Origin of the sequence: Dickeya sp. ws52 (assembly GCF_007210685.1) — a bacterium.
GTDB classification, from domain to species: domain Bacteria; phylum Pseudomonadota; class Gammaproteobacteria; order Enterobacterales; family Enterobacteriaceae; genus Dickeya; species Dickeya chrysanthemi.
Map to the genome: position 1 here is coordinate 1 of NZ_SZVX01000006.1, position 57,671 is coordinate 57,671.

Consider the following 57,671-nt stretch of genomic DNA (forward strand, 5'->3'; position numbering starts at 1 on the left):
CATCAAAAAATGATGAGGCTATTGTCGTCTACCCACTGGATCGTTCAACCGATCATTTGCTTAACCGATCGGTGTTACCCGAATAGGCGGTTTTTTGTTAGCGTCAGGAATCTGGTGACTGTTTTTTGGTGACGTACAATGTCAATCGATCACCTGGCTGAAGATTGGCATCTTTGATGACCGTATTCCAGCGCATGACATCAGCAATGTTAACACCGTGGCGTTTAGCTATGCTCGCCAGCGAATCGCCTTTACGAACCTGATAAGTAATCGAGTTCGACTTATTGCTTGCAATAGTACCTGCCGTCACAGGTGCTGTTACTTTGGCTACCTGCAATGTTTGGCCCACTTTCAGGGCGCTGCCCTTGAGGTGATTCCAGTTCTGCAGGTCCTGCGTGCGGATATTCATTCGTTTGGCAATGCTTGATAATGTATCACCAGTGCGAACTTTATATCCGACAGTGCGGGTTATAGCCATCGGCTGTGTAGCTTTTGCCGGCTGAACGGCTGTAATGTCGCCATCTGCCAATGAGTCTTTCAACTGCCCCACATGGGACTTAGGAACCATGATGTAGTGCGGTCCGTTAGGCGCAGTAACATCACGTGTGTAACCCGAGTTGTAACTCTTTAACTTGGTGACAGACAAACCAGCCAATTCAGCTGCTTGCGTCAACTCCATCTGCTGACCTAAATCAACACGTGCCAGAGCACGGTTTTCGTTAGGTTTAGGCAGTTCAACACCGTATTTTCTGCTGTGTTTAAGAATATCGCTTAGCGCCAACATCTTAGGCACATAGGTTGACGTTTCATAGGGTAACGCCAGTGCCCAATAATTCGTTGGACGGCCTTTGGCTTTATTCGCTTTCACCGCCTGCATGATGCGCCCTTCACCTGCATTATAGGCGGCTACGGTCAACAACCAATCGCCGTCGAACATGCGGTTTAGACGCTGCATCATATCTAATGCAGCGGTCGTGGATGCGACAACATCCCGACGCCCGTCATACCATTGGGTGTGTTTCAACCCATAATTTCGCCCTGTGCCAGGAACAATCTGCCAAAGCCCAACGGCGTTGGATGATGATCTGGCGTTTGGGTCAAAAGCGCTCTCCACTATGGGTAGCAGTACCAGTTCCATCGGCATCTTACGTTCTTTAATCTGCCCGACTATCCAGTACATGTACGGCTCTGCCCGTAATGTTACATCGTGGAGATAGCTCTTATTTTTTAAGTAACGCTGTTTTTGCTCGCGGATCCGGGAATTTTCCGGAACCTCCATCTTCAGCTCGTCGCCAATGAAGTTCCACAGATCTTGCTGCGCAAGGCTATCATCATCCAGCCATCGCGCACCGGTCTCTCGACCATCTGTGTACTTTCCTGCTTCACTTTGACCTGCCGAAGACAGACTCTGTCCATGCTGTCTGGGTTGAGAGGTGTCATTGGGTGGCACCTGGCAACCTGTCAACACGACCGAGGCGATGAATATCGCTTTAGTCTTCATATCTGTGTCAATAGTTGCTTAAAAGACAGACAATGATACTTTGATTGGCAATTTAGTACAACAAAAACCATTAAAAGTGGTCTTTCATAGCGCGTAAGTGCGCAAAAATCTGCCAATCGCCCTGGGTGTCCGTATTAATGGACAGTTTTCTTTTTAAATCAACGTCATGGCAACGTAAAAAAATGTTTATTCTTCGTTCCCGACCCAGTGTTGAGGGGAGGGATGATTCTCCTTTTTCACGTAATTGCCTGATTTTAAGTAGATAATCATGGATATCTGCATCTTCAGGCCAAACATGGTGAGCAAATTCCAGGTTGGACAATGTGTACTCGTGTGCACAACATATCTGGGTTTTATCAGGTAAATCAGCCAACTTGCTCAATGATTCGAACATTTGTTGTGCTGTACCTTCAAAAATGCGACCACAACCGGCAGAAAATAGCGTATCGCCACAGAACAGATATGGAGAGCTATAGTACGCGATATGTCCCGCCGTGTGGCCTGGTACGAAAAAAATAGAAAATTCCGAGCCGGCTGCAGTAATCGTGTCACCTGCCTGTACTGTATGTGTCGCGCCACATCGTTTAGTTTCCAATGGACCGTAAATTTGTATGCCGGGATAGTGATCCGCCAGTTGCCGTACGCCGCCGGTGTGGTCATTGTGATGGTGAGTCAACAGAATGGCTGCGGGGAATAGTCCATGCTTATCCAACGCCTGTAATACAGGGTGTGCATCCCCTGGGTCCACAATCACACATTGCTTTTTATCATTTGCCAGTAGCCAAATGTAATTATCGTTGAAGGCCGGTACACTGATAAGATTCATGCTGCATCCTCATTTTGATGATTAGCTTGCGGAAGATTCTAGAACATGAAGCCAGCACAAACATCTCAGAAGATCGTGCCGCCTGATAGTTGGGATTCGATCCCCTGGGGGCCGCACTATCTTCATACGCTGAATATGGCGCTGGCTCCCTGGTGGAGCCGAATATTCGGGTTTCATCTGCTGAAAATTGGAGGATTGAGTACAGCGATCGATAGCCAAACATGTACCATTCCACATCAGGTTAATGTCAGTCGAGAGCCTCTGGCGCATGTTATGGCTGATCCCTATCAGCTCCCCTTTGTCGAAAAATCGGTTGATGCCTGTTTGCTGGCTCATGTACTGACTTATGCTGCTGATCCTCATCGGGTTGTGCGTGAGGTAGACCGGGTTTTGATTAACGATGGCTGGGTCATTATCAGCGGTTTCAACCCGGTCAGCCTGATTGGTTTGGGGCGATTGGTGCCGGGGATGCGTCGTCGCCAGCCATATTGCAGCCGGATGTTCAGCCAAATGCGAGTGATGGATTGGCTGAGTTTGCTAAATTACGAGATTGTTCATCATAACAGCTTACAGGTGTTGCCATGGCGTCGGCCTGGCGAGGGCGCTTGGAGTAATACGCTGCCTCTGCTGGGATGCCTGACCTTGATTGTCGCGCGTAAGCGCACGATTCCATTGACGATGACGCCGAGCAAATCCTTGTTAAGGAAATCGCCGTTGCATCGCCCTGTCGGTGTGACGAAAAGTTATCGATGCCGACATGATTGAACGTAAGTCAGTTGTTTAGCGAGGAGTCTACTCAGGCTGGTAACCGATGTCGTCGAGCGTGGGTGTGTTGGCGGCCTGACGGGCCAATTCATCACAACGCTCGTTCTCAGGGTGACCTGCATGGCCTTTTACCCATTGCCAGTGCAAGGTATGGCGCTGAATGGCGCTGTCCAGCCGTTGCCACAGGTCGATATTTTTTACTGGTTTTTTCTCTGCGGTTTTCCAGCCGCGTTTTTTCCAGTTATGGATCCAACTGGTAATCCCCTGACGGACGTACTGGCTATCCGTGCTTAGCGTGACATCGCAGGGTGTAGTCAGACTTTCCAGTGCAACAATTGCCGCCATAAGTTCCATTCGGTTATTGGTCGTTAACCGGTAACCTGCACTGAGGGTTTTTTCGTGTTGCTTATAACGCAGGAGTACCCCGTATCCGCCGGGGCCAGGATTGCCGAGACAGGAACCGTCGGTGAAAATCTCAACCTGTTTTAGCATCTCTGGTAGACTCTTATTCATGGTCAAAAGCATAAGTCTGACATAAACGAAACCGATGAGCACTGTAATTACGCGACAAATCGTTCTTGATACGGAAACCACTGGTATGAATAAGCTGGGGGTTCACTATGAAGGACACAAGATTATTGAGATTGGTGCGGTCGAAGTCGTGAACCGTCGTCTGACCGGGCGCCACTTCCATGTATATCTGAGACCTGATCGTCTGGTAGACCCGGAAGCTTATAATATTCATGGCATTAGCGATGAGTTTCTGGTGGATAAGCCGACTTATGCTGATGTTGCGGATGATTTTCTTGATTTCATCCGCGGCGCTGAGCTGGTTATCCATAACGCGTCGTTTGATATCGGCTTTATGGACTATGAGTTCCGCTTGCTGGGTCGCGATATTCCGAAAACCGAGACCTTCTGCACCATTACCGACAGCCTGCTGATGGCGCGTCGGTTGTTCCCCGGTAAGCGCAATAATCTGGATGCCTTGTGCGACCGTTACCAGATAGATAACAGTAAGCGTACGCTGCATGGCGCGTTGCTGGATGCCGAGATTCTGGCTGAAGTATATCTGGCGATGACTGGCGGCCAAACCTCACTGGCTTTTTCCATGGAAGGGGAGGGTCAGCAGCAGGCGGTGCAAACGGAAACTATCCAGCGTATTTCACGCCCGGCATCGGCTTTGGCGGTGTTGTATGCCAGTGACGAAGAATTGATAGCGCATGAGCAACGGCTGGATCTGATTATGAAAAAAGGCGGCAGTTGTCTGTGGCGTAACTGAGTTCGCTGCCGTTGAACACAACGGCTTCATTGCGCTGAAAATGTAAGCAAACAGAAGTGTTTAGTGATAAAAAGCGTTGACGCAACCGAGGGCGGCCCGTAGTATTCACCTCGCTCACTGAGCACAGCGCGGTGCGGTAGTTCAGTCGGTTAGAATACCGGCCTGTCACGCCGGGGGTCGCGGGTTCGAGTCCCGTCCGCACCGCCAATTATTCCGAAGCCCTGAACCATCTGATTCAGGGCTTCTTCGTTTTTATATTCAGAAGTTCCAGTCTTCATCTTCAGTTTCTACCGCTTTCCCGATTACATAGGATGAGCCTGCGCCCGAAAAGAAATCATGATTTTCTTCTGCGCCTGGCGACAGGGCGGCGAGAATGGCGGGATTGACGTCGGTCATGTCGGCGGGAAATAGCGCCTCATAGCCCAGATTCATCAGTGCTTTGTTGGCGTTATAGTGCAGAAACTTTATCACATCACCGCTCCAGCCGACGCTATCGTACAGTTCATGGGTATAGTCCACTTCATTGTCATACAAGGTTTGCAGCAGCTCGTAAGCGAAAAGCTGTAAGTCACGCTGCTCTGGCGTACTTAGACGTTTTAATCCCTGCTGGTATTTGTAGCCGATGTAATAGCCGTGTACGGCTTCGTCACGGATGATGAGACGAATTAAATCGGCAGTATTCGTTAATCGGCCACGGCTGGCCCAGTACATCGGCAGATAAAAGCCGGAATAAAACAGAAACGATTCCAGAAAGACGCTGGCGATTTTCTTTTTCAGCGGTTGGTCATGCTGGTAGAGCGAGAGAATCAACGCCGCTTTGCTTTGCAGCGGCTTGTTATGTTCACTCCAGTGATAGGCGCAGTCGACTTCGTTGGTCAGACATAAGGTGGAAAAAATTGCACTGTAAGAGCGGGCATGAACAGCTTCCATAAAGCCGATGTTGGAAAGTACGGCTTCTTCGTGGGGGGTTAATGCATCGGCCATCAATGCAGGGGCTCCCTGGGTGTTCTGCAGCGTATCCAGCAGTGTCAGGCCGGTAAACACGCGTAGTGTGAGTTGGCGTTCAGCATCGGTTAATTGTGCCCAGGACGGCATATCGTTGGACAAGGCAATCTTCTCGGGCAGCCAGAAGTTGGCGGTCAGCCGATTCCAGACTTCCAGATCCTTTTCATCCTGTGGGCGGTTCCAATTGATGGCCTTGAGGGGGGACAACTGACTCATGTCATGATCTCCTTTTTTTATGCTGTGCGTCGGGCGAGTGCTAAAGCGAGCAGGATACACAGCCTTCAATCTCTGTACCTGCCAGCGCTTTTTGGCGCACTCGAATGTAGTACAGCGTTTTGATGCCTTTTTTCCAGGCGTAGATCTGTGCTTTGTTGATATCACGGGTCGTGGCGGTATCAGGAAAAAAGAGCGTCAGCGACAATCCCTGGTCGACATGCCGGGTGGCGATGGCATAGGTGTCGATGATTTTCTCCGGACCGATTTCATAGGCGTCCTGATAAAATCGTTGATTGTCGTTAGTCATGTATGGGGCAGGGTAGTAAACCCGTCCCAGCCGGCCTTCTTTACGGATTTCGATGCGAGAAACGATCGGGTGGATGCTGGCCGTAGCGTGGTTGATGTAAGAGATCGAACCCGTGGGCGGCACCGCCTGTAGGTTCTGATTGTAGAGACCGTAGCGCATCACCCGCCGTTTCAGCGCCAGCCAATCTTCCCGTAAGGGAAGCGCAATACCAGCGACCATGAACAGTTCGCGCACGCGTTCCGTGGCTGGCTGCCACTCCTGCGACAGATAACGATCAAAGAACACGCCGCTGGCGTACTGCGAATCGGCGAATCCGGCGAAGGTTTGGTTACGTTCTTGTGCCAACAGGCTGGAGGTGAGTAAGGCGTGGTAGGTCACGGTATAAAAATAGAGGTTGGTAAAATCCAGCGCTTCTTCCGAACCGTACAGGATCCCCTCGCGCGCCAGATAACCGTGCAGGTTCATTTGCCCCAGACCAATCGCGTGTGATTCCGCATTACCGGCGGCGATGGACGGCACCGCGTTAATATGGCTCATATCGGATACTGCCGTCAGCGCTCGTACGGCGATGGTCACCGAATGAGCCAGATTGCCGCCATCCATCACTTTGGCAATATTGAGAGAACCGAGGTTACAGGAAATGTCTTTTCCGACCAGACGATAACTCAAATCTTCCTGATATTCGCTGGCGCGGCTGACCTGCAGAATCTCCGAACACAGGTTGCTCATGGTGATGCGCCCGGCTACCGGGTTGTTGCCGTTCACGGTATCTTCGAACATCAGGTAGGGATAACCGGATTCAAACTGGAGCTCAGCCAGTGTCTGGAAGAACTGGCGAGCGTTAATGGTGCATTTGCGAATTTCAGGGTGGTTGACCAGTTCGTCATATTTCTCGCTGACGCTGATTTCCGACAGCGGCATACCGTATATCCGCTCAACGTCGTAGGGGGAAAACAGATGCATGTCCTGATTATTACGAGCCAGATGCAACGTGATATCAGGTATAACCACCCCCAGCGACAGTGTTTTGATACGGATTTTTTCGTCGGCATTTTCCCGGCGCGTATCGAGAAAACGCAGGATATCGGGGTGATGGGCATGTAGATAAACCGCCCCGGCCCCCTGGCGAGCGCCGAGCTGGTTGGCGTAGGAAAACGCGTCCTCCAGCATTTTCATGATAGGGATGACGCCGGATGACTGATTTTCGATACGTTTTATCGGTGCGCCGGTTTCGCGAATATTGGTCAGCATAAAGGCGACGCCGCCGCCGCGTTTGGACAATTGCAATGCGGAATTAACCGCCCGCCCGATGGATTCCATGTTGTCTTCAATACGCAGCAGAAAGCAGGATACCAGTTCGCCGCGTTGCCGTTTGCCGCAATTGAGGAAAGTCGGCGTGGCGGGCTGGAAGCGGCCGCTCATCATTTCATCCACCAGTTGTTGTGCCAGTTGCGCATCGCCCCGCGCCAGCGTCAGCGCCACCATACACACTCGCTCGCCATAGTTTTCAAGGTATTGGCTGCCGTCAAAGCTTTTCAGCGCATAGCTGGTGTAAAACTTGAAAGCCCCCAGAAAGCTTTGAAACGGGGAGCGATGTTCGACTGCGCGCTGGAACACGTCGATGATGAAGTCTGACTGGTAGCGCTCTAGTACTTCAGGCTCGTAATACCCTTCCTGCTGTAGCCAGCGCAGTTTTTCTTCCAAAGACGGGAAACGGCGGGTACGTGGTTGTACATGGTCGCGAAAGTAGCACTGGATAGCTTGATGATCGCGCTCAAACTGAATGCGGCCGTCGGCATCATAGATATTCAGCATGGCGTTGAGCGCGTGGTAATCCAGCTGGCTGGAAGGCGCTGCGGTCAGGAGTTCTGCTGTAGCCAAAATTGGGTTACTCCTCTGCGTACGTTGTCGACATCTTCCGGAGTTCCGGACAACTCAAAGCGATAAAGGCAAGGAACCTGACATTTGGCGGCGATAATATCGCCGGCAATGGCGTAGGCTGCGCCAAAGTTACGGTTCCCGGCGGCGATGACGCCGCGCAGTAATGCGCGGTAAGACGATTGATTCAGCAAGTGGATGACCTGGCGGGGCACCGCTCCACGCGTGCTTCCTCCGCCGTAACTCGGAACAATTAAAATGTATGGATTGACGATATCCGGCATGATCTCCCCGTTTTGCAGCGGTATCCGCATCGCCGGCAGCCCCAGACGGCTGACGAACCGATGCGTATTTTCCGACTGGCTGGAGAAGTAGACGATCGGATTCATCATCGTGGTCTCAGGCGGCCGCGACACGCAGTAAGCGGAGTTTATCCGGTCGAAAGCCGCACCAGTGCGTTTCACTGGTTTCTACCACCGGTAGCTGGCGGTAGCCGAGCGCCAGCACATGCGCTTGTGCCGGCTTATCGTCGGATATGTCTATCTTGTGGTAGGTGATGCCATAGCTGTCCAATGTCCGGCAGGTTGCGTCGCATTGCGGGCAATCCTTTTTGCTATAGATGCTAATGTTCATGATTCGTATTTACCTTTTGGCCGAAATGAGAACCTATGCACATATGGCCGAACGGAGGCGCTGATGCACAGCCATATTGGCGGCGATTACGTTCCGTTTGCCTGATAATGAATACTAGATTTGGTGTTTATTAATATCAACCACGCAATATATAGTGTTTTGTTGGGGTGTCGGGGGGCATTAGAAAGGAGAGAACCTGAGGGCCTGCACCCTCAGGGACGTGATCACACCGTTGCGATGTTTCTGCCGTAATAGATTTCCTGCATCTCGCGATACAGCAAGTTCGTGATGCGTTTACGTTCTTCGGGGCTAAGCTCTTCAGGACTGACGTTAAACAGGTAGTGCTTCAGGTCGAAATCCTTCAGCAACATTTTGGTGTGAAAAATATTTTCCTGGTAAACATTAACGTCCATCAGATGATAGAGCGATTTCATGTCGTCAGACATGAAGTTCTGAATAGAGTTGATTTTATGGTCGATGAAATGCTTGACGCCGTTAATGTCGCGGGTAAAACCGCGTACGCGGTAGTCAATGGTCACGATGTCTGATTCTAACTGATGAATCAGATAGTTGAGTGCCTTGAGCGGTGAAATGACGCCGCAGGTTGATACTTCGATATCGGCGCGAAAAGTACACAGGCCGCCGCCGGGGTGGCTTTCCGGATAGGTGTGCACGCAGATATGACTTTTATCAAGATGTGCGACAACGGAATTCGGCAGCGGGCCGGGGTGTTCGGAGGTATCCACATCACGGGGGTCCATCGGCTCTTCGCTGACCAGAATCGTCACGCTGGCGCCTTGCGGCTCGTAATCCTGACGGGCAATGTTCAGAATATTGGCGCCAATAATGGAACAGGTTTCACTCAGGATTTCTGTCAAACGGTTCGCATTGTACTGCTCGTCAATGTACGCAATATAGCCATCGCGATCGGCAGGCGTTTTAGCGTAACAGATATCGTAGATACAAAAACTCAGGCTCTTGGTCAGATTGTTAAAGCCATGTAGTTTCAGCTTTTGCAATTTAATTCACCCCCTTATGGATGCCGGTGTTCAGCGGGCGGCTGACAGGGCATTCAGTAAATATTGTGGCAGGGCAAAGCTGCCGATGTGAATAGCCGGGTTGTAATAGCGGCATTCGATTTCCGCTGCATCAAACCGTTGCTGCAGACTCTGTTGATCGATAGCGCGCAACGCCGGGTTATTACTGGCCCAGGCAAAAGTCATGATGCCGCCATAGTAGGTTGGAATGGCGGTCTGATAAAAACTGACGTCGCTGAAGTAGCGGCTCAATTTCTGATGACTGTTGACGGCCTCATCCTGTTGCAGGAAGCAGACGCCGTTTTGCGCCACAAAGACGCCCCCGTCGTTCAGGCAGCGAGCGCATCCCTGGTAAAAATCCGAGGTGAACAAACTTTCACCGGGTCCGATAGGGTCGGTACAGTCGGAAATGATGATATCGAACTTTTCCTGACAGGCGTTGACGAAGTTAACACCATCGTCAATCACCAGACGAAAACGCGGGTCATCGTAAGCGCCGGCGCTGTGATTCGGCAGATACTGGCGGCAGAACGACACGACGCCGGCGTCGATTTCCACCATGGTGATCTGTTCAATATTACGGTGACGGCACACCTCGCGCAGCATACCGCCGTCGCCGCCGCCGATAATCAGCACGCGTTTGGCGTTGCCGTGGGCCAGCAGCGGGACATGGGTCATCATTTCGTGATAGATGAACTCGTCTCGTTCGGTGGTCTGTACTACGCCATCCAGTGCCATTACCCGGCCCAGTGCGGCGTTTTCGAAGATGATCAGATCCTGATGGTCGGTTTTTTCATGATAGAGCACCTTTTCTATAGAAAAATACTGACCAAAGTTGGCATGTAGGGTTTCATACCAAATTTCTTTCCGGGACATGTTAGGGCTTCCTCCGCGATAACAGCCATGAAAATTGGCGCGCTATGATAGCTAACTCTCATGGCGCTTGCACGGTCAAATTTCACGCAATACGGAGGATTTTAGGCTTTACTGTGTATTAGCGAGTAAACTGAGAGAGTTTCGTGCCAGAGACTGGCATTTTTTCGGCGTAGGGATAGCGATGCCGCTCAGATCACGATAGCTGGCTTCACCGAGCGCGATCATATCGAATTGGTTGTAGTTGCTGAGATCCCAGCGGTTTTGTTGGGCGAAAACCACCAGCGCACGGCGGATCTGATCGTTGGGGAGATCCTTGTAACCGCAGTTATTTTTCAAATAAACGAAAATCGCAGTCAGATCGGCGAGGTCTTCGGCCTCGAAATCATTCAATGCCTTACTGGCGGAGGAGAAGCCCAACAATGAGAACAGGAGCAGCACCAGCGCGGAATGTTTCATAATTCAACCTGTTTTATCTTTCATTAGATGACGTTATCACAGTTACTGGCCCGGATTTCAAGTTTTATTCGGCGCAGTGTGATAGACGCAGTCGGCGTAGGCTTGCGCCGGGCGGATCAAACGGAGGGCGTATATGTGCAATGGCGTAATTACCGGCCATTTATCGGCGATTGATGCCATGACGTCAGCGTCAGGCTTTGATATTAATAGTGCAGTTTAAATTTATCGCACCGATTTCTCATGACTTCAGGTATCTGGCGCATCAGTAGTGTGCTGTTGGCGGGAATTCTTTTGTTTCCGTTGGTGGCCATCGTCGGCATGGCGTTTTTCGCTCCCGGCAACGCGATATCGGCGTTATGGCATACTCTGCCCGTTTATGGAATGAACACGCTGATGCTGGTGGCGGGCTGTGTGATTTTCAGTCTGCTGTTCGCGTTACCGTTAGCCTGGATGATGTCGCACTACCGCTTTGCCGGGCAAGTGTGGTTGCATCGGGCATTGCTGTTGCCGCTGGCGGTGCCGGGCTATCTGCTGGCGGCGGTATACGGCGACGCCCTGGGGTATGAAGGGCCGGTCAAGCAAACGCTGTACGCCTTATCATTCGTACCCCACATCGTGCCTCAGACATTCTGGCATCAGGTGGTGATGGTGATGTGTGCCAGCCTCTGTCTGGCGCTGGTACTGTTCCCCTATGTCTACCTGTTGGTACGGACTGCGTTGATGTCGCAATCAGCCAACTTACGTCAGGCGGCGTTGTTGATGAATCATTCCCGCGCTCAGGTTTTCTGGCGTGTGGTGTTTCCTATGGCGCGTCCGGCGATTGCGCTTGGCATGGTGCTGATGGCATCGGAAGCGCTCGGCGATTACGGCATTTCCGCTTATTTCTCGTTGCAGACGATGACCACGACAGGGCTGGATTTATGGCGAGATAAGTCGCAGCACGGCACGGCGGCATTACTGATGTCGTTATTGCTGCCATTGGTGTTCCTGATATGGTTTCAGGCGCGGCGTAGTCGTGCCCGTCAATTACGTTATCAGCAAATCGGCGGCGTGGGGACGAACAATTTACCGGTTTTACGCGGGTGGCGGTGCTTTCTGACGGTTCTGTTTGGCATCGGGTTGGTCGTCGTTGCGTTTGTCGTACCGGTTGGCCGGCTGGTGTGCTGGGCGTTGTTGTCTGACGCGCCTATCTGGAGCTTGCCATTCTTGCTGGCGTTTACCAGCAGCGTGATGGCGGCCGCCAGTGCAACGTTGCTGGTGATTGCGCTGGCGATAGTGTGTGTGTTTGATTTTCGCGCAACAGGTAACCCGGCGTACCGTAATCCGTTACGCTGGCTTAATATCAACCGGCTGTTGCCGTCCACCGCGTTAGGTATGGGGTTGTTGGTGCCGTTTTTGGCTGTGGATACCTGGCGCGCCTCGGCGGGTGGGGTGGTAGATGACCCTTGGGCTGGGTCGGTACTGGTGCTGATTCTGGCCTATTGTATGCGCTTTAGCGGCTTGTTGATTGACCGGATGCAAATTCGCATTTCCCGTCTGCCGGGTTCCATGAATCATGTCAGCCAGTCGCTGGGGTATACGCCCGTTCAGCGAGTGCTATGGGTTTATTTACCGCAGTTACGGCACTGCCTGATTGTCGGTGTGCTGCTGGTGTTTACCGAAAGTTTGCGTGAACTGAATGCATCACTGCTATTGCAACCGTTTGAGGTAGAAACGATGGCGACCTACGTTTTCCGCTTCATAATGGATGAGCGCTTGCCGTTGGTGGCGACTCCCGCGCTGATGCTGGTGGGCGTGGGGATGATCCCGTTGTTTGGGATAACCCGATTGATGAGAATGGAAGGATAGGTAAGTGATGGAGACCCCGGAGATTCTGGCGATAACTTCGCTCAGTTGTGGTTATCCGCAACGTTCCGTGCTGGAGAATGTAAGTTTCTCGGTGCATGAAGGGGAGATGGTTTGCCTGTTGGGGGCCAGCGGCGACGGCAAAACCACATTGCTGAAATCAATAGCGGGTCTATTGCCGCAAGAGCAAGGTCGAATCGTCATTGCCGGCCAGACGTTGGCGCCTCAAACACCAGGTGGTGAGATGCCGTCATACGCGATAGGCATGGTGTTTCAGGATGATGCCCTGTTTCCCCACCTGACGGTCATGGAGAATATTACCTTCGGGCTACGCGGCAAGTCATCCGAAGAGATCAGCACTCTGGCGATGGACGTCGTGGGGGTGATGCAACTGGAAACGTTTACCCGTTGTTATCCTCACGAACTTTCCCGCGTTCAGTACCAGCGTGCGGCTATTGCGCGTGCGCTGGCGTGTCAGCCAAAACTGTTGCTGTTGGATGAGCCGTTTTCTGCCGTTGATAGCCAAATCCGGTATCAATTGATCAGCGAGTTGCGCCAAATTCTGCGGCATCGTCGAATTGCCACGCTATTTGCGACTTCTGATCGGGAAGATGCTTTTGCTTTCGCCGATCACCTGATTCTGATCCATGAGGGCAGTATTGTGCAGCAGGGCTTTTCCGCTGACCTTTACTACCGGCCGGTCAACCGCTATGTGGCCAGTTTTATGGGTAATACCAATTACCTGCCGGTAAAAATCAATGGCGACAGGCAATGGCAGAGTTTCCTCGGCGAGCATCAGGCGACGAGGGCGCTGAAACTGCCGCATGGTGCGCAGTACGACTGGTTGATTCGCCCGCAAGAAATTGCGCTGGCGCTGGATGAAGATGGCCCAGGCATTATTGAAGATCGGCTCTTTATGGGGAACAGTAATTTTTATCGTATCCGGGTCAATGAGTTGGAAATTCAGGTGCAAAGCGGCAACTGGTTCGAGCCGGGGCAACCGGTCAGGCTCAGTATTCGCATCGATCAACCGGTTCTTTTTGCGCCGGAGGCGGCGATAAGCTCACAGGACTAGCGGGCGTCAGGCTCGCCCCATCGCTGAGTGCATGGGAGCGCCTGTAACTACTTGGTTCAACACAGGCGCTCGTCATTCAGCGCTTTTCTTCATTCCCATACGGCGCCGTTTACCTAGGTTATTTCGTTGCGAGATGACGTCATCACGTTATTGAGCGGCATTCGGCGCCACGGGTTCGCGCTGCGGCATCGGGGGAATTTCGCGCACGCTGATGCTGACTTCATAGGTTTTGCCGTTACCTTGCGGCACATTGGCGACCAGTTTGTTGATTGCCTGCACCGGCTCGGTCGACTGCAGCGAGGCCTGATACAGCGCAGGGATCGGCGGCGGGAATCCGGGCGGCGGCGGTAGGATGCCTGGCTTACCCAACACTGGAGGCTCAATGCCTTCAGGGTGTGCGGATGCCACGGATAGGGTGGAGATTAGCGAAATACCGGTGATGAGCGCCGCGGTACGGCAAATTTTCGATAGCGTTGTCATGTTACACCTCTCAATCGGTTGGTCATGGCATATAAAAAACCTTGTACCGGAGAGGTGCAACGCGTTTTACCCTCTTTTATGTGTCGATAACGAAATCCTGACTCTCTTGCTGATATGCTGATATTTTCACCACAATCGGTATACCGTTATGCGCTCAGCGCTTCAGCGCAAGAAAATCGCCGGCCAAAATATGCCAGGCGCTGGGGTGTGCCTCAAAACCGATCCGGGGGTAGTAATCCACCGCCAGAGGCGCGGCAATCAGGATCAGCCGGCAGTGTGGTTTAAGCTGTTGGGCGGTGTGTGCAATAAGCTGGCGACCGATGCCTCCATGCTGGCAGTTTTCATCCACCGCCAGATCGGACAGATAGCAGCAATAGTGGTAATCCGTCACGCTACGAGCAATCCCCACTAATTCATCGCCCCGCCACGCCGTGACCAGCAGATCCGCCTCTGTCAACATGCCGGCGAGGGTATCGCGCTGCTCCAGCGGCCGTCTCGGGCCTAATGACGTTCGGCTAAGTAGATGAATAAATTGATCGACATTGATGGGGTCATTCACTTTGTAAGTGATGGGATGGTCAACCGCTGAAGACGATAACGAGGTCATGTTCTCTCCGTGAAACAAGGCTTTCTGTTATACTGCGCGCCGTGGTACATAGCGGCACGGCATGGCTGTGTAGTCGCTTCGGAGTATGGCCGCCGCGGCCGATACTGGATATCTTTTTTCTGTGAGTCGTCAGTATGATGAAACATACGGTGGAAGTCATGATCTCTGAACAGGAGGTCAAGGCGAGGGTAACTGAGCTGGGGCGCCAGATTAGCGAACATTACCGCAATAGCGGCAGCGACATGGTGCTGGTTGGGTTACTGCGTGGATCTTTTGTGTTTATGGCCGACCTGTGCCGTGCCATTGACCATTCTCACGAAGTCGACTTTATGACCGCATCCAGCTACGGCAGCGGTACGAGTTCGACCCGGGATGTGAAAATCCTCAAAGATCTGGATGAGGATATCCGCGGCAAAGATGTGCTGATTGTTGAAGATATTATTGATTCCGGCAATACACTCAGCAAAGTACGGGAAATTCTGCAACTGCGTGCGCCCAAATCGCTGGCGATCTGCACACTGTTGGATAAGCCGTCGCGCCGTGAAGTTCAGGTTCCGGTGGAATGGGTCGGATTTTCCATCCCTGATGAGTTTGTGGTGGGGTATGGCATTGACTATGCCCAGCACTATCGCCATTTGCCGTTTATCGGCAAGGTTATCCCGCTCTAATGCCCGGCCTCGGGCCCAGGACGGCATAGGCGCGATATACCCGTCATACTTCAAGTTGCAGGAACATGTGTAGTCAACGCACCTGCAACGCGAAGTCTATGACGGGAATGACAGGGAACGTGCGGTGTTTAAAACAGCGCGGAGATAGCGCGGCGATAGCGCTGTTCCAGCGTTTCGCGGCTGATAGCAGTGACTTCCAGATCGCGCAGTCGCCCATCCTGAATCCCGTAGACCCAACCATGAATAGTGACTTTCTGACCGCGTTTCCAGGCCGACTGCACGATGGTGGAGTGGCCCAGGTTGTACACCTGTTCTACCACATTAATTTCACACAGCTTGTCAAATCGCTGTTCGGGTGGCAATTCTCCCAACAATGAGCTGTGCTTATACCACAGGTCACGAATGTGGAGCAGCCAGTTGTTGATCAACCCCAACTCCGGGTTTTCGACCGCTGCCTGCACGCCGCCGCAGCCATAGTGGCCGCAAATAATAATGTGCTCCACCTCCAGGACCTCAACGGCATACTGTACGACGGATAAACAGTTAAGATCGGTGTGGATAACCAGGTTGGCCACATTGCGGTGAACGAACAGCTCGCCGGGCTCAAGACTGGTCAGGCTTTCTGCGGGAACCCGGCTGTCTGAGCAGCCGATCCACAGAAAACGGGGACGTTGGGCCAGCGCCAGCCGTTCAAAGTAATCCGGGTCTTCTTTCACTATCGTTTCAGACCATTGCTGATTATTGGCAATAAGCGTTTCTATTGTTTTCATGAAAGTGAATGACCTGTAACGACAAAAGGACAGTGCAGGGTAATATAGAGCAATCATAGGGGTTTTGAAATCGAAAACTGGGTCCGACCAGGGCTCGCTTAACTGATAATAAGGCACGCTTTCAGCTATGACATATGCACTTGAATTGGCGAATGTGACTAAGACGTACCCAGGCGGCGTTCGTGCGTTGCGCGGTATCGATTTGTGCGTTGAAGCCGGAGATTTCTACGCTTTGCTGGGCCCGAACGGCGCAGGCAAGTCCACGACTATCGGCATCATTAGTTCGCTGGTCAACAAAACCGACGGCAGGATTCAGGTCTTCGGCTACGACCTGGACCGGGATACGGTGAACGCCAAACGACAACTGGGATTGGTTCCGCAGGAGTTCAATTTCAATCCGTTCGAGACGGTAATGCAAATTGTAGTCAGTCAGGCCGGTTACTACGGCGTGCCGCGGCCTGAGGCGGTACAACGCGCCGAGAAATACCTCAACCAGCTTGACCTGTGGGGCAAACGCAACGATCGCGCCCGGATGTTGTCCGGGGGGATGAAACGCCGGCTCATGATCGCCCGGGCATTGATGCATGAGCCCAGACTGCTGATTCTTGATGAGCCGACCGCCGGCGTGGACATTGAATTGCGGCGCTCAATGTGGGGGTTCCTCAAGGAGCTCAACGCGCAGGGGACAACCATCATTCTGACCACCCACTATCTGGAAGAAGCGGAAATGCTGTGCCGTAATATCGGCATCATCCAGGCCGGGCAACTGGTGGAAAATACCTCAATGAAGGCGCTGCTGGCTAAATTGCAATCGGAAACCTTTATTTTCGATCTGGCGGCGAAAAGTGCCTTGCCGAGGCTCGAAGGCTATCAGCATCGATTGGTGGATACCTCCACGCTGGAGGTGGATGTCAAAAGGGAGCAGGGCCTGAACGGTGTTTTCAGCCAGCTCAGCGCACAGGGGATTCAGGTTCTCAGTATGCGCAACAAGGCCAATCGCCTGGAGGAACTGTTTGTGACTCTGCTCAATAACAACGGAGATAAAGCATGATGGGGTTATATTGGGTGGCGTTGCAGAGTATCTGGATCAAAGAGGTCAATCGCTTCGCCCGGATCTGGATTCAGACGCTGGTGCCGCCGGTGATCACCATGTCGTTGTATTTCATTATTTTCGGCAATCTGATCGGCAATCGAATCGGTGAAATGGGCGGTTTCAGCTACATGCAGTTCATCGTGCCGGGGTTAATCATGATGTCGGTGATTACTAATGCCTACGCGAATGTCGCTTCATCATTTTTCAGCGCAAAATTTCAGCGCAATATCGAAGAGCTGCTGGTAGCACCGGTGCCGACGCATATTATTATCGCCGGTTATGTCGGCGGCGGTGTGGCGCGGGGGATTTGCGTCGGCGTGCTGGTAACGGCGGTGTCGCTGTTTTTTGTGCCGTTGCAGGTTCATGCGTGGTGGATGGTGGTGGTGACCTTGTTGCTGACGGCCATGCTGTTTTCGCTGGCCGGATTAGTCAACGCCGTATTTGCCAAAACCTTTGACGATATCAGCCTGATTCCCACCTTCGTGCTGACGCCGTTGACCTATCTTGGCGGCGTGTTCTATTCGTTATCGTTGTTATCGCCATTCTGGCAGACGGTGTCCAAGCTTAACCCGATCGTTTATATGATCAGCGGTTTCCGTTTTGGTTTTCTGGGTATTCATGACGTGCCGTTGCCATTGACGCTGATGGTGTTGCTGGCGTTTATCGTCGCGTTCTATGGATTGAGCTGGTGGCTGATAGAGCGGGGCCGCGGGTTACGCAGTTAATCGGTTTTGTCGGATATGAAGCGGGATGGCGTGTGCCGTCCCGCTTTTTTATCGGCGCGATACGTCAGGCTATCTGTACGGGGATGGCCTTGGCGGTACGTTGCAGTTCGTTGTTGTCGCCGAAATACGCGACTTTGGGGTGGTGCGTACGCGCCTGTTCATCCGACATCTGCACATAGGAGCAGATAATCAGTTTATCGCCGACGCAGGCGCAGCGTGCCGCGGCGCCATTGACGGAAATAATGCGGGAACCGCGTTCTGCGGCGATGGCGTAAGTGGAAAAACGGTGACCGTTATCCACGTTGTAGATGTCGATCGCTTCGTATTCGAGAATACCGGCGGCATCCATAAAATCCTGATCGATGGCGCAGGACCCTTCATAATGTAAATCTGCCTGGGTTACTTTGACCCGGTGCAGCTTACCTTGCAGCATGGTTCGAATCATCGGTCTGTCACTCTGGTTGGAAAAATCAGATAGTCAAATCTACCTGTTGGTTATCAATCAGACGCGCCTTACCCAGCCAGGCCGCCATCAGTACCACGGCACGGGTACTGTCGATGGTGAGCGGCTGCAATGTTGCGGCGTCGCGGATAAACAGCTCGTCGGGGGTGAATCCGGCGTTGCGTAGTGCGTCTGACGCACTGGCGAGCATATCATCAATCTGACGGTCGCCGTTGGATAATTGCTCCACCATCTCGCTCATGATGCGGCGAAGTTGCGGGGCTTGTTGGCGCTCTTCCGCGGTGAGGTAACCGTTACGCGAGCTGAGCGCCAGGCCGTCTTTGGCGCGCACGGTAGGCACGCCGACGATGCTGATGTCGTAGTCCATGTCGGCCACCATCTGACGGATCAACGCCAGTTGCTGGTAATCTTTTTCACCAAAGCAGGCTACATCCGGTTGTACCAGATTGAACAGCTTGCTGACGACGGTGGCAACGCCGCGAAAATGGCCCGGACGACTCGCGCCTTCCAGCATCTGCGACAGTCCCGGTACTTCTACGAACGTCTGCTGTTGCAGGCCGTTAGGGTAGAGTGTGTCCGGTGCGGGGGCAAACACCAAGTCAACCCCACGGCGCGTCAGTTTTTCGCAGTCTTCCTGCAGGGTGCGCGGGTAGCGGGCCAGATCGTCCGCCCGTTCGAACTGCAACGGATTGACAAAAATACTGACTACCACGATGTCGGCTCTGGCGCGGGCTTCATCCACCAGCGTCAGGTGGCCGTCGTGCAGGTTGCCCATGGTCGGCACCAGCGCGATGCGTTTTCCATCCTGACGCCAACGGCGGAGTTCACGGCGCAGTAGCACCGGCGTTTCAATAATCAACACACGCTTGCTCCTGTGTTAAGCAAAACTGTATTTTTCGTCGGGAAAGGTTCCCTGCTCGACTTCCTGCACGTACAGGCGAACCGCCGCCCGGATATCCGCGGCTTCCGCCATGAAATTGCGGGCGAACTTCGGCGTATGGCCGCCGGTCACGCCGAGCGCGTCGTGCATCACCAGAATCTGGCCGTCGGTGACATTGCCTGCGCCGATACCGATAACCGGAATGCTGAGCGCTTCAGTGACCCTCTGTGCCAGCGACACCGGTACACACTCCAGCACCAGTAGCTGCGCTCCGGCCTGCTCCAGCGCCAGCGCGTCTTCCAGCAGTTGGCTGGCGGCGGCTTCATCGCGCCCCTGAACTTTGTAACCGCCAAAGATATTCACCGACTGCGGAGTCAACCCCAGATGTCCGCACACGGGAACGGCACGTTCAGTCAACATGCGGACCGTCGGCACCAGCCAACTACCACCTTCGATTTTGACCATATTGGCGCCGGCGCGCATCAACGCGGCGGCTTGCTGGCAGGCTTGCTCCGGCGTGGCGGCGCCCATAAAGGGCAGGTCGGATAACAGCAAACAATGTGGCGCACCACGGCGGACGCAGCGGGTGTGATAAACCATATCGTCAATGGTGACGGGCAGGGTTGAATCGTGGCCCTGCACAGGCATACCGAGAGAGTCCCCCACCAGCATGACGCGAATGCCCTGCTCGTAAAATAGCTGGGCGAAGCTGGCGTCATAAGCCGTCAAGGTGGCGAACTTCTTCTGCTCCTGTTTCCACTGGCGCAGGTGGGAAATCGTTGTCGCTTTCATGGCAACCTTCCTGAGTCAACTCAAGGGCAGTTCAAGGGGGAATCATTCTAATGGATGGCAGGCATCAGGAACAGCGATCTATTTCTATTTGTAAAACAAGTGATTGGTATGAACCCAATATCAGCCGCGCATCGTGCGCGGCGGGGGCAGGATAAGCACAATGGGCGGCGATTATCGCTCGTCCCACCGTGTCAGGCCGTTGCGTGGCACCTGTTGTAACCGCGTCGCCAGCGCTTCTCCATCAGGAAACACCAGCTCCATCGCCAGCTCCGCCAGCGGGTAGAGCATAAACTCGCGGTTTTTCATGTCGTAGTGCGGCACGGTGAGCCGCTCGGTATGCAGCGTCATGTTGCCAAACAACAGGATATCCAGGTCGAGGGTACGTGGTCCCCAGCGGTTTTCTTTGCGCACCCGCCCTTGTTCCAACTCAATGCGTTGGGTGTTGTCCAACAACGCTTCGGGTGATAACCCGGTCTGTAATTCGGCGACGGCGTTGAGATAATCAGGCTGATCCTGCGGGCCAAGCGGGCGGCTGCGGTAGAAAGACGAGCAGCGCACCAGCCGGGTATTTTCAATCGCATCCAGCGCGTTAAGCGCTGCGCGTATCTGCTGCAATGGCTCGGACAGATTACTGCCCAAGGCCAGGTACACGCAGATCATCGGATATTATCCCGCTGAACCGGTCGCTTACGCGGACGGCGTGAACGGCGATGCGGCGTAGGGCCGTCATCCAGTGTGTTCAGCATTACCTGCTGGCGCGGCGGCGCGGCGACCTGAAATTCGCCCCACCATTGCGCCAGACGTAGCAGTTCCTGATGGTTTTCGGTTTCGGCTCGCAGGCAGAGCAAGTCATAAGCGGCACGGAATTTCGGGTGTTCCATCAGCTTAAAGGCGCGTTTGCCCTGACGACGCGACAGTCGTAGCTGCAATTGCCAGATATCGCGGACAAGCGATGTGATGCGTTTAGGAATCGCCAGCGAGCGACACTGTTCGTCCAGTATGTCGTTCATGGCTAACGCAAACGCTTCGAAGTAGGCAAGCCCACTCTCTTGCGTCAGTTTCTGAGCGTGTTCCACCAACGGATACCACAGCATGGCGGAGAACAGAAACGCTGGGTTAACCCGCATGTCGTTCTGGATGCGTTGATCGGTATTTTTCAACACCTGCACGATCATCCGCTCCATCGTACTTTCGCCGTTAGCGGTGAAGTAGCGACTGATCAGCGGGAACAACGGCTGGAATAGTTGGTATTCACACAGCAATCGGTAGGTGGGGTAACCGTAACCCGCCTGCAATAGCTTCAGCGATTCTTCAAACAACCGCGCCGGCGGAATGTCGTGCAGCAACGAGGCCAGACGGGGAATCGGTTCGGCGGTGTCCTGACTGATTTGCATACCGAGTTTGGCGGCGAATCGTACCGCACGCAGCATACGTACCGGGTCTTCACGGTAACGGGTTTCCGGCTCGCCGATCAGGCGAATCATCCCTTGGCGTAAATCATTGATTCCGTTGGTGTAGTCACGAACGGTAAAGTCGGCAATATTGTAATAGAGGCTGTTGATGGTGAAGTCGCGCCGCTGGGCATCTTCCTCAATGGTGCCGAAAATATTGTCGCGCAGCAGCATACCATTGTGGCCTTGCTGTGCCGCGTTTTTGGTTTCCTGCTCCTGATGTTGCTCATGGTGGCCGCGGAATGTGGCGACTTCAATCACCTCAGGGCCGAACATCACGTGCGCCAGGCGGAAACGGCGACCCACCAGCCGACAATTGCGGAACAACTTGCGAACCTGCTCCGGCGTGGCGTTGGTGGTAATATCGAAGTCTTTGGGCTTTTTGCCCAACAGCAGGTCACGGACGCCACCGCCTACCAGATACGCCTCATAGCCCGCTTTGCTCAGGCGATACAGTACTTTCAGCGCATTCTCACTAATGTCGCTGCGTGAAATAGCATGTTGATCACGGGGAATGACCGTCATTGCCTGCGGCGGAAGGTCCGCACTGGCTGGCTCATGCTCACGATTCAGTACCTTGCGGCAAAAATTAGCTACCCGGGTAAAGATAATACACCTCGATAATCATTGAAAAATTAGCGATACGACAAAAAATAGCGGCTAATCATAGCTCACCCTCAGCCCTTTGAGAATGCTGATGTTATTTCCGGCGATGTAAGGGCTGCCTCGACGGGAACTGCGGACAGCGACCAGTGCGCTACCGCCCACGCGAGCAACGCGTCCCGATCGAGGTCCCGCCAGTGCGCCGGCAGGGGCTGGCGTAAAAACGTCAGCGCCAGCGCCAGAACCGCTCGTGGATCGCCCTCAGGCAACGCCGGCGCATGATTCTGCTTCGATAGTTTATTGCCGTCGGTGTTGAGCGCCAACGGCAGATGCATATAGGTTGGCGCAGGATAATTCAGTTGTTGGTATAGGGATAGCTGGCGCACCGTGGGTTCGATTAAATCCGCGCCGCGTACGATGTCGGTCACCCCTTGTTCGTGGTCGTCCACCACCACCGCCAGATTGTAGGCAAACAATCCATCGCGGCGATGGATAATAAAGTCTTCTCGCGCCAGCATCGGGTCGGCATCGATCTGCCCACGCAAGCGATCGTGAAAGTGTACGACGGGGTGAGTCTGGCGTAGGCGCAGTGCCGCATTGCCCGGCGGCAAGCCGCGATCGCGGCAGTGTCCGTCGTAGTGCCCACCAATTTGCTGAATGCGCTGGCGGGTACAGGTGCAGTAATAACATTTCCCCTGACGCTGCAATTCATCCAGTACCGAGAGGTACAGATCGTGGCGGCGTGATTGATACGCTACGTCGCCGTCCCAGAACAGCCCATACTGTTCCAGTTGACGCAGAATACGGGAGGCGGCGCCGGGCACTTCGCGCGGTGGGTCGATATCCTCGATGCGTACCAGCCAACGCCCATGACGGGAACGGGCTTGCAGATAACTGCCCAATGCCGCTATCAAAGAACCAAAATGGAGATCACCGGAAGGGGATGGCGCAAAACGGCCGATATAAGGGCGTGATTCAGACATACGGCGGTATCGTGCCGGTTAGCATTAATAATGACGCGTCATAATAGGTAAAGATCCGGCGGTAGGGCGGTGCGCTTTCCCGCCGGATGATATCACCCGGCCATCTGCTTTTCGCGGATTTCGGCCAGTGTTTTGCAGTCAATGCACAGATCGGCGGTGGGGCGTGCTTCCAGTCGACGGATGCCGATTTCCACGCCGCAGGACTCACAATAGCCAAAGTCCTCGTCTTCGATTTTCTGCAGTGTTTTGGCGATTTTCTTGATCAGCTTGCGTTCGCGATCACGGTTGCGCAGTTCAAGGCTAAACTCTTCTTCCTGAGCGGCACGGTCTACCGGGTCGGGAAAGTTGGCCGCTTCATCCTGCATGTGCGATACGGTTCTATCGACTTCATCCCTGAGTTGATTGCGCCATGCTTCAAGAATACGCCTGAAGTGAGCCAGCTGAGCGTCGTTCATGTATTCTTCGCCCGGCTTCTCCTGGTACGGCTCCACTCCGGCAATTGCGAGAATGCTCAGAGAGGATGTCTTACGGTTTTGCCCTTCTTGCATGTTGCTTCTCCTACATAACACGACACGCAGTATCGACCCCCGAGGGGGGAAAAACAGGCCGCTATAAATAACAGATGGTGGTTAGGTTGGCAATGGTTCCCGACACTGGCCTGACAAAGTGTGAGGAACGGCATAATCCCATCAGATAATACATAACGCGTGGCAGAATTAGCTCGCTGTCGTCACGTTATTGAACGGTAACGGTTCTTCTAGCGTCATGCTATCCGGACAGATATGGGCACCGTAACACAGAATTTCAACCCCTTGCTGCCGGCAGAGTTGTAATAATTCGGCGTAATGTCGGTCAATGTGTTGCGCCGCTGAAATCTGACGGATGCCGGAATGCAGCACGGCGAAACACAATACGGCGCGACAACCCTGTGCCGCCATCTGTTGCAGTTCCCGCAAATGCTTCTGTCCCCTGAGCGTCACCGCATCGGGAAAGTAACCACATCCATGTTGCAACAATGTGACTGATTTAACTTCAATATAGCAGTCGGCGCGTCCGTCTGCCTGTAATAACAGATCTATCCTGCTGTTTTCCGAACCATAGCGCACTTCGGTGCGGAGGGTGGTGTAACCTGATAAATCGTTCAGTCGTCCTGCGTGCAGCGCCTCAAGCACCAGTTGATTGGCGCGCAAGGTATTGACGCCAATCCAGTGGCCTTGTGGCGTCTGCGTCAGTTCCCAGGTGTGAGGATACTTGCGTTTCGGGTTATCCGACGTGGAGTACCAGACGGTATCGCCAGGTGAGCCGCAGCCGGTCATGGCGCCGGTATTGGGGCAATGCAGCGTCAGAGGCTGGCCGTCAGGGGTGACGACGTCCGCCAGAAATCGTTTGTAACGTTTGAGTAGCGTGGCGGGTCGCAGGCGCGGGGAAAATTGCATGAATGCTGTCTCTCAGAGTGTCGGCAACGGCCAGTGGGCGATAGGCTGATAATGGGTTCGGCCTGCTTCGGTGCGCGATTCATACAGAAAAAATTGCTCGACGCTCACCGTCCAGTTGAACGTGGCGGCGGGCAGCGGCAGCGGGCGGGTAGCGCCGCGCAGTAGCGTGATGTGCGGGTGGAAAGGCTGAGGCGGTTGGTAGCAACCGTTGCGCGCCGCCTGCGAACGCAGCATATCAGCCAGTTGCAATAAGCCGCGCGGCGCCTGGCGGCAACCGAGCCATACCACGCCGGGGCGCGGCCAGTGGCCGGCATCGTTCAGATTCAGGGTGAACGCCGACTGACGGATACGCCCGGCCAGCGCGGTTAACGCCTGCATTTTGGCATCACTGATCTCGCCGAGGAAAGCCAGCGTCAAATGCAGGTTGGCCGCCGCGACCGGGCGCCCGGCTTCCGGGGAGAATTGCGCGGCGCGCCAGTGTACTATCTGCCGGCCGATATCATCGGGCAGCGACAGGGCGAAAAACAGGCGGCGGGTCGGGGTCATGGCAATCTCTCCGTTCTGCGGGGTTCCGATGCTACAATGCCCGGCGAATAAAGTTAAGGCGACGTTCCGCATCAGCGGTGGGGCGGTGTTTCCCCTTTCTTTATTATTAAGCGTTTTTTTGAGCGTTATTGTCGGCGGGCGATTTTTTTCAAATAATAAATGATTGTTGCGCCAGTGAATTTAGCCGCATGATCACGGAGTTTTATGTGAATCTACCTCCCGTCAGCGCCGTTGTGGATGACGTTATTCAGGCGTTGCATACCGCGCCGCAGGTGTTGCTACATGCCCCGACCGGCGCAGGGAAATCCACCTGGTTGCCGTTACAACTGTTGCAGCGCGGCGTGGTGCCCGGCCGCATTATTATGCTGGAGCCGCGTCGGCTGGCGGCCAAAAACGTAGCCTTCCGGCTGGCGGAGTGGCTGGGCGAAACGCCGGGGCAGACCATCGGTTATCGTATGCGTTCGGAAAGCCGGGTCAGTAGCCAGACCCGACTGGAAGTAGTGACGGAAGGCATTCTGACCCTCATGGTGCAACAGGACCCGGCGCTGGATGGCGTCTCGCTGGTGATTCTGGATGAATTTCACGAGCGCAGTTTGCAGGCCGATTTGGCGCTGGCGCTGCTGCTGGATGTCCAGCAAGGGCTGCGTGATGACCTGAAACTGTTGATCATGTCCGCCACGCTGGATAATTCCCGCCTGACTTCTTTATTACCCCAATCGCTCAGCGTGTCGTCGCAAGGTCGTTCCTGGCCGGTGGAACGACATTATCAACCCATGGGTTCCCAGGATCGCCTCGAGGAAGCGGCGGCCAGGCTCATTTACCGTTTATTACAGGACGAGTCGGGGTCATTGTTGGTGTTTTTGCCGGGCGTGGCGGAAATCAAACGATTGCAGACGCTGCTGGAAAACACGGTATCGGGCGATGTGGCTTTTAATCAGGTCGATGTGGTTGTTAATCAGATAGATGTGTGCCCGCTGTATGGCGCGTTGACGCTGGCGGAGCAGCAAAAAGCGATTCTTCCCGCCGCCGCCGGACGGCGTAAAGTGGTGTTGGCGACCAACATTGCCGAAACCAGCCTGACCATTGAGGGGATTCGGGTGGTGGTGGACGGCGGTCTGGAGCGCGTGGCGCTGTTTGATGTCAAAACCGGGTTGACGCGTCTGGCGACCCAGCGTATCAGCCAGGCCTCGATGGTGCAGCGTGCCGGTCGTGCCGGGCGGCTGGAGCCGGGCGTGTGCTGGCATCTGTTCAGCCGCGAGCAAGCGGAGCGTGCGGCGGCGCAAAGCGAACCGGAAATCCTGCACAGCGACCTGTCCGGCTTGTGGCTGGATTTGCTGCAATGGGGCTGCCATGATGTCGCGTCGCTCTGTTGGCTGGACAAGCCGCCTCAACCGGCGTTGTTGGCGGCGGACCGTTTGCTGACGCAACTGGGTATGTGCGATGCGCAGCAACGGCTGACGTCGGATGGGCGTAAAATGGCGGCGTTGGGGTGCGATCCGCGGCTGGCGGCGATGTTGTATGCCGCCGGGCAAGATGAGGATGCGTTGGCGACGGCGGCGTTGCTGGCCGCCATTATTGAAGAACCACCGCGCGCCGGGTCGCCGAATCTATCCGACGCGCTGCATCGCCCCGCCGGCCACTGGCAACGCCGGGCGCAACAGCTGGCGCGCCGCGCCGGCAAGGCGTCGGGTTCGGTGAATGAAAGTCTGGCTTGCTGGTTGCTATCGATGGGATTTGCGGATCGCATTGCACGGCGGCGTGGTCAGGACGGGCGCTATCAACTGGCGAATGGTTCGGGCGCCGGCCTGCCGCCGGAAGAGGCGTTGTCGGCGTCGGAATGGCTGCTGGCTCCGGTTTTGATGCAAAATACCTACAGTGCCGATGCACGTATATTACTGGCACAATCGGTGGATATCGACCGGCTGACGCGGCAGCGTCCGGAACTGGTAACCGAACAGAATCTGATGCACTGGGACGAAGAAAAAGGTACGCTGCGCGCCAGTTTGAGAACGCAGATTGGCAGCCTGACGCTATCGTCCCGGCCATTAGCCAAACCGTCGGATGAGGCGTTGCAGCAGGCGATGCTCAACTGGCTGCGGGAGCAAGGTTTGTCGGTGTTGAACTGGGACGAACCGGCGCAGCAACTGCGCCAGCGGTTACTGTGCGCCCGGCAGTGGCTGCCGGAGGTCGCGTGGCCGGCCGTTGACGACGACGCCCTGCTGGCGTCGCTGGAACTGTGGTTGTTGCCGTCGCTGGGCGGCGTACGGGATCGTCGTACCCTTAATCAGGTCAACCTGAGCGAGGCGCTGTGGCGGTTGCTTGACTGGCCGCAGCGTCAGCGGCTGGAGAGCGCCTTGCCCAGCCATTACACCGCACCGGGCGGTAGCCGTTTGCCGATCCGCTATGAGGCGGAGCAGCCGCCGGTGCTGGCGGTGCGGTTGCAGGAAATGTTCGGCGAGCAGGCCAGCCCGCTGCTGGCTGAAGGACGTGTGGCGCTGGTACTTGAATTGCTCTCCCCCGCGATGCGACCATTGCAGATCACCCGCGATCTGGCGGCGTTCTGGAACGGTGCTTACCGGGAGGTGCAGAAAGAAATGAAAGGGCGCTATCCCAAACATGTCTGGCCGGACGATCCGGCGAATACGGCGCCAACCCGGCGCACCAGAAAATACCAGAACACATAATTTCAGATGTTTCCCCCTTCCTTGCGCAGCGTGGGAGACACAGAGTAGACGGCCTTGGTGGGTAACCCGGTGCCGTCAGTAACCTGATGGAGATGTCACTGTAATGTCTCGGGATGACCGCGAACCTATCGGGCGCAAACGTAGTGCGTCACGACACACTCCCCCTCGCAGGCAAGCGACGCGCCGTCGCAGGGATGATGACTACGACGACGATTATGAAGACGAGTACGAAAACGACTATGACGACGATGAGGATGACGAGGAAGAGGTCATGAGCAAGCGGCCGCGTAAAAAGCGCCGCTGGCTGGGGTGGCTTATCCGGCTGTTCCTGATTTTTGTGGTGGTGATGTCGGTTTACGGCATTTACCTCGACGGAGAAATCCGCAGTCGCATTGACGGTAAAGTATGGCAGTTGCCGGCGGCGGTGTATGGCCGCATGGTCAACCTCGAACCGGGTATGGCCTACAGCAAAAAAGAGATGGCTAACCTGTTGGAAGGGATGCAATACCGTGAAGTCAGCCGTATTACGCGGCCGGGCGAATTTACGGTGCAAGCCAACAACATTGAAATTCTGCGCCGTCCTTTTGATTTCCCCGACGGCAAGGAAGGCCAGATCCACGCCAAGATGATCTTCAGTAACGACCGGTTGTCGCAGATCCAGAACATGGACAATCAGCGCAACTTCGGCTTCTTCCGGCTCGATCCGAAACTGATCACCATGTTGCAGTCACCGAACGGCGAGCAGCGGCTATTTGTGCAGCGTTCCGGTTTCCCTGATCTGCTGGTGCAAACGCTGATCGCCACCGAAGACCGCCATTTCTATGAGCATGACGGCATCAGTTTCTACTCTATCGGCCGTGCGTTGGTCGCCAACCTGACGGCGGGCCGGGCGGTGCAGGGCGGCAGTACGCTGACCCAGCAGCTGGTGAAAAACCTGTTTCTGACCAACGAACGCTCGTTGTGGCGTAAAGCCAACGAAGCCTACATGGCGTTGATCATGGATTACCGCTACAGCAAGGATCGCATTCTGGAGCTGTATCTGAACGAGGTGTATCTCGGCCAGAGCGGCAACGATCAGATCCGCGGTTTTCCGCTGGCCAGCCTGTACTATTTCGGCCGGCCGGTCAACGAACTGAGCCTTGATCAGCAGGCGATGCTGGTGGGGATGGTGAAAGGGGCGTCGCTGTATAACCCGTGGCGCAACCCGCAGGTAACGCTGGAACGCCGTAATCTGGTGTTGAAGCTGCTGCAAAACCAGCAGGTCATCGACGAAGATCTTTACAACATGTTGAGTGCCCGCCCGTTGGGGGTCCAGCCGAAAGGCGGGGCGATTAGCCCGCAGCCGGCGTTCATGCAGATGGTGCGCCAGGAGTTGCAGCAGCGGCTGGGCGACAAAGCCAACGATCTGTCCGGGGTGAAGATTTTCACCACGCTGGATCCGGTATCGCAGGATGCAGCGGAAAAAGCGGTGGAAGACGGCATTCCGGCGCTGCGCGCGGCGCGCGGGGTCAAGGATCTGGAATCGGCGATGGTGATCGTCGATCGCTTCAGCGGCGAGATTCGGGCGATGGTGGGGGGTTCCGATGCGCAATTTGCCGGTTTTAACCGTGCGATGCAGGCGCGCCGTTCGGTCGGTTCGCTGGCGAAACCGCCGACGTATCTGACCGCGCTCAGTATGCCGGATCGTTATCGCCTCAACACCATTTTGGTGGATGAGCCGATTTCGCTCAAGCAGCCGAACGGTACGGTTTGGGAGCCGAAAAACTACGATCGTGAGTTCCGTGGCCGGGTGATGCTGGTGGACGCGCTGGCGAATTCGCTCAACGTACCGACGGTAAATCTGGGGATGGCGGTCGGGCTGGATCAGGTCAGCGATACGTTGCAGAAGCTGGGGATCCCGCAAAACCAGATTCAGGCGGTGCCGGCGATGTTGCTCGGCGCCGTCAGCCTGACGCCGATGGAAGTGGCGCAGGAATACCAAACTATCGCCAGTGGCGGCAGTCGTGCGACGCTTTCTGCCCTGCGCTCGGTGATTGCTGAAGACGGTAAGGTGCTGTATCAGAGCTTCCCGCAAGCTGAACGGGCGGTGCCGTCACAGGCTGCTTACCTGACGTTGTATGGTATGCAACAGGTGGTAGAGCGGGGCACCTCACGTTCGCTGACGGTGAAATTCGGCAATTACCACCTGGCGGGGAAAACCGGGACCACCAACGACCTGCGCGACAGCTGGTTTGCCGGCGTAGACGGCAAAGAAGTGGTGATCACCTGGGTTGGCCGTGACAACAATGGCCCGGCGAAACTGACCGGCGCCAACGGCGCGCTGACTATCTATCGTCGCTATCTGGAAAATCAGACGCCGTTGCCGCTGGTGCTGACGCCGCCGGAAGGCATTACCACCATGTCGGTGGATGGCAGCGGCAACGTTATCTGTAACGGCAGCGCCGGCCGGGCATTGCCGGTGTGGAGCGATAACCCGCAGGCGTTGTGCCAGGCCAGCCAGCAAGCGGTGCAACAGCCGACGAATTCGCCGAATGGTCAGCCACAACAAAATCAGCAGGAAGGCGGCAGCGTGCCTGACTGGATCAAGCAGATGTTCGGGCAGTAACGACCCGCAGCAGATGCAGATAAGGTAATAACACGCCCGGCTTGCCGGGCGTGTTTTTTGGTCGGTGCCTCTGCGGGTTTTTTCATGCACTCACGTGCCGTTGCAAAAACGCCACCAGAGCAGAAAAAGACACCACCCCGCTGGGATTTGGCCCGTCAGCATGGCGTCTGCTTGCTTACAGTTTGGCAAAGCAGCGGCGAGCCGCGTCAACGGTATATTCAATATCCTGCTGACTGTGCGCCAGCGACATAAAGCCCGCTTCGAACGCCGACGGCGCCAGATAGATGCCTTCGTCCAACATCAGGTGGAAGAAGCGTTTAAACCGTTCCACGTCACACTTCAGCGCATCCTGATAGCAGGTCACCTGAGCGGCATCGGTAAAGAAAATCCCGAACATGGCACCGACATGGTTCACCACCAGCGGGATCTGCTGGGCTTTCGCTGCCGCCAGCAAGCCTTCCGCCAGTTGCGTGGTCAGTTCGGTGAGCTTTTGGTGGACGCCCGGTTTGGCGACTTCGCTCAGGCAGGCGAAACCCGCCGCCATAGCAATCGGGTTGCCGGATAGCGTGCCGGCCTGATACACCGGCCCGGTCGGCGCCAGTGCTTCCATTACGTCACGACGCCCGCCGAAAGCGCCTACCGGCATACCGCCGCCGATAATCTTGCCGAGGCAGGTGAGATCCGGGCGCACGCCGTAGTGCGCCTGCGCGCCGCCCAGCGCTACGCGAAAGCCGGTCATCACTTCATCGATGATCAGCAGTGCGCCGAATTCGTCGCACAACGCGCGCAGCCCCGGCAGGAACGCCGGCAGCGGCGGAATACAGTTCATGTTGCCGGCCACCGGTTCGACGATAATCGCGGCGATCGCTTGCGGATACTGCTCGAACGCTGCGCGCACCGAGTCAAGGTCGTTATAGGTGCAGGTCAGGGTATGGCGGGCGAAATCAGCCGGTACGCCGGGCGAATTGGGCTGACCCAGCGTCAGCGCGCCGGAACCCGCTTTCACCAGCAGGCAGTCGGCGTGGCCGTGGTAGCAGCCTTCGAATTTGATGATTTTGTCGCGGCCGGTGAAACCGCGCGCCAGACGAATGGCGCTCATGGTGGCTTCGGTGCCGGAGTTCACCATACGCACCATCTCCATGCCCGGCACCAGCGAGGTGACCAACTGCGCCATTTTCACTTCCATTTCGGTCGGCGCGCCAAAACTCAGGCCGCGCTCGGCGGCGTCAATCACCGCCTGACGAATGGCCGGATGGTTGTGACCCAGAATCATGGGGCCCCAGGACCCGACATAATCGATATACGATTTGCCATCCGCGTCGTAGAGTCTGGCGCCTTCCGCCCGCTCGATAAACAGCGGCACGCCGCCGACGCCGTTAAAGGCACGTACCGGCGAATTGACGCCTCCTGGAATCAATTGACGGGCGGCGGCATACAGACTTTCAGATTTATTCATTGCGGCTTCCTGATTGGATTTGCATAGCGAGTGGCGTCCATTCTAATCATCTGTTTCGCGTTGTGAAATCGCCGGGCACACTTTAGCTTGCTCTCATCTGGGTGCCGGCTGGGCAAGTCGGCCGCTCTTCCTTCGCTTGACTCCGGTGTTTTGGCCTGCACGCTGGAACGTCAGGTTCAGCAGAAGACGTCAGCCGTCACGTCGATCGTTGGTATCAAATCTTGAACGTTGTCGGGGGCTGTTGGATAATAAAACGATAACCAGGGCTGTTGAGTACCGCCCGATATGAGATTGGGAGTAAAAAATGAGCGATGATGTAGCACTGCCCCTGCAGTTTACCGATGCGGCAGCGAGTAAGGTGAAACTCCTGATTGCCGATGAAGAGAATCCGGAACTGAAACTTCGGGTTTACATTACTGGCGGCGGTTGCAGCGGCTTCCAGTACGGTTTCACCTTCGACGATAAGGTTAACGACGGTGATATGACCATTGAAAAACAAGGGGTATCTCTGGTGGTCGATCCGATGAGTTTGCAGTACCTGATCGGCGGTTCGGTGGATTACACCGAAGGGCTGGAAGGCTCCCGTTTTGTGGTGACCAACCCGAACGCGAAAACCACTTGCGGCTGCGGTTCCTCTTTCAGCATCTGACGATACTTTGTATATACCCAAAATAATTCGAGTCACGCAGCCAACGCACCTGCGACGTGAAGTATGAAGGGGATATCAGAAAAACTCGTGGCCGACTGGTACACGGGTTTTTTTATATCTGTGTACTGATTCTGTGTACCGACTCTGTGTACTGACTGCGCGTCAGCCTCGCCACGCGGCGAGTTGCCGACATAACTGTTCCGCCGCCAGCATTAGTCGTGGGCCGGTCCGGCTAAACCAATCTTCGTTCACGGCTATCACGTCGGCGGTCAATTGCGGCCGCCAAAATGCCTTGACCTGTTCCACCGCGCCGGGCTGTCCGCTGATGACGATGATTTGCGGCTGACGCCGAATCACCTGCTCACGGCTTACCTGCGGCCAGGGCACCGGGCTGTCGCTAAAGATATTGCCGCCGCCGCATAGGCTTATCACCTGGCTTTGCAGCGTCGCCTGTGATGACGTAAACAGCGGCTGGCTGCCGAATTGCAAAAATACCCGAACGGGCGCGTTATGGCCGTACTGCTGCATCAGCGTTTGTTGCTGCTGACGAAAGCGTTGCGCGGCTTCGTGCGCTTGTTCCGGATGCGGGCTGTATTGCGCCAGCCTGTCCAGTTGACGCGGAATGTCGTCGAGCGTGACGGGGTCGAGATACAGAATGTGGATGCCGAATGACGCCAACTGATCCAGCGGCCGCTGTGCGTTGCTTTCACGCCATGCCAGCACCAAATCCGGCTTTAACGCCAGAATACGTTCCAGATTGATGCCCTGCCAGTTGGCGACTTGCTCGATACGTTCGGCCTCCGGCGGATAATTTGACCAGGCGCTGACGCCAACCAGCCGCTCGCCCAACCCGGCGGCAAACGCCATTTCGGTCGCATGTGGCGCCAGACTGACGACGCGCTGCGCAACCGGTTCTGCCCGACAGAAAGGCAAACCTAGCAGTATCGGTAACCACCACAGACGGAAGTAAAAGGATTTCACGGCGTGAATCTCGAGAGAAAAAACCGGGGTTGTGCGCCCCGGTTGCACGGTTTAGCGGTTTTTCGCCAGGGATTGCAGCATGGCTTCCACCATTCGGCTGGACTGCTTGGCGGCGGTGACCAGAAACTCGTCGAAACTGAGGTGCGATTCCTGATCCGCCACATCGGAGATGGCGCGAACCACCACAAACGGCACGCCAAACTGGTGACAAACGTGACCGATGGCGGTGGCTTCCATTTCTACGGCGATAGCGTGTGGGAAAGTCTGACGGATTCGCTCCAGCGGCGCTTTGCCGTTGATAAAGGCATCGCCGCTGACCACCAACCCGCGTACGGCGTTCAACTGCAACCGGCCGATGGCGTCCTGCGCCAGCGCGATCAGTTTTTCATCGGCGCTAAACGCAGCCGGGCAACCCGCCATCTGGCCAGGTTCGTAACCGAACGCGGTGACATCGGCGTCGTGATAGCGCACGTCGTCGGACACCACGATATCGCCGACCTTGAGTGACGACGCCAGACCGCCTGCGGAGCCGGTGTTGATGACCACGTCCGGACGGCAGTGTTCCAGCAGCAGCGTAGTGCCCAGTGCGGCTGATACTTTGCCGATGCCGGATTTCAGCAGTGCAATCTCCACGCCGTGCAACTGGCCGCTGTAAATCTCGCAGCCTGCGCGCTGGAAGGTCTGGCGGTTCTGGATCTGTTCTCTCAACAGCGTCACTTCTTGTTCCATTGCGCCAATAATGCCAACTTTCATAGGATTCCCCACCGATTCGTCAAAAGTCACAAAAGTTTAGTCTATCACGGCTTGAAAGGTGCCGCGATTGTACACCCGCCGGGGACGTGCTATGACTGAGGCGACGTGCTATGACGGAAGTCATGTCATGCGCCATCCGCGCCGATGCCCGTCGGTCACCCGTTATTCGCCTGCAGGCTCGCCCTGAACAGGGCATTACATGGAGAACAGTATGTCTGCTATCGACTTTTCAACCAAACTCAGTTTCCAGCGACGTTTTGGCAGGAAAAAAGATAAAAAGGATGAATATGCCATTGTGCAGGAGTTTGAAAGCGACAGGGGGAGGATCATCAACTCTGCCGCTATTCGCCGCTTACAACAAAAAACTCAGGTCTTCCCGCTGGAACGCAACGCCGCCGTGCGCTCCCGCCTGACGCATTCCATGGAAGTGCAGCAGGTCGGGCGCTATATCGCCAAGGAAATTTTCCGACAGCTGCGTAAAAACGGGCAATTGGAGGCGTTGGGGCTGGAGCCGCTGGAAACGCCGTTTGAAAGTCTGGTGGAAATGGCGTGCCTGATGCATGACATCGGTAACCCGCCGTTCGGGCATTTTGGCGAAGCGGCGATCAATAACTGGTTCAGCCAGCGATTGTTGCCGGAAGAGACGCCGCACGACTCCCAGCCTGACCCCTGTCAGGTGCCGTGCCTGAAACTCGACGAGAAAGAGAGTGTGGAGTTGAACGCATTGCGTGGCCGCATCCGCCATGATCTGAGCAATTTCGAAGGCAATGCCCAGGCGATTCGGCTGGTGCATTCGCTGTTGAAACTCAATCTGACCTATGCCCAGATCGGTTGCATACTGAAATACACTAAACCGGCTTACTGGGCGCAGCCTGTCCCGTCTGCATACAGTTATCTGATGAAAAAAGTCGGCTTTTATCTGTCGGAAGAGCCCTTTGTGCAGCAGTTACGCAGCGAGCTGAACATGGCGGAATTTCACCGTCACCCGCTGACGTACATCATGGAGGCGGCGGATGATATTTCTTATTGCATTGCCGATCTGGAAGATGCGGTAGAAAAGAAAATCATCACCTATCAGCAGCTTTACGAACGTCTGGAAGAGGCCTGGGGAGAACGGGCGGAAAAGGATGTGTTTAACCGTACCGTCGATTTGGCTTATGAAGAACGGCAGCATCTGCCGGGGCGCAGTGAAAGCGATCAGTTTTTTATGAAACTGCGGGTCAATACCGTTAATACCATGGTGCGCTATGCGACGCGGCGTTTTATTGAGAATCTGCCGGCGATTTATGACGGTAGTTTCAACCATTCGCTGCTGGAGGAGGACAAAGACGACTACGGGCGATTATTAAAGATCTTTAAAGATGTCGCCAGAAAGTTCGTGTTTAATCATCATGAGGTCGAACAGCTTGAGCTACAGGGCGATCGTATTATCAGCGGCCTGCTGGAAATCTATAGCCCGTTGCTGAATATGCCGTACCGTGATTTCTGCCGGTTAGTGACCGACGATACTCACAAACGCTATCCCATCGAAACCCGGCTGTACCACAAACTTTCCAGCAAGCATTGCCATGCCTACCGCGAAGCAACCCGTTCTCTGGCCGCATTATCCGATAAAGAACAAGAGGTATGGGAGTATTACTACCGTGCCCGACTGATTCTCGACTACATCAGCGGTATGACCGATTTGTACGCTTACGATGAATATCGTCGCTTAATGGCGGTGGACTGACGGGGGAGATGAAGGGCGGAGTTTTGTAAATACGGACAATATTTCCTTACCCTTCACCATATTGCATTGAATGAGCGCTGCCGCGCATAGTGAGTTCACGCTTCCTTGACGGCTGAGAGGGCTGTCGGAGTTCGCTCGTTGACTGAATGGTGAGACATATCGCTATGAAACAAAAATCATTGATGTTGAGCGCGCTGGCGCTGAGTCTGGCGATAGCGGTGGGGGCATTGCCGGCCACTGCCAGCGCGGCAGAATCGGTATCGTCGTCCGGCGCTCAGTTGCCAAGCCTGGCGCCCATGCTGGAGAAAGTCATGCCGTCGGTGGTGAATATTTCGGTAGAGGGGCATACCGCCGCCAGTCAGGGGGCCAGCGTGCCGCCACAAATGCAGCCCTTCTTCGGCGACAATTCGCCCTTCTGTCAGGAAGGATCGCCTTTCCGGTCATCGCCGATGTGCCAGGGCGAAGATGACGACGAGGACGGTGGTGAGGAAGGTGCGCCGCCGCAGGCATTTCAGGCGTTGGGTGCCGGGGTTATCATCAATGCCGCGAAAGGCTATGTGGTGACCAACAACCACGTGGTGGACAATGCCGATAAAATTCAGATTCGCCTCAATGATGGGCGTAAATATGATGCGAAAGTGATTGGTAAAGACCCGCGATCGGATGTGGCGCTGATTCAATTGAAGGATTTCCGTAATCTGACCGAGATTAAGATGGCGGATTCCGATCAACTGCGCGTGGGGGATTATGCGGTGGCGATCGGCAACCCTTACGGTTTGGGCGAAACCGCCACATCAGGGATCATCTCGGCGTTAGGGCGCAGTGGTCTAAATATTGAAAACTATGAAGATTTTATCCAAACCGATGCCGCAATCAACCGGGGTAACTCCGGCGGTGCGCTGGTCAACCTGAATGGTGAACTGATTGGCCTGAACACGGCTATTCTGGCGCCGGGCGGCGGTAATATCGGTATCGGTTTTGCCATCCCCAGCAATATTGTGAAGAACCTGATTAACCAAATCGTCGAATACGGCGAAGTGAAACGCGGCGAGTTGGGGATCATGGGGACGGAGCTGAATTCCGATATTGCCAAGGCGATGAAAGTCGATGCCCAGCGTGGGGCGTTCGTCAGCCAGGTACAGCCGAATTCCGCCGCCGCCAAAGCCGGTATCAAGGCAGGGGATGTGGTGGTATCGATGAACGGTAAAGCCATCGGCAGTTTCTCGGCGTTGCGTGCTCAGATTGGTTCGTTGCCGGTCGGCAGCAAACTGACGCTGGGGCTGATTCGCGACGGGAAACCCGCGACGGTAGACGTCACATTGCAGCAGAGTGCGCAGTCGCAGGTGGAATCCGGTAACCTGAATTCGGCGATTGAAGGCGCTGAGTTGAGTAACACCCAGGTAGACGGCCAGAAGGGCGTTAAAGTGGATAAGGTGAAACCGGATTCTGCGGCGGCGAAAATCGGCCTTAAGCCTGATGATGTCATCCTGGGGGTGAACCAACAGCCGGTAGAAAATATTGGCGAGCTACGCAAGATTATCGACAGCAAGCCGCCGGTACTGGCGCTGAGTATTCGACGCGGCAACAGTGATCTTTATCTGCTGATTCAATAACCTGATTGTCAATATGGCCGGATGCTTCGGCACCGGCCATGCTGTTTCCCGCCCGTTTTGTGAGTTCAACCACAGTTCCTGTGAGATTTCCCGGTTTTTGTCCATTTGCACAATGTCTGGCGCAATATCCGGCGCTATGCTGGTGCGGTTGTCTCTATCCCCTGAGGTTGATATGGCGTCATACCACCTGAATAACAAACTGGCACAGGAAATCGTTGCTCGCACAATGCAAATTATTGATAGCAATATCAATGTGATGGATGCACGTGGACGTATTATCGGCAGCGGCGACCGGGAGCGCATTGGTGAATTGCATGAAGGCGCGCTATTGGTGCTGTCGCAGGGACGGGTAGTGGATATTGATGACGCGGTAGCGCGCCATCTGCATGGCGTTCGGCCCGGCATCAACCTGCCATTGAAAATCGACGGCGAAATCGTCGGCGTAATTGGTTTGACCGGCAACCCCGGCCAGTTGCGCCAGTACGGTGAATTGGTGTGCATGACGGCTGAGATGATGCTGGAACAGGCGCGATTGCTGCATATGCTGGCGCAGGATAGCCGTTTACGGGAAGAGTTGGTGTTGAACCTGATTCGCACGGATGAGCTGTCGCCGGCACTGATGGAGTGGGCTCAGCGTTTGGGGATCGATCTTAACCAACCGCGTGTTGCGGCCGTGGTAGAGGTGGATAGCGGTCAATTAGGGGTGGATAGCGCTATGGCGGAGTTACAGCAATTGCAGACGTTGCTGACGACGCCGGAGCGCAACAATTTGATTGCGATTGTCTCGCTGACGGAGATGGTAGTGCTGAAGCCGGCGCTCAACAACCATAACCGCTGGGATGCCGAGGATCACCGTCGCCGCGTCGACACACTGTTGTCGCGTATGGAGGAAAGCAGTCGGTTGCGGGTGAGAATAGCGTTAGGCAACTATTTTACCGGCCCCGGCAGTATCGCACGTTCCTACCGTACCGCCCGAACCACCATGAGTGTCGGCAAACAACGTATGCCGGCTCAGCGCAGCTATTTCTATCAGGATCTCATGTTGCCGGTACTGCTTGATAGCCTGCGTGGGGGCTGGCAGGCCAACGAACTGGTGCGCCCATTAGCCAGGCTGAAGGCGATGGACAGCAACGGTTTGCTGCGTCGCACGCTTAACGCCTGGTTTCGCAACAATGTGCAGCCGGGGGCGACCGCCAAGGCGTTATTTGTGCATCGCAATACGCTGGAGTACCGGCTAAACCGCATCTCCGAACTCACCGGACTGGATCTGGGCAATTTTGACGATCGGCTGTTGCTGTATGTCGCACTGCAACTGGATGAAGAACAGTAATTCCCGGTAAATGACGACGAGGGCGGCAGGCGGTAAATCTGTCGCTCATCTTAGATTCAAAAATGCTGTTAAACAGCGAATAATATAACCCGAGAGTATAAATTATCTCGAAACAGTATTTTTTCCCTTTCGCCTTATCCTCTATTGTCCCTTTCATAGATAAAACCGGATGCAGTTGCGCCGCTTAGCGGCTGTTTCCTGGTTGCAGGATGACGGTCGCCCGACTCTGGGGCGCTTTTTATCGCTCGCGCAGACTTTTTTCTCGCACGTACAGACTTTTTTATCGCTTGCGCAGACAATGGGCAGACTTTGAGGGGAGTAATCATAATGTCAATGCGTCGTTTAGGATGGTCGCTGGCTACTGCCGCGTTGTTGTTTTCGGGTATGGCTACGGCAGCTACGGAATTACTGAATGTATCCTATGACCCCACCCGTGAATTTTATCAACAATATAACGCCGCGTTTATTAAACATTGGAAAGAGACGACCGGCGAAACGATCGCTGTGAAAAACTCCCACGGCGGCTCAGGTAAGCAGGCGCGTTCCGTCATCGATGGTTTGCAGGCCGACGTCGTAACGCTGGCGCTGGCGGGGGACATCGATGCGCTCAATTTGAATCAGCCGTTGATTGACGCTCAATGGCAGGCGCGCCTGCCGGACAACAGCACGCCTTATACCTCCACCATCGTCTTCCTGGTGCGTAAAGGTAATCCGAAACAGATCAAGGACTGGGACGACCTGATCAAACCGGATGTACAGGTGATTACGCCGAACCCGAAAACCTCCGGCGGTGCGCGCTGGAACTTCCTGGCGGCCTGGGCTTATGCCAAACACTTGCCGGGCGGAACCGATGACAGCGCGCAGAAATTCGTAACAGAGCTCTACAAACATGCTCCGGTGCTGGATACCGGCGCACGCGGCGCGACTATCAGCTTTGTACAACGTCAACTGGGCGATGTGTTGATTGCCTGGGAAAACGAGGCGTATTTATCGCTGAAAGAGCAGGGGGGCGATCAACTGGAAATCGTTACGCCGTCCTTATCTATCCTGGCGGAACCGCCGGTCGCCGTAGTGGACAAAGTGGTAGACCGTAAAGGAACGCGCAAACAGGCGGAAGCCTATCTGAACTATCTCTACAGTGACGAAGGGCAACGTATTATTGCGCAAAACTTCTATCGCCCACGTAACGCCAAAATCGCAGAAGAATTTAAATCTCAGTTTGCGCCGGTGAAACTGGTGACTATCGATGGCGAATTCGGCGGCTGGAAAAGCGCACAGCCTAAGTTCTTCGATGATGGCGGCGTGTTCGATGCCATCTTCAAACAGATTAATAAATAAGTTATGTGATGACGGTTAAGGCCGCCCCAGCGGGGCGGTTTTTCCACGTTGGTTGTCTGAACGGGTAATTCGTGTTTCATCATTGAAAGGCTTGTTATGTCGCGACGTATTTCACCGGTTATCCCCGGTTTTGGTCTGACTTTGGGCTTTAGCCTTACTTATCTGGGATTACTTGTTCTGATCCCGCTGGGCACTATGTTTTTGTACGCCAGCCAGTTAACGCTGACCCAATTTTGGGACTTGATCACCAGCCGTCAGGTCCTGTTTTCGCTGCAATTATCGTTCGGTTCCGCGCTAACGGCGGCCTTCGTCAACGGTATTCTCGGCACGCTCCTGGCCTGGGTGCTGGTGCGTTATACCTTTCCCGGTCGGAAGATCATCGACGCGATGATCGATATGCCGTTTGCCTTGCCTACCGCAGTAGCCGGGATTGCGCTGACATCGTTATATGCGCCGAACGGATTGATCGGCTCGCTATTTCCTTTCCGTATCGCCTACACCAGCATTGGCATCACGCTGGCGCTGATTTTTGTCACTCTGCCGTTTGTGGTGCGCACGCTGCAGCCGGTGCTGGCCGATATTCCCAAAGAGGTGGAAGAGGCTTCCGCTTGTCTGGGCGCCAGCCCGTGGCAGACCTTCCGACATGTCCTGCTGCCGGCCATTCTGCCCGCCTGGCTTACCGGTTTTGCACTGGCATTCGCTCGCGGTGTGGGGGAATACGGCTCGGTGGTGTTTATCGCCGGCAACATTCCGTTCAAAACGGAAATTCTGCCGCTGCTGATTGTCTCCAAACTGGACCAGTACGATTACAAAGGCGCGACCGGTATCGGCGTGTTCATGTTGGTAGTTTCTTTTATCATGTTGTTGCTGATTAACCTGCTGCAACGGCGTATTCAACCGAAGTTATAAGGGATGAGCATGGATCACAGTATTTCTGCGTCTGTGACGGAGCGTCCGCTCGCGGCTAAACGACCAACAACCTTTTATGTGCTGACGACGTTGGCATGGTTGGTGTTCGTGCTGATTCTGGTGTTGCCGTTGGTCATGGTGGTGACGCAGGGGCTGCATAACGGCATTGGCGCGTTCTGGGCGGCGATCAGTGAGCCTGATGCGCTGTCGGCGCTGAGATTGACCCTGCTGGCAACGGTCATTTCGGTGCCGCTGAACATGGTGTTCGGGCTGGCGATAGCCTGGTGCGTAACCAAGTTTGAGTTCAGGGGGAAATCATTGCTGCTGGCATTGCTGGATTTACCCTTTTCAGTCTCTCCGGTCGTAACTGGTCTGATGTATGTGCTGCTGTTTGGCGCCCAAAGCAAGTTGTACCCCTTCCTGACCGAGCATAATCTGGAAATCGTCTATGCCGTGCCCGGCATCGTGCTGGCAACGATGTTCGTCACCCTGCCGTATGTGGCGCGTGAACTGATTCCGCTGATGGAGCAGCAGGGGAGCCAGGAAGAGGAAGCCGCCAGATTGCTGGGGGCGAACGGCTGGCAGATGTTCTGGCACATCACCTTGCCGAATGTGAAATGGGCGCTGATTTACGGCGTGGTACTGTGCACCGCCCGCGCGATGGGCGAGTTTGGCGCGGTTTCGGTGGTGTCGGGCCATATTCGCGGCCTGACCAATACGTTACCGCTGCATATCGAGATTCTTTACAACGAGTACAACATCGTTGCGGCGTTTAGTGTGGCGATTTTGCTGCTGGTGATGTCGCTGGTGGTGCTGTTGCTGCGCCAGTGGAGCGAAGCGCACTTGTCGAAACAACAACAGAAACAACAGGAGCTGACCGGTAATGAGCATTGAGGTTCACAACGTTAATAAACAGTTTGGTCAGTTCCAGGCGCTTAATCAGATCAATTTATCGATTCAAAGCGGCGAGCTGGTGGCGCTGCTGGGGCCGTCCGGCTGTGGTAAAACCACGCTGCTGCGTATTATCGCCGGCCTGGAGAAACCGGATAGCGGGAATATCGTCTTCCACGGCGAAGACGTCTCAGGGCACGATGTGCGCGACCGTAACGTCGGTTTCGTCTTCCAGCACTACGCATTATTTCGCCATATGACGGTGTTCGATAACGTTGCGTTCGGTTTGCGTATGAAGCCGAAGGCAATACGGCCGTCGAAGCGTGATATTGAAACAAAAGTGCGTGAAATGCTAAACATGGTGCAACTGGAATGGCTGGCGGACCGTTACCCGGAACAGCTTTCTGGTGGTCAGCGTCAGCGTATTGCACTGGCGCGTGCGCTGATTGTCGAGCCGCGTATTTTGCTGTTAGACGAACCTTTCGGCGCACTTGACGCCAAAGTGCGTAAAGAGTTGCGGCGCTGGCTGTCTCGTCTGCACGAAGAGATCAACCTGACATCGGTATTTGTTACCCATGACCAGGAAGAAGCGATGGAAGTGGCCGATCGCATCGTGCTGATGAATAAAGGCGTGATTGAGCAGATCGGCACACCTGATGACGTGTATAACCGCCCGGCCACCGAGTTTGTTTACAACTTCCTCGGGGATAGCAATCGGCTGAAACTGGCGGGGCATGAGCAGACGATTCAGTTCCGCCCGCACGAAGTGGCGTTGTCGAAACACAAGCAAGCCGACTTCCAGCCGGTGGTGGTTAAAGATATTCGCCCGCTAGGCGCGCTGACACGGCTGGTGTTGAAAGTGGATGGTAATAATGAACTGATTGAGGCGGAAGTCGCGCATGACGATGCGGTACTGGCTGACTTAAATCGTGGCGATGTCGTGCAATTCAAGCCCAAGCATTATAACTACGACTGGGAAATCTGAGTATACCACGCGCCTGTCAGCGTAATATCCGGCGGTCTGTATCCTGCGTTATCGCGGGATACAGCGTTAAACCGCTGACTGGCTGCTTTTATTAGCGCTTCCACATTTATCCCATCATACTTCAAGTTGCAGGTGCGTTGGCTTTATTACCCCTCCTTGGGCCTCTTCCTTTCAGTGCCGCATAATGAACGCAATGCAACATTCGTCATTCGAAATGACAACAAGCGATATGAATAGATCATTTCAACAATCATAAGATATCCCCATCATATTCCACATTGCAGGTGCGTTGAGTTTATTACAGTCCTATTGATTGGTCTTGTATTTCAGTGGGGTGGCAGCGGGTTGTATTCAATTTTAGTTGTCACGGTACACTGCCTGCAACCAGAATGCTTTAGTGTGGATAATAACAATGGTTAACAATAGCAACTTGAAATTAAGATTATATATGAATTTTTAATTTTATATGTAATGAATATTCATATGCCATATGGAATATAGTTATGTCATCAAGTTTAAATATCATACAAGAGAAAATGATCGCACTGATGCAGAGTATTGGACAGAATAAATACCTGCGTGCTGTGATGAGTGGGATGATGTTGGTTCTCCCTGTAACCATTATGAGTTCTTTTGCAACCCTGCTGAAGGTATTTCCATTTGGCCCTTATCAAGAGTTTTTAGCTGCACATGATCTCGGCAGGTATTTTGATATCCCTATCAATTTTACCAATAATTTCCTGGCTGTTATCGCTACGTTTTCCATAGCGTATACACTAGCAAAGAATTTTGATGTGGATAGTTTTATTGCTGGTCTAATCGCCATGATATCGTTTTTTATCATAACGCCTTATCATTTAGGTGAGATTGGACCTTTGGGGCAATCTTTCAGTATTCCCAGTCAGTGGTTAGGTTCCATGGGGCTGTTTTCCGGTATTCTGGTGGCGATAATATCGACAAGGGTTTTTGTTGCTATAACGAATAAAGGATTAGTGATAAAAATGCCTGAAAGCGTTCCAGAGTTTATTTCAAAATCGTTTTCGGCATTAATCCCCGGCATTATAATATTAACGTCATTCACGGTTCTTTCAGCTGTTATCGCAATGAATGGATGGGGAAGTGTCCATGATATTATTTATAAAGTGGTACAAGACCCCTTAACGTCGTTAGGTTCAGGTATCGGATCCGTCATTATTGTCGCCGTGCTTGCTCAATTATTGTGGTTTTTGGGTCTACACGGACATGCAATTACACTGGGAATAGTGGCACCCATTTGGTTTGCAATGGATGCGCAACAACTGGCTGCCTACTCCGCAGGGCTTACCCCACCCAATATTACAGGCTTCGCCTTCTTTATGACTTATGGTGTCGCGGGGGATCTTCTACCCCTGGCATTTATGTTGGCCTTTATTGCCAAAAGTGAGCGTTTTAAAACACTGGGTAAAATATCATTACCGCCGGCTATTTTTACCATTGGGGAGCCGATGGCCTATGGCGTCCCTCTTGTTATGAACTTTGCTATTGCTATCCCCTATATTTTTCTGAACGGAATAATGCTGGCTGTCGCATATTACTTGACTGTCATTGGTGTTTTGCCTCGTGTTGCAGGCGTCAGCACACCCAGCGGTATGCCGATAATCATTTCTGGCTTTATGCAGGGCAGTTGGAAAATTGCAGCATTTCAGTTTTTAAGTTTCTTTGTTCGGTTCGCAGGCTGGTATTTCTTCTTTAAGGTTGCTGATGCCATTGCATGTAAAGAAGAAAACTATGAACTGGAGAAACGCAAGAACGAGATTGACGTTTAACATTCGGATAAAGAACTCACTACTAATGGTCAGTATAACCAAGCCTATGCTAAGAATTAATTGCAAATCAAATTCAATTGTGGTGGATAAGTTACCTTTACATCTAAGCTGGAGTGTTGACTTCAAACAGAAGGCGTATGAGGTTTCTGTCATTAAAAATGACAAGGTAATTTATTTCGCCGAAAAAACAAGCAATAATACAGTATTGATGATTGACTCGTTCGAACTGGATAAGAATTCAGAATATGTTGTTGAGGTCTGTGCCTATAACCAGGATGAGCAATATGAGATTTTAAAAAATACGTTCAAGACAGGTAATTTCGGACATTTCGCCGGGCAATGGATTTCCGGTGGTAAGACACTAGCCACTGAGTCAGATTATTATCTTGAAAATCGGAATTCAATACTGAGGAAGATATTTGTCGTTGATCAGGATATTATTGACTCGAATATTAACATTGTTGGCTTAGGTTATTATAAACTTTATATTAATGGGAAAGAGGTCGGTGATAGTGAACTGAATACGGATTGGACCAATTATAATAAAACCGTTTATTACGACACATATGATGTCAATCGTTATTTAAAAAAAGGCGATAATGAAATTCTGATTGAATTAGGAAACGGTTGGTTCAATCCGGCACCACTGACTTTATTTGGCAAGTATAATTTAAGAGATGTATTGTCTATAGGAGAGCCTCAAGCGATTGCGGATTTAGTCATCAAGTATGCAAAGGAGACTGTCACTGTCTCAAGTGATGAATCTTGGGAAGTGTGTGATGGGCCATACCTTTTCAATAACATATATCTGGGCGAAGTGTTGGATTTTCGATTAATTAAAGGCCAAAATACATTTTTAGTAACAAAGCCAGTTTGGAGGCCGGTAGTGATTAATCATGGCCCGAGAGGAAGACTGCTTCCAAGTTTTATTCCAAAAATAAAAAAATCAGCGCAACTCACACCTCATCATATTCATGTAGTTGATGAAAACGAAATTATCGTCGATTTTGGTGAGGTATTAACGGGATTCATTGATATCACATTAGCGGCATACGATGCACAAGAGATTGAGTTAATCTATAGTGAGGAAATTAACAACGATTATATTCTTCAAACAGATTCAACCCTGGCGGGTTTTATCGGTGAAGAGGTTGATAATGGGGTTGTTATTCCCGGCGGCCCCGGTGCTCCACACCGTGCGGAGCAAAAAGATAAAATAATATGCAAAAATGGTTTCAATCGATTCTTAAATAAGTTTACATACCACTCATTTCGTTATATGCAGATTAAAGGATTAACCCTTGATCAAATCCATGACGTTCGTGCCGTGTATGTTCACACCGACCTTGCTGAAAATGGAGCATTTAATTGTTCGGATGTTTATTTAAATAAATTACTCAAAACTGGAAATATAACCAAGCTTAATAATATTCATTCTGTTTTTAGCGATTGCGCCAGAGAGCGGTTTGCATACGGTGGTGATATTGTCGCACTAGCGAATTCACAGGTTTATCAGTTTGAGACTGCAAGTTTATATGAAAAAACCATCTATGATTTTGTTGATGATATCCGCTTGAATGGCGGCTTTCCGGAAACGGCGCCATTTGTAGGGATTAAGACAAATGGAACCGGCGAAGAGGCCGGACCACTAGGTTGGCAGCTGGCTTTCTCATATTTACTCAATATTCATTATCGGCATTACGGCAATTTACAACTGATAAAAGATATGTTCCCTTACTTTGAGAAACAGGTAATCTATTTGAATGGTTTTAACCTGGATGAATTGAGTCTCTGTTGTTTGGGTGATTGGGGTAGTCGTGATAAAAATTCTGAGGGTTATAAATCCAGTTCACCGGCTATTCGTTTTACGACCGCTTGTTTTTATTATTTTCATATTCTTCTGATGGCAAAATTCTCAACATATTTATCGTTTGACGAAAAAAGTGAATTTTACTTATCCCAAGCCAGTGCGTTAAAAAATGAGATTATTAATCGATATAGAAATACTGATGGGAGTTTTTCAGATAAAAGCCAGACTAGCTATGTTTTTGCAATCTATTTCAATTTAGTTGATGATGTCAGTGATGCTGTTAATCAATTAGTGGCGTTGATTCGAAATAATAACTATGTTATGCGATGTGGTATATTTGGGCAAAGCTTTTCCTATGAAATATTGCGTCAGTATGGCCATAATGATGTAGTTTATCATTGGTTAAATTCAGAAGACGGCTTCAAAAGCATGTTGGGTAGTGAATACAGAACATTGAAAGAGTATTTTGGTGATAATAAACATGGTTCCTGTAATCACGCGATGTTCAGCTCTTATATCAGTTGGCTATATCAAGGATTGGGCGGTATTTCTATTCAAGAACATGCTATTGCATCGGATCAGGTCGTTATTAGTCCATTTATTATTGATTCGCTGGACTATGTTGAATGTGAATATCAATCTGTTCGTGGGTTGATTTCTTGCAAATGGCATCGTGTAGAAGCACATGTTGAATTAGTGATCAAAGTCCCATTTAATTTAAAAGGATGTATTCTTTCCCTCGATAAAAGATATAATATCCATGTGAATAATGTTATTGAAATTTATTCTGATGAGTCAAAAAGGTATTTTGATATTACCGATATGGGTGAGGTTGAAATCATTTTGACTCCTGCGTTGCATTAATATACTTCGCTTCATGTGGGTGCTGTGATGGTGAATTCTAAAGTTCATGATGAGCTGATTGCATATACAGAAAGAGAGTTGGAAATCTTGCAGTCAAACTATCAGTTTAACCACAAATTCAAAAGTCACATGGAGCGCCACTTCTTTAAAGACAATCATATATATATTGAAAAGCAAACTCGGTTTACCAGAGTGCCGTTACACTCCCATGGATTTATTGAGCTGACTTATGTATACCAGGGGGGCATGAATCAAAAAGTAAATGGTCGTGCTATTACCATGGGAAAGGGTGACATAATATTACTTAATCAGTTTGCTAAACATGAAGTAGAGGCGGCGGGAAAAAATGACATTATCATCAACTTTATCATCAAGATAGGTTTTTTTGGGAAACTCATGTCTCTATTTGATCAGGGGAATTTAATCTCTGATTTTATATTGTCTTCTATAAATGGAAAGAAAAGATATGGAGAACATATACTTTTCAGGGTTGGTGATATTGAGTCGATACAAACTATAGTCGGCGTGATCATTAGTGAGATTTATAGTGATAATACACTAAAGCAAACGCGGGTTAATTTTCTTGTTGGTCTGTTAATCACCGAACTTCTGTCAAATATTGAGTCAAGTGACTATTATGCTAGTGGGAGTTATAATGAGTCGCTTTCAACAACAGTATTAAAATATATCGATGATAATTATCAAACTGCAAGTCTGAAAGAGATATCAAACCAGCTGAGGCAACCAAACTATAAGATAAGCAAGTTGCTAAAAGATTTCACAGGTAAAACATTTAGTGAACTGGTTATTGAGAAAAGAATAGAAAAAGTTATCTTTCTTTTAAGAAACACCAATCATTCAATTATTGACATCATCAATATGACCGGATACGAAAACGCCTCTCACTTTTATAAGATTTTCAAAGAAAAATTCCATATGAGTATAAAAGAGTATAGAGATAAGAATGTTTAGTGGTTTTTAATCTGTTTTTTAATGTTTTCGCATAATTTTTTATGTGGAAAGTTCTCTATTTCCTTCGTTTTTTATAACGCAACAACCGACATAGATAATAGCAAGTGACGATATAACTAGTTTTTTTTATGCAAATAAAATGTGCTTGAATAATAAAAATTGATTAAGTCCATGCATATGCAAAAAATAACTGGGAGTTATAAATAATGAATAAAGGAAGATTAGCCCTACTGATTTACACTTGTTTTGCTTCATTTCCTGCCGTTAATGCGGCAAATCTTACAGATGATGGTAATTTACAGCTCCATGGATATGGCATGGTGGGCGGGGATTTTCAGGGGGAGTTAGGCCGGCCTAAGAATATGTCTTTACATATGGACCCGACAGGGCCGAATCAGGATCCCAGAGGAAAAATGGGCGACCTGGGTAATAGCTATTGGCATGATTATTTTACAGCGCTTGCCGTTACCAAGAAATGGCAGGATGTCGGCGTTCCGGGGCAATGGGCTGATTATACTTACCAGGTTGTTGGTTATGGCGATAAGAATATCGAAACGGCACAAAATTACGGGCGATTTGGTGGTTTGTCGTTCTTACCGGACGGGGCGAATGTGTGGGGTGGGCGTCGTTATTTAGACGAAAGGGTTAATGTATTTGCATATAATACAAAAGAAGTTCATATTGATTCTGGCGTTGGTTACAGTAGTAAAGATTTAGATTTGACTATTGGCACTGCACAAATTGACTGGTCAGGTTCACTTTCGCGTCAGGCAATCGAAGGTTCAAGACGAATTTTCGATATGGCATACAGAATTGGCCCGTCTGAATGGGGTATTACTTATGTTAAGGAACTGGATAACCCTCTCGGTTCCGATACTACTCAGGCAATCAGTTTCTCTGGTAAGTATGTGTTGCCCTCTTTCCTTGGTTTAACACAAGGTAATACTATTTTTAAAGCTCAATATGGGCGTGGGGTTATTGCGCAATATTTGAATACCAGCCGGATAAGCGTATTAAGTGAAGAGGGTGACTCATCAATGCGCTTTACGGCGGATGGCACTATTGATGGTGTAGAAGGTTTTACCATCAAACCTGCTTTAATTTATGAATACACCAATAGAGATGATACTGTTCCAAGAACAACCTTTGTTGGTGATGAAGGGCATGGCGGCATAGGTAATTATGGTTCATCGGATGAAACAGGGATATTTGCCGGAATAAATGTTCAGCAAAAATTACATCAAAACTGGTCAATGCTGTATGAAGCCGTAGTGAATAATACACATAATAAGAATGGTGTTGAGGGCGCTACGGGTGTGGCTTATAAGCTCGCTGTAGGCCCGGCGCTTCAGCTTGATGTAAAACCCTATGTGGCGCCTATTGCCAGTGTAACGGTTGCTTATGTCGGTGGTGATCGTGAAATTACGAATCTGACAAAAGATTCTGAATGGCGCCTGGGATACCGCTTAGAGGTCTTTTTCTAAGAGCTCTCTGTTTTTAAATCTGAGATTACAGGACGTACTATTATGATGGAAAAATGTTTATTTATTCTCTGTTCTCTTTTTTCTTTTGCTGGTTTAGCTGAGGCTAAATCGGTTGAAAGTAAAGTGATTAATGTTGAAATGACGGTGCCGCCAGTTAGGATGGAGTCTGACATCGCCTATTCACTGACTTATAATAATATGGGTAGACCTGTACAGTTATCTATGGATTTACTTCAGCCTTATTCACCTAAACCATTACCTACAGTGTTATTTATTACTGGTGGTGGCTTTATGGATGCACCTAAAGCCAAATTCATTGGGCAGCGTGTCGATATGGCAAGAGCCGGTTATGTTGTAGCCAGTATTAACTATCGAGTCGTACCCATGGTGACGTTTCCCGGTATGCTTGAAGATGTAAAAACAGCGGTGAGATACCTGCGTGCGAATGCAGGGAAATTTGGTATAGACCCAAATAGAATTGCCGTGATGGGGGAATCGGCAGGCGGGTATCTGGCTGCGCTGATGGCGACCACTAATGGAATGCGAGAATTTGATAAAGGTGAATATCTGGATCAACAGAGTGATGTCCAGGCTGCGATTGACTTATATGGTTTATCTGATTTAACCAGTGTTGGTGATGATTTTTCAGATGAAATCAAAGAAGCGCATAAATCTCCAGCCATTCCTGAAGCTATGCTGGTTCATGGTATTCCCTGGCAAGGCGGTGGTTCTATTTTAAGTGATGTGGCTAAAGCAAAAAAAGCAAACCCGATTACTTATATTTCTAAGAAAACGCCGCCATTTTTGATCATGCATGGCGATGCCGATAATGTTGTATCACCCAGTCAAACTAAAATTTTACATGAAGCACTTTTGTCGCAGGGGGTTGACTCTACCCGATATATTGTCAAGGGGGCTGACCATGCAGGGTTTTTATGGTATCAACCAGAAATTATGGATATTGTGATTAAATTCCTTGATAAAAACCTCAAAGATAAGAAATCGTTTTAATTATATACCCAAAATAATTCGAGTTGCAGGGCAACACGCTTGCGTGTTGAACAACGCCACGCGTTGGCCCTTTAGGCAAGGCTCAGGGAGGGGCCGAGTAATAAAACCAACACACCTGCAACTTGAAGTATGACGGGTATAAAACCTCAATTATATTTTGGAGATGTCATATGAAGAAAATATTTCTTTGCTGTGCTGCGGGAATGTCAACCAGTATGGTGATGAATAAAATGAAACAGGCAGCAGCAGAAAAAAGTATTGAGGTTCAGATTGTTGCTGTATCGATGGATGAGTTTGATACACTCTTGCCACAGTATGATTGCTGCTTGTTGGGCCCTCAAATAAAATATAAATTTGAGGAGTTCAAGAAAAAGGCAGATGCAGCTGGTAAAAAAATAGCTGTTATTAATAATATGGATTATGGAATGATGCGCGGCGACAAAATTCTGGCTGAAGCATTAGCAATGTTTGATTAAATTAAGTCTGCTATTTTTATTTGGTTAATAGTCATTTAATTTACCTAATATTTTTTGAGAGAATAATCATGGATATGGAATCAACTGTTATGGAGTTGATTATCAATGCAGGTGAAGCCCGTAGTTGTGCAATGCAGGCTCTGCGTGCAGCGAAACAGGGAGATTGGGCAGAAGTTGATGCTCAGTTGGCGGAGTCTTTCGCCGCATCAAAACGTGCACATGATGTGCAAACCATGCTGATAGGTATGGATGAAGGTTGTGGAAAAATACCGGTTAATTTGGTTATGGTACATGCCCAAGACCATATCATGACTTCCATGTTGGCACGAGAAATGGTGGAGGAACTGATCAGTATTCACCGGCAGTTACAAGCCAAATCCGCATAACATCATTTCAAATCAAGAAACGGGCTTTATTAACAAGAAAAGGGTTAGGGCCTGTTTCTTAAACCCCCGCCAGATATTTACAAGCGTAGCCAGTTTAACCCGGACGCAGGTAGAAAAACTGCGACGTATATTGACCGGACATCAGGCGTTATTCTGCCAACGAATAGATAGTATGAATGATAATGTAATTACGTTTTTGCAGGATAAATCAGAAGGAACGACAGAAATACTGTGGATGGAGTTAATTGGTGGGTGGTGCAGGATGACTCGGCCTATGGCCTCGCCCTTCGGGCCAGCGCGTTGCGCTGTTGTCTCGCTGCGCTCGACTCGAACCTGAACGCAGGTTCTCACCTGCACAACATTGTGTGCATATGAAGCGCCAGAATGAATAATCGAGGAAGGTGATACATTTAGCGGTGGTGGGTGGTGCAGGATGACTCGGCCTATGGCCTCGCCCTTCGGGCCAGCGCGTTGCGCTGTTGTCTCGCTTCGCTCGACTCGAACCTGAACGCAGGTTCTCACCTGCACAAAATTGTGTGCATATGAAGCGTCAGAGTGAATAATCGAGGAAGGTGATACATTTAGCGGTGGTGGGTCGTGCAGGATGACTCGGCCTGTGGCCTCGCCCTTCGGGCCAGCGCGTTGCGCTGTTGTCTCGCTCCGCTCGACTCGAACCTGAACGCAGGTTCTCACCTGCACGACATTGTGTGCATATGAAGCGTCAGAATGAATAATCGAGGAAGGTGATACATTTAGCGGTGGTGGGTCGTGCAGGATGACTCGGCCTATGGCCTCGCCCTTCGGGCCAGCGCGTTGCGCTGTTGTCTCGCTTCGCTCGACTCGAACCTGAACGCAGGTTCTCACCTGCACAACATCGTGTGCATATGAAGCGTCAGAGTGAATAATCAAGGAAAGTGATACATTTAGCGGTGGTGGGTCGTGCAGGATTCGAACCTGCGACCAATTGATTAAAAGTCAACTGCTCTACCGACTGAGCTAACGACCCGCAGAAGTGGTGGGTGATGACGGGATCGAACCGCCGACCCCCTCCTTGTAAGGGAGGTGCTCTCCCAGCTGAGCTAATCACCCACTTCTTTACTTCATCATTGCAAGAAGACAGCTGGTATGAGATTGGTGGGTGATGACGGGATCGAACCGCCGACCCCCTCCTTGTAAGGGAGGTGCTCTCCCAGCTGAGCTAATCACCCAATCTCAAATCTTCTTACTTTACACAGCGCTGCACTCTAATGAGTGGTGGGTGATGACGGGATCGAACCGCCGACCCCCTCCTTGTAAGGGAGGTGCTCTCCCAGCTGAGCTAATCACCCCCGCTGTGTGGAGTCGCATTATAGGGATACTTGACTATGAGTCAACGCTTTTTAAAACGAAAATGGTCGTTCGTTGTAAAATTAGTCGATATGCCGTATTTCTGGGCGTTATCGTTGAATCCCTGCGTATTTTAGCGGGAGCAGACTGGCTCCGATACGGTTATGGCGTTGAGGAATCGGAGGGGAGTGATAGAATATTGCCCACTTTAAGCAGGCTGTGCCTCGCGCTGACAGCGCGCACCCTTGATGGCGGGGCGTAGTCCGGAATCCTGGTTGGTGTTAACCGACCGTTGCCGTCTAATTAAGGCCGTAATCCCAATGAAAATCAAAACCCGCTTTGCGCCCAGCCCGACTGGTTATCTTCATGTTGGCGGTGCTCGTACCGCACTGTATTCCTGGTTGTTTGCCCGTCACCATGGCGGCGAATTTGTTTTGCGTATTGAAGATACCGATCTGGAGCGTTCGACCAAAGAGGCGATTGACGCCATTATGGACGGCATGAACTGGTTGAATCTGGACTGGGACGAAGGCCCGTACTACCAGACCAAACGTTTTGACCGTTATAACGCGGTCATTGATCAGATGCTGGAAAACGGCACGGCCTACAAATGTTATTGTTCTAAAGAACGTCTGGAAGCGCTGCGTGAGCAGCAAATGGCTAACGGTGACAAGCCGCGATATGACGGCTGCTGCCGTGATTCTCATGAACACCATGCTGATGATGAACCGCATGTGGTGCGTTTCCGTAATCCTCAGGACGGTTCGGTTATCTTTGATGACCGTATTCGCGGCCCGATTGAATTTAGCAACCTTGAGCTGGACGATCTGATCATCCGCCGTACCGATGGTGCGCCGACCTATAACTTCTGTGTGGTGATCGACGACTGGGATATGGGTATCACCCACGTTATTCGTGGTGAAGATCACATTAACAACACGCCGCGTCAGATCAACATTCTCAAAGCGTTGGGCGCTCCGGTGCCGGAATACGCACATGTTTCCATGATTCTGGGCGATGACGGCAAAAAACTGTCCAAACGTCATGGCGCGGTGGGGGTGATGCAGTATCGCGATGACGGCTACTTGCCGGAAGCGTTGCTCAATTATCTGGTACGTCTGGGATGGGCAAACGGCGATCAGGAAATCTTCTCTATTGATGAAATGAAGCAGTTGTTCTCGCTGGATTCCGTCAGCAAGTCCGCCAGTGCGTTCAATACTGAAAAGCTGCAGTGGCTGAACCACCACTACATTAACCATCTGCCGCCGGAATATGTGGCGACTCACCTGTCCTGGCATATCGAACAGGCGGGCATTGATACCCGCACCGGCCCGCAGTTGAGCGAACTGGTGACGTTGCTGGGCGAACGTTGCAAAACGTTGAAAGAGATTGCCGAGTCTTGCCGCTATTTCTATGAAGAGTTCGCCGAGTTTGATGCCGATGCGGCGAAGAAACACCTGCGCCCGGTGGCGCGTCAGCCGCTGGAGTTAGTGCGCAGCAAGTTGGCCGCCATCACTGACTGGACGCCGGAAAATATTCACCATGCCATTCAGGGCACGGCCGATGAATTGCAGCAAGGAATGGGTAAAGTCGGGATGCCGCTGCGAGTGGCGGTGACCGGTGCCGGTCAGTCTCCGGGCGTGGATGTGACGGTACATGCTATCGGCCAGTCGCGTACGCTGGCACGCATTGATCGGGCGCTGGTCTTTATCGCTGAGCGTGAAGCGCAGCAATAAGCATCCGGTGTGAGATCGTGGATAAAAAGCCCTGGTTTACCAGGGCTGATTAATCGTTTAGCCCGCACTCTGGGCATCAGTTATTGAGCGCTTGTTCCAGGTCATCCAGCAAATCCTCTATCGCCTCGATACCTACTGACAGGCGAATCATTTCTGGTTTAACACCGGCTTTTGCCTGCTCTTCCGGCGTCATCTGGCGGTGAGTCGTCGAGGCAGGATGGCACGCCAACGATTTGGCATCGCCGATATTGACCAGTCGTTTGAAAATTTGCAGAGCATCATAGAACCGCACGCCGGCTTCGTAACCGTCTTTGAGGCCGAACGACAGAATGGCGGACGGCGTACCTTTCATGTATTTCTGCGCCAGTGCGTAATGCGGATGATCCGGCAGTCCGGCATAGCTAACCCATTCCACCTTGGGATGAGCGCGCAGATATTCCGCTACTTTTAGGGCGTTTTCCACATGGCGCTCCATGCGCAAGGCGAGCGTTTCCAATCCCTGCAACAATAAAAAAGCATTCATGGGCGACAACGCTGAGCCGGTGTTACGTAGCGGGACGGTTCTGGCTCGGGCGATAAAAGCGGCTGGACCAAATGTCTCGGTATAAACCACGCCATGATAAGCCGGTTCAGGGCGATTCAGGCCCGGAAATTTTTCAGGATATTGTGACCAGGGGAATGTGCCGGCATCGACAATCACGCCACCCAGCGAGTTACCATGGCCACCGACGTATTTGGTGATTGAATGTACTACGATGTCGGCGCCGAATGAGATTGGCTTGCACAGTACGGGAGAGGCTACGGTGTTATCCACTATGAGCGGCACGCCATGCTGGTGGGAAACCTGAGCCAGCGCCTCAATATCGACGATGTTGCCAGCAGGATTACCGATACTCTCGCAGTAGACCAGCCGGGTTTTATCATCAATCAGTTTTGCGATGGCTTCAGGCGAATCATCACTGGCGAAACGCACCTCAACGCCGAAGCTCGGCAACATATGGGCAAACAACGTATAGGTACCGCCATATAACTGCGGTGTCGAGACGATATTATCGCCTTGCCGGGTAAGGGTTTGAATCGCATAGGTAATAGCCGCACTACCGGCGGAAACGACCAATCCTGCGATACCACCCTCGAGTGCCGCCAGGCGTTGTTCCAGCACATCGTTGGTAGGATTCATGATTCGCGTATAGATATTACCTGGAACAGCGAGGTTGAACAGATCGGCGCCGTGTTGCGCATTATCGAATTCGAACGCGACATTTTGATAAATCGGCACGGCTACGGCTTTAGTGACCGGGTCGGAAGTAAAACCGTGGTGCAGAGCCAGTGTGGCGTCTTTCATGTTTGGAAAACTCCGGTAGATGAAATAATGACGCATTGTTAAGGTTTTTGTGAAAAGTAAGAAAAACTTTTTTGTCATAAGCTAATAGCAAACGGGCTTGATTTGCAGTGGCTTTTGCACCGACGAGAACGCTCGATTGGCTGTAAGGTGCGATTCCTGTGCTACGTTGACGGCTTTTTCAGCGGTTGATCGGATAAATAGATTTTGGCGTTGACAGGGGTAGGGGCGTTGCATATCATGCGACCCGTTCACACGATGCAGTGTCGATATGGGGCTATAGCTCAGCTGGGAGAGCGCTTGCATGGCATGCAAGAGGTCAGCGGTTCGATCCCGCTTAGCTCCACCAAACCTTACTCCCAATCAGGTTTGGTTATCGAAGGCATCATCTGGTGTGGGGCTATAGCTCAGCTGGGAGAGCGCTTGCATGGCATGCAAGAGGTCAGCGGTTCGATCCCGCTTAGCTCCACCATATTCTCTGATTTTCTCCTTCCTGTTTTATCTACCTGATTACTAAATATTTTTATTTGTTTACACCTTATTGCCGTTCGTGGTTATTGCCTCTGACCAGCAAAGGCAATGACGGGTATATATTATGAATTTTCCGGCAGACGAGGCGCCCAGTCGATAGGCGTATCACCTTGTTGCTCCAGCAACTGATTGGTTCTGGAAAAATGATGGCATCCCAAAAAGCCGCGGTGGGCAGAGAGCGGTGAAGGATGAGGCGCTTTCAGCACATGATGTCGTTGCGTATCGATAATGCTGCCTTTTTTCTGCGCGTGTGAGCCCCACAACAGGAACACAATCCCTTCCCGGTGCGCGTTTAATTTTTCTATCACCTTATTGGTGAAGGTTTCCCAGCCCAGATTGGCGTGTGAATGCGCCTTACCCGCTTCTACCGTCAATACTGTATTAAGCAGCATTACGCCTTGCTGTGCCCAACTTTGCAGGTAACCGTGTGTGGGAATGCTGAACCCGGGAATATCGTTGGCCAGCTCCTTATAAATATTGACCAGAGAAGGGGGGGCCGGCACGCCTGGGCGCACCGAAAATGAGAGCCCATGGGCCTGGTTGGGGCCGTGGTACGGATCCTGTCCCAGAATCACCACCTTGACGGCGTGGAATTCGGTAAAACGAAAGGCATTGAATACATCTTTCTGCGGCGGATAGATGACCTTGCCAGCCTCGCGCTCCTGGTGAACAAACGACAACGTATTGACGAAATAGGGTTGTTCTTTCTCTTGGGCCAGCATGTCGTGCCAGGTCAGGGAAGTGGTCATGGGAAGGCTCTTTGGTTAATCAGGTAAATATTCAATCGGGTAAATGGCGTCAACCCG

At 52.2% G+C, this 57,671-nt stretch carries 52 protein-coding genes, 7 tRNA genes and 4 other RNA genes; 28 read left to right on the forward strand and 35 right to left on the reverse strand.

Annotation, left to right across the window (positions count from 1 at the left end; all coding sequences use genetic code 11):
• Positions 1-103: 103 nt before the first annotated feature.
• Positions 104-1,501: a murein transglycosylase D gene (gene mltD, locus FDP13_RS07045; protein ID WP_012768757.1), complete on the reverse strand. Its 1,398-nt coding sequence runs from the start codon at positions 1,499-1,501 to the stop codon at positions 104-106.
• Positions 1,502-1,571: 70 nt separating this feature from the next.
• Positions 1,572-2,327: a hydroxyacylglutathione hydrolase gene (gene gloB, locus FDP13_RS07050; RefSeq protein WP_143839101.1), complete on the reverse strand. Its 756-nt coding sequence runs from the start codon at positions 2,325-2,327 to the stop codon at positions 1,572-1,574.
• 45 nt (positions 2,328-2,372) lie between these two features.
• Here gloB and FDP13_RS07055 point away from each other — a divergent pair, with 45 nt between their 5' ends.
• The gene (locus FDP13_RS07055) at positions 2,373-3,092 is read left to right on the forward strand and encodes a class I SAM-dependent methyltransferase (RefSeq protein ID WP_012768759.1); all 720 of its coding nucleotides are present in this window, start codon (positions 2,373-2,375) and stop codon (positions 3,090-3,092) included.
• 27 nt (positions 3,093-3,119) lie between these two features.
• Here FDP13_RS07055 and rnhA read toward each other — a convergent pair whose 3' ends face one another.
• On the reverse strand, positions 3,120-3,686 hold the full coding sequence (rnhA, locus tag FDP13_RS07060; RefSeq protein ID WP_027711235.1) for a ribonuclease HI: 567 nt from the start codon (positions 3,684-3,686) through the stop codon (positions 3,120-3,122).
• On the opposite strand from rnhA, the gene dnaQ reads away from it, so the two are divergent.
• Entirely contained in the window at positions 3,640-4,374 is a 735-nt protein-coding gene (gene dnaQ / locus FDP13_RS07065) for a DNA polymerase III subunit epsilon (protein WP_012768761.1), read from the forward strand. The two genes, rnhA and dnaQ, sit on opposite strands and share 47 nt — an antisense overlap.
• A gap of 130 nt (positions 4,375-4,504) precedes the next feature.
• Positions 4,505-4,581: transfer RNA gene (locus FDP13_RS07070), tRNA-Asp, on the forward strand.
• A 51-nt stretch (positions 4,582-4,632) separates the two neighbouring features.
• Here the strand turns inward: FDP13_RS07070 and nrdF are convergent.
• The 7 genes from nrdF to FDP13_RS07105 all read right to left on the reverse strand — a co-directional run bounded on the left by nrdF (position 4,633) and on the right by FDP13_RS07105 (position 10,782).
• Positions 4,633-5,595 (reverse strand): class 1b ribonucleoside-diphosphate reductase subunit beta, encoded by a 963-nt coding sequence (nrdF, locus tag FDP13_RS07075; protein WP_143839102.1) that lies wholly within the window; start codon positions 5,593-5,595, stop codon positions 4,633-4,635.
• A gap of 40 nt (positions 5,596-5,635) precedes the next feature.
• Positions 5,636-7,783 (reverse strand): class 1b ribonucleoside-diphosphate reductase subunit alpha, encoded by a 2,148-nt coding sequence (gene nrdE / locus FDP13_RS07080; protein WP_143839103.1) that lies wholly within the window; start codon positions 7,781-7,783, stop codon positions 5,636-5,638.
• A complete protein-coding gene (gene nrdI / locus FDP13_RS07085; RefSeq protein ID WP_033576873.1) occupies positions 7,762-8,169 on the reverse strand; it encodes a class Ib ribonucleoside-diphosphate reductase assembly flavoprotein NrdI in 408 nt (135 codons plus the stop codon). Before nrdI ends, nrdE begins: the two co-directional genes overlap by 22 nt.
• A 10-nt stretch (positions 8,170-8,179) precedes the next feature.
• Entirely contained in the window at positions 8,180-8,413 is a 234-nt protein-coding gene (locus FDP13_RS07090; RefSeq protein ID WP_143839104.1) for a glutaredoxin domain-containing protein, read from the reverse strand.
• Positions 8,414-8,637: 224 nt separating this feature from the next.
• Complete coding sequence (gene speD, locus FDP13_RS07095; RefSeq protein WP_012768766.1) at positions 8,638-9,432, reverse strand: adenosylmethionine decarboxylase; 795 nt, start codon at positions 9,430-9,432, stop codon at positions 8,638-8,640.
• Between the two features lie 30 nt (positions 9,433-9,462).
• On the reverse strand, positions 9,463-10,326 hold the full coding sequence (gene speE, locus FDP13_RS07100; protein WP_143839105.1) for a polyamine aminopropyltransferase: 864 nt from the start codon (positions 10,324-10,326) through the stop codon (positions 9,463-9,465).
• Positions 10,327-10,434: 108 nt separating this feature from the next.
• On the reverse strand, positions 10,435-10,782 hold the full coding sequence (locus FDP13_RS07105; RefSeq protein WP_012768768.1) for a YacC family pilotin-like protein: 348 nt from the start codon (positions 10,780-10,782) through the stop codon (positions 10,435-10,437).
• 240 nt (positions 10,783-11,022) lie between these two features.
• Between FDP13_RS07105 and FDP13_RS07110 the strand changes: the two genes are divergently transcribed.
• Together FDP13_RS07110 and FDP13_RS07115 are read left to right on the forward strand one after the other, a co-directional pair.
• Positions 11,023-12,630: an iron ABC transporter permease gene (locus FDP13_RS07110; protein ID WP_033576813.1), complete on the forward strand. Its 1,608-nt coding sequence runs from the start codon at positions 11,023-11,025 to the stop codon at positions 12,628-12,630.
• 7 nt (positions 12,631-12,637) lie between these two features.
• Positions 12,638-13,702, forward strand: a complete 1,065-nt coding sequence (locus FDP13_RS07115) for an ABC transporter ATP-binding protein (RefSeq protein ID WP_012768770.1) — start codon at positions 12,638-12,640, stop codon at positions 13,700-13,702.
• A 147-nt stretch (positions 13,703-13,849) separates the two neighbouring features.
• Here FDP13_RS07115 and FDP13_RS07120 read toward each other — a convergent pair whose 3' ends face one another.
• A complete protein-coding gene (locus tag FDP13_RS07120; RefSeq protein ID WP_143839106.1) occupies positions 13,850-14,182 on the reverse strand; it encodes a hypothetical protein in 333 nt (110 codons plus the stop codon).
• A gap of 154 nt (positions 14,183-14,336) precedes the next feature.
• A complete protein-coding gene (locus tag FDP13_RS07125) occupies positions 14,337-14,789 on the reverse strand; it encodes a GNAT family N-acetyltransferase (protein ID WP_033576815.1) in 453 nt (150 codons plus the stop codon).
• 134 nt (positions 14,790-14,923) lie between these two features.
• Here FDP13_RS07125 and hpt point away from each other — a divergent pair, with 134 nt between their 5' ends.
• A complete protein-coding gene (hpt, locus tag FDP13_RS07130) occupies positions 14,924-15,457 on the forward strand; it encodes a hypoxanthine phosphoribosyltransferase (RefSeq protein WP_012768773.1) in 534 nt (177 codons plus the stop codon).
• 128 nt (positions 15,458-15,585) lie between these two features.
• On the opposite strand, the gene can is transcribed toward hpt, so the two are convergent.
• Positions 15,586-16,227 carry a carbonate dehydratase gene (can, locus tag FDP13_RS07135; protein WP_012768774.1) on the reverse strand — a complete coding sequence of 214 codons (642 nt, stop codon included), beginning with the start codon at positions 16,225-16,227 and terminating at the stop codon, positions 15,586-15,588.
• 127 nt (positions 16,228-16,354) lie between these two features.
• Between can and FDP13_RS07140 the strand changes: the two genes are divergently transcribed.
• Both FDP13_RS07140 and FDP13_RS07145 read left to right on the forward strand, forming a co-directional pair.
• Complete coding sequence (locus FDP13_RS07140) at positions 16,355-17,278, forward strand: ABC transporter ATP-binding protein (protein ID WP_012768775.1); 924 nt, start codon at positions 16,355-16,357, stop codon at positions 17,276-17,278.
• Positions 17,275-18,045, forward strand: coding sequence for an ABC transporter permease (locus tag FDP13_RS07145; protein WP_033576816.1), 771 nt, complete (start codon positions 17,275-17,277; stop codon positions 18,043-18,045). Before FDP13_RS07140 ends, FDP13_RS07145 begins: the two co-directional genes overlap by 4 nt.
• Before the next feature lie 64 nt (positions 18,046-18,109).
• Here FDP13_RS07145 and panD read toward each other — a convergent pair whose 3' ends face one another.
• From panD to thpR, 9 genes are all read right to left on the reverse strand, one after another.
• Positions 18,110-18,490, reverse strand: a complete 381-nt coding sequence (gene panD, locus FDP13_RS07150; RefSeq protein ID WP_033576817.1) for an aspartate 1-decarboxylase — start codon at positions 18,488-18,490, stop codon at positions 18,110-18,112.
• A 25-nt stretch (positions 18,491-18,515) separates the two neighbouring features.
• The gene (panC, locus tag FDP13_RS07155; RefSeq protein WP_033576818.1) at positions 18,516-19,370 is read right to left on the reverse strand and encodes a pantoate--beta-alanine ligase; all 855 of its coding nucleotides are present in this window, start codon (positions 19,368-19,370) and stop codon (positions 18,516-18,518) included.
• A gap of 15 nt (positions 19,371-19,385) precedes the next feature.
• Entirely contained in the window at positions 19,386-20,180 is a 795-nt protein-coding gene (gene panB / locus FDP13_RS07160; protein WP_012768779.1) for a 3-methyl-2-oxobutanoate hydroxymethyltransferase, read from the reverse strand.
• A 171-nt stretch (positions 20,181-20,351) separates the two neighbouring features.
• On the reverse strand, positions 20,352-20,840 hold the full coding sequence (gene folK, locus FDP13_RS07165; protein WP_143839107.1) for a 2-amino-4-hydroxy-6-hydroxymethyldihydropteridine diphosphokinase: 489 nt from the start codon (positions 20,838-20,840) through the stop codon (positions 20,352-20,354).
• Positions 20,837-22,240, reverse strand: coding sequence for a polynucleotide adenylyltransferase PcnB (gene pcnB, locus FDP13_RS07170; RefSeq protein ID WP_143839108.1), 1,404 nt, complete (start codon positions 22,238-22,240; stop codon positions 20,837-20,839). Before pcnB ends, folK begins: the two co-directional genes overlap by 4 nt.
• Positions 22,241-22,308: 68 nt before the next feature.
• Positions 22,309-23,217: a tRNA glutamyl-Q(34) synthetase GluQRS gene (gluQRS, locus tag FDP13_RS07175; protein WP_012768781.1), complete on the reverse strand. Its 909-nt coding sequence runs from the start codon at positions 23,215-23,217 to the stop codon at positions 22,309-22,311.
• Between the two features lie 92 nt (positions 23,218-23,309).
• Complete coding sequence (gene dksA, locus FDP13_RS07180; protein WP_012768782.1) at positions 23,310-23,765, reverse strand: RNA polymerase-binding protein DksA; 456 nt, start codon at positions 23,763-23,765, stop codon at positions 23,310-23,312.
• A 168-nt stretch (positions 23,766-23,933) separates the two neighbouring features.
• Positions 23,934-24,653 carry a DNA/RNA nuclease SfsA gene (sfsA, locus tag FDP13_RS07185; protein ID WP_143839109.1) on the reverse strand — a complete coding sequence of 240 codons (720 nt, stop codon included), beginning with the start codon at positions 24,651-24,653 and terminating at the stop codon, positions 23,934-23,936.
• 12 nt (positions 24,654-24,665) lie between these two features.
• Positions 24,666-25,199 (reverse strand): RNA 2',3'-cyclic phosphodiesterase, encoded by a 534-nt coding sequence (gene thpR, locus FDP13_RS07190; RefSeq protein WP_143839110.1) that lies wholly within the window; start codon positions 25,197-25,199, stop codon positions 24,666-24,668.
• Positions 25,200-25,387: 188 nt separating this feature from the next.
• On the opposite strand from thpR, the gene hrpB reads away from it, so the two are divergent.
• Together hrpB and mrcB are read left to right on the forward strand one after the other, a co-directional pair.
• Positions 25,388-27,883 carry an ATP-dependent helicase HrpB gene (hrpB, locus tag FDP13_RS07195; protein WP_370512552.1) on the forward strand — a complete coding sequence of 832 codons (2,496 nt, stop codon included), beginning with the start codon at positions 25,388-25,390 and terminating at the stop codon, positions 27,881-27,883.
• Positions 27,884-27,986: 103 nt separating this feature from the next.
• Entirely contained in the window at positions 27,987-30,488 is a 2,502-nt protein-coding gene (gene mrcB, locus FDP13_RS07200; RefSeq protein ID WP_012768786.1) for a bifunctional glycosyl transferase/transpeptidase, read from the forward strand.
• A gap of 175 nt (positions 30,489-30,663) precedes the next feature.
• Here the strand turns inward: mrcB and hemL are convergent, their stop codons facing one another.
• A complete protein-coding gene (hemL, locus tag FDP13_RS07205) occupies positions 30,664-31,944 on the reverse strand; it encodes a glutamate-1-semialdehyde 2,1-aminomutase (RefSeq protein ID WP_143839112.1) in 1,281 nt (426 codons plus the stop codon).
• Between the two features lie 304 nt (positions 31,945-32,248).
• On the opposite strand from hemL, the gene erpA reads away from it, so the two are divergent.
• Positions 32,249-32,593 carry an iron-sulfur cluster insertion protein ErpA gene (gene erpA, locus FDP13_RS07210; protein ID WP_012768788.1) on the forward strand — a complete coding sequence of 115 codons (345 nt, stop codon included), beginning with the start codon at positions 32,249-32,251 and terminating at the stop codon, positions 32,591-32,593.
• A 162-nt stretch (positions 32,594-32,755) separates the two neighbouring features.
• Here the strand turns inward: erpA and btuF are convergent, their stop codons facing one another.
• Together btuF and mtnN are read right to left on the reverse strand one after the other, a co-directional pair.
• Entirely contained in the window at positions 32,756-33,574 is an 819-nt protein-coding gene (gene btuF, locus FDP13_RS07215; protein ID WP_143839113.1) for a vitamin B12 ABC transporter substrate-binding protein BtuF, read from the reverse strand.
• A gap of 51 nt (positions 33,575-33,625) precedes the next feature.
• A complete protein-coding gene (gene mtnN / locus FDP13_RS07220; protein WP_033576825.1) occupies positions 33,626-34,327 on the reverse strand; it encodes a 5'-methylthioadenosine/S-adenosylhomocysteine nucleosidase in 702 nt (233 codons plus the stop codon).
• Positions 34,328-34,538: 211 nt separating this feature from the next.
• On the opposite strand from mtnN, the gene dgt reads away from it, so the two are divergent.
• The 14 genes from dgt (at position 34,539) to FDP13_RS07290 (ending at position 51,930) form a co-directional block, all read left to right on the forward strand.
• Positions 34,539-36,056 (forward strand): dGTPase, encoded by a 1,518-nt coding sequence (dgt, locus tag FDP13_RS07225; RefSeq protein ID WP_143839114.1) that lies wholly within the window; start codon positions 34,539-34,541, stop codon positions 36,054-36,056.
• A 164-nt stretch (positions 36,057-36,220) separates the two neighbouring features.
• Complete coding sequence (gene degP, locus FDP13_RS07230; protein ID WP_033576827.1) at positions 36,221-37,669, forward strand: serine endoprotease DegP; 1,449 nt, start codon at positions 36,221-36,223, stop codon at positions 37,667-37,669.
• Positions 37,670-37,841: 172 nt separating this feature from the next.
• Positions 37,842-38,999, forward strand: a complete 1,158-nt coding sequence (locus FDP13_RS07235; RefSeq protein WP_012768793.1) for a CdaR family transcriptional regulator — start codon at positions 37,842-37,844, stop codon at positions 38,997-38,999.
• 327 nt (positions 39,000-39,326) lie between these two features.
• Positions 39,327-40,337: a sulfate ABC transporter substrate-binding protein gene (locus tag FDP13_RS07240; RefSeq protein ID WP_012768794.1), complete on the forward strand. Its 1,011-nt coding sequence runs from the start codon at positions 39,327-39,329 to the stop codon at positions 40,335-40,337.
• A 96-nt stretch (positions 40,338-40,433) separates the two neighbouring features.
• Positions 40,434-41,246 (forward strand): sulfate ABC transporter permease subunit CysT, encoded by an 813-nt coding sequence (cysT, locus tag FDP13_RS07245; protein WP_143839115.1) that lies wholly within the window; start codon positions 40,434-40,436, stop codon positions 41,244-41,246.
• Positions 41,247-41,255: 9 nt separating this feature from the next.
• On the forward strand, positions 41,256-42,140 hold the full coding sequence (cysW, locus tag FDP13_RS07250; protein ID WP_012768796.1) for a sulfate ABC transporter permease subunit CysW: 885 nt from the start codon (positions 41,256-41,258) through the stop codon (positions 42,138-42,140).
• On the forward strand, positions 42,130-43,122 hold the full coding sequence (locus tag FDP13_RS07255; RefSeq protein ID WP_027711265.1) for a sulfate/molybdate ABC transporter ATP-binding protein: 993 nt from the start codon (positions 42,130-42,132) through the stop codon (positions 43,120-43,122). Before cysW ends, FDP13_RS07255 begins: the two co-directional genes overlap by 11 nt.
• 548 nt (positions 43,123-43,670) lie before the next feature.
• On the forward strand, positions 43,671-44,927 hold the full coding sequence (locus FDP13_RS07260) for a PTS sugar transporter subunit IIC (protein ID WP_199886316.1): 1,257 nt from the start codon (positions 43,671-43,673) through the stop codon (positions 44,925-44,927).
• A 25-nt stretch (positions 44,928-44,952) separates the two neighbouring features.
• Positions 44,953-47,601 carry a family 78 glycoside hydrolase catalytic domain gene (locus FDP13_RS07265; RefSeq protein WP_143839117.1) on the forward strand — a complete coding sequence of 883 codons (2,649 nt, stop codon included), beginning with the start codon at positions 44,953-44,955 and terminating at the stop codon, positions 47,599-47,601.
• A gap of 27 nt (positions 47,602-47,628) precedes the next feature.
• Complete coding sequence (locus FDP13_RS07270) at positions 47,629-48,573, forward strand: AraC family transcriptional regulator (RefSeq protein ID WP_012768800.1); 945 nt, start codon at positions 47,629-47,631, stop codon at positions 48,571-48,573.
• A gap of 206 nt (positions 48,574-48,779) precedes the next feature.
• A complete protein-coding gene (locus tag FDP13_RS07275) occupies positions 48,780-50,057 on the forward strand; it encodes a carbohydrate porin (RefSeq protein WP_143839118.1) in 1,278 nt (425 codons plus the stop codon).
• 42 nt (positions 50,058-50,099) lie between these two features.
• On the forward strand, positions 50,100-51,068 hold the full coding sequence (locus FDP13_RS07280) for an alpha/beta hydrolase (RefSeq protein WP_033576832.1): 969 nt from the start codon (positions 50,100-50,102) through the stop codon (positions 51,066-51,068).
• A 170-nt stretch (positions 51,069-51,238) separates the two neighbouring features.
• Positions 51,239-51,544 carry a PTS sugar transporter subunit IIB gene (locus FDP13_RS07285; protein ID WP_143839119.1) on the forward strand — a complete coding sequence of 102 codons (306 nt, stop codon included), beginning with the start codon at positions 51,239-51,241 and terminating at the stop codon, positions 51,542-51,544.
• Between the two features lie 68 nt (positions 51,545-51,612).
• Positions 51,613-51,930, forward strand: coding sequence for a PTS lactose/cellobiose transporter subunit IIA (locus FDP13_RS07290; protein ID WP_012768804.1), 318 nt, complete (start codon positions 51,613-51,615; stop codon positions 51,928-51,930).
• A gap of 246 nt (positions 51,931-52,176) precedes the next feature.
• On the opposite strand, the gene FDP13_RS07295 is transcribed toward FDP13_RS07290, so the two are convergent.
• The 8 genes from FDP13_RS07295 to FDP13_RS07330 all read right to left on the reverse strand — a co-directional run bounded on the left by FDP13_RS07295 (position 52,177) and on the right by FDP13_RS07330 (position 53,258).
• Positions 52,177-52,301: non-coding RNA, RtT sRNA (locus tag FDP13_RS07295), on the reverse strand.
• A 46-nt stretch (positions 52,302-52,347) separates the two neighbouring features.
• Positions 52,348-52,472, reverse strand: a non-coding RNA gene (locus FDP13_RS07300) — RtT sRNA.
• A 46-nt stretch (positions 52,473-52,518) separates the two neighbouring features.
• Positions 52,519-52,643: non-coding RNA, RtT sRNA (locus tag FDP13_RS07305), on the reverse strand.
• Positions 52,644-52,689: 46 nt separating this feature from the next.
• A non-coding RNA gene (locus FDP13_RS07310) (RtT sRNA) lies at positions 52,690-52,814 on the reverse strand.
• Positions 52,815-52,860: 46 nt separating this feature from the next.
• Positions 52,861-52,936 (reverse strand) — tRNA-Lys (locus FDP13_RS07315).
• Between the two features lie 7 nt (positions 52,937-52,943).
• Positions 52,944-53,019: transfer RNA gene (locus FDP13_RS07320), tRNA-Val, on the reverse strand.
• 43 nt (positions 53,020-53,062) lie between these two features.
• Positions 53,063-53,138 (reverse strand) — tRNA-Val (locus FDP13_RS07325).
• A 44-nt stretch (positions 53,139-53,182) separates the two neighbouring features.
• Positions 53,183-53,258, reverse strand: a tRNA-Val gene (locus FDP13_RS07330).
• Positions 53,259-53,576: 318 nt separating this feature from the next.
• Between FDP13_RS07330 and gltX the strand changes: the two genes are divergently transcribed.
• Positions 53,577-54,992, forward strand: coding sequence for a glutamate--tRNA ligase (gltX, locus tag FDP13_RS07335; protein WP_143839120.1), 1,416 nt, complete (start codon positions 53,577-53,579; stop codon positions 54,990-54,992).
• A gap of 76 nt (positions 54,993-55,068) precedes the next feature.
• Here the strand turns inward: gltX and FDP13_RS07340 are convergent, their stop codons facing one another.
• Positions 55,069-56,337: an O-acetylhomoserine aminocarboxypropyltransferase/cysteine synthase family protein gene (locus FDP13_RS07340; RefSeq protein ID WP_033576834.1), complete on the reverse strand. Its 1,269-nt coding sequence runs from the start codon at positions 56,335-56,337 to the stop codon at positions 55,069-55,071.
• A gap of 270 nt (positions 56,338-56,607) precedes the next feature.
• Here FDP13_RS07340 and FDP13_RS07345 point away from each other — a divergent pair.
• Both FDP13_RS07345 and FDP13_RS07350 read left to right on the forward strand, forming a co-directional pair.
• Positions 56,608-56,683, forward strand: a tRNA-Ala gene (locus tag FDP13_RS07345).
• Between the two features lie 47 nt (positions 56,684-56,730).
• Positions 56,731-56,806: transfer RNA gene (locus tag FDP13_RS07350), tRNA-Ala, on the forward strand.
• Between the two features lie 121 nt (positions 56,807-56,927).
• Here the strand turns inward: FDP13_RS07350 and ung are convergent.
• A complete protein-coding gene (gene ung, locus FDP13_RS07355) occupies positions 56,928-57,614 on the reverse strand; it encodes a uracil-DNA glycosylase (protein WP_143839121.1) in 687 nt (228 codons plus the stop codon).
• Between the last annotated feature and the right edge of the window lie 57 nt (positions 57,615-57,671).

Bases quoted from the DNA above. Each gene is read 5' to 3' on its own strand.
- degP (WP_033576827.1), top strand. From the start codon at position 36,221: ATGAAACAAAAATCATTGATGTTGAGCGCGCTGGCGCTGAGTCTGGCG.
- FDP13_RS07240 (WP_012768794.1), top strand. From the start codon at position 39,327: ATGTCAATGCGTCGTTTAGGATGGTCGCTGGCTACTGCCGCGTTGTTG.
- FDP13_RS07270 (WP_012768800.1), top strand. From the start codon at position 47,629: ATGGTGAATTCTAAAGTTCATGATGAGCTGATTGCATATACAGAAAGA.
- hrpB (WP_370512552.1), top strand. From the start codon at position 25,388: ATGATCACGGAGTTTTATGTGAATCTACCTCCCGTCAGCGCCGTTGTG.
- cysT (WP_143839115.1), top strand. From the start codon at position 40,434: ATGTCGCGACGTATTTCACCGGTTATCCCCGGTTTTGGTCTGACTTTG.
- FDP13_RS07145 (WP_033576816.1), top strand. From the start codon at position 17,275: ATGATGGGGTTATATTGGGTGGCGTTGCAGAGTATCTGGATCAAAGAG.
- erpA (WP_012768788.1), top strand. From the start codon at position 32,249: ATGAGCGATGATGTAGCACTGCCCCTGCAGTTTACCGATGCGGCAGCG.
- speE (WP_143839105.1), bottom strand. From the start codon at position 10,326: ATGTCCCGGAAAGAAATTTGGTATGAAACCCTACATGCCAACTTTGGT.
- nrdI (WP_033576873.1), bottom strand. From the start codon at position 8,169: ATGAATCCGATCGTCTACTTCTCCAGCCAGTCGGAAAATACGCATCGG.
- dksA (WP_012768782.1), bottom strand. From the start codon at position 23,765: ATGCAAGAAGGGCAAAACCGTAAGACATCCTCTCTGAGCATTCTCGCA.
- FDP13_RS07260 (WP_199886316.1), top strand. From the start codon at position 43,671: ATGCAGAGTATTGGACAGAATAAATACCTGCGTGCTGTGATGAGTGGG.
- gltX (WP_143839120.1), top strand. From the start codon at position 53,577: ATGAAAATCAAAACCCGCTTTGCGCCCAGCCCGACTGGTTATCTTCAT.
- panD (WP_033576817.1), bottom strand. From the start codon at position 18,490: ATGATTCGAACCATGCTGCAAGGTAAGCTGCACCGGGTCAAAGTAACC.
- mltD (WP_012768757.1), bottom strand. From the start codon at position 1,501: ATGAAGACTAAAGCGATATTCATCGCCTCGGTCGTGTTGACAGGTTGC.
- mrcB (WP_012768786.1), top strand. From the start codon at position 27,987: ATGTCTCGGGATGACCGCGAACCTATCGGGCGCAAACGTAGTGCGTCA.
- FDP13_RS07235 (WP_012768793.1), top strand. From the start codon at position 37,842: ATGGCGTCATACCACCTGAATAACAAACTGGCACAGGAAATCGTTGCT.
- cysW (WP_012768796.1), top strand. From the start codon at position 41,256: ATGGATCACAGTATTTCTGCGTCTGTGACGGAGCGTCCGCTCGCGGCT.
- FDP13_RS07290 (WP_012768804.1), top strand. From the start codon at position 51,613: ATGGATATGGAATCAACTGTTATGGAGTTGATTATCAATGCAGGTGAA.
- gloB (WP_143839101.1), bottom strand. From the start codon at position 2,327: ATGAATCTTATCAGTGTACCGGCCTTCAACGATAATTACATTTGGCTA.
- sfsA (WP_143839109.1), bottom strand. From the start codon at position 24,653: ATGCAATTTTCCCCGCGCCTGCGACCCGCCACGCTACTCAAACGTTAC.
- FDP13_RS07280 (WP_033576832.1), top strand. From the start codon at position 50,100: ATGATGGAAAAATGTTTATTTATTCTCTGTTCTCTTTTTTCTTTTGCT.
- FDP13_RS07255 (WP_027711265.1), top strand. From the start codon at position 42,130: ATGAGCATTGAGGTTCACAACGTTAATAAACAGTTTGGTCAGTTCCAG.
- FDP13_RS07105 (WP_012768768.1), bottom strand. From the start codon at position 10,782: ATGAAACATTCCGCGCTGGTGCTGCTCCTGTTCTCATTGTTGGGCTTC.
- FDP13_RS07090 (WP_143839104.1), bottom strand. From the start codon at position 8,413: ATGAACATTAGCATCTATAGCAAAAAGGATTGCCCGCAATGCGACGCA.
- nrdF (WP_143839102.1), bottom strand. From the start codon at position 5,595: ATGAGTCAGTTGTCCCCCCTCAAGGCCATCAATTGGAACCGCCCACAG.
- dnaQ (WP_012768761.1), top strand. From the start codon at position 3,640: ATGAGCACTGTAATTACGCGACAAATCGTTCTTGATACGGAAACCACT.
- gluQRS (WP_012768781.1), bottom strand. From the start codon at position 23,217: ATGTCTGAATCACGCCCTTATATCGGCCGTTTTGCGCCATCCCCTTCC.
- hpt (WP_012768773.1), top strand. From the start codon at position 14,924: ATGATGAAACATACGGTGGAAGTCATGATCTCTGAACAGGAGGTCAAG.
- can (WP_012768774.1), bottom strand. From the start codon at position 16,227: ATGAAAACAATAGAAACGCTTATTGCCAATAATCAGCAATGGTCTGAA.
- folK (WP_143839107.1), bottom strand. From the start codon at position 20,840: ATGATCTGCGTGTACCTGGCCTTGGGCAGTAATCTGTCCGAGCCATTG.
- FDP13_RS07120 (WP_143839106.1), bottom strand. From the start codon at position 14,182: ATGACAACGCTATCGAAAATTTGCCGTACCGCGGCGCTCATCACCGGT.
- mtnN (WP_033576825.1), bottom strand. From the start codon at position 34,327: ATGAAAGTTGGCATTATTGGCGCAATGGAACAAGAAGTGACGCTGTTG.
- panB (WP_012768779.1), bottom strand. From the start codon at position 20,180: ATGAAAGCGACAACGATTTCCCACCTGCGCCAGTGGAAACAGGAGCAG.
- thpR (WP_143839110.1), bottom strand. From the start codon at position 25,199: ATGACCCCGACCCGCCGCCTGTTTTTCGCCCTGTCGCTGCCCGATGAT.
- FDP13_RS07265 (WP_143839117.1), top strand. From the start codon at position 44,953: ATGGTCAGTATAACCAAGCCTATGCTAAGAATTAATTGCAAATCAAAT.
- FDP13_RS07115 (WP_012768770.1), top strand. From the start codon at position 12,638: ATGGAGACCCCGGAGATTCTGGCGATAACTTCGCTCAGTTGTGGTTAT.
- FDP13_RS07340 (WP_033576834.1), bottom strand. From the start codon at position 56,337: ATGAAAGACGCCACACTGGCTCTGCACCACGGTTTTACTTCCGACCCG.
- FDP13_RS07125 (WP_033576815.1), bottom strand. From the start codon at position 14,789: ATGACCTCGTTATCGTCTTCAGCGGTTGACCATCCCATCACTTACAAA.
- FDP13_RS07285 (WP_143839119.1), top strand. From the start codon at position 51,239: ATGAAGAAAATATTTCTTTGCTGTGCTGCGGGAATGTCAACCAGTATG.
- ung (WP_143839121.1), bottom strand. From the start codon at position 57,614: ATGACCACTTCCCTGACCTGGCACGACATGCTGGCCCAAGAGAAAGAA.
- FDP13_RS07275 (WP_143839118.1), top strand. From the start codon at position 48,780: ATGAATAAAGGAAGATTAGCCCTACTGATTTACACTTGTTTTGCTTCA.
- hemL (WP_143839112.1), bottom strand. From the start codon at position 31,944: ATGAATAAATCTGAAAGTCTGTATGCCGCCGCCCGTCAATTGATTCCA.
- FDP13_RS07110 (WP_033576813.1), top strand. From the start codon at position 11,023: ATGACTTCAGGTATCTGGCGCATCAGTAGTGTGCTGTTGGCGGGAATT.
- dgt (WP_143839114.1), top strand. From the start codon at position 34,539: ATGTCTGCTATCGACTTTTCAACCAAACTCAGTTTCCAGCGACGTTTT.
- FDP13_RS07140 (WP_012768775.1), top strand. From the start codon at position 16,355: ATGACATATGCACTTGAATTGGCGAATGTGACTAAGACGTACCCAGGC.
- FDP13_RS07055 (WP_012768759.1), top strand. From the start codon at position 2,373: ATGAAGCCAGCACAAACATCTCAGAAGATCGTGCCGCCTGATAGTTGG.